Origin of the sequence: Streptomyces sp. NPDC101393 (assembly GCF_044767385.1) — a bacterium.
In the GTDB taxonomy this organism is placed as follows: Bacteria; Actinomycetota; Actinomycetes; order Streptomycetales; family Streptomycetaceae; genus Streptomyces.
Map to the genome: position 1 here is coordinate 112,215 of NZ_JBIWNU010000013.1, position 41,987 is coordinate 154,201.

General features: G+C 71.3%; 43 protein-coding genes and 3 pseudogenes (1 of these 46 only partly in view). 24 read left to right on the forward strand and 22 right to left on the reverse strand.

Going from position 1 to position 41,987, the window contains the following annotated elements:
* The 4 genes from ACIRQ7_RS33520 to ACIRQ7_RS33535 form a co-directional block, all read right to left on the reverse strand.
* Positions 1 to 1,674, reverse strand: partial view of a glycoside hydrolase family 15 protein gene (locus tag ACIRQ7_RS33520; protein WP_404266333.1) — the 5' portion only. The gene continues 114 nt to the left of window position 1, outside the view; 1,674 of the gene's 1,788 nt are visible here — the first part of the coding sequence; its start codon is at positions 1,672 to 1,674; its stop codon lies beyond the left edge, outside the window.
* Positions 1,675 to 1,704: 30 nt separating this feature from the next.
* Positions 1,705 to 2,631, reverse strand: a complete 927-nt coding sequence (locus ACIRQ7_RS33525) for an SURF1 family protein (RefSeq protein ID WP_404266334.1) — start codon at positions 2,629 to 2,631, stop codon at positions 1,705 to 1,707.
* Positions 2,632 to 2,703: 72 nt separating this feature from the next.
* Entirely contained in the window at positions 2,704 to 2,937 is a 234-nt protein-coding gene (locus ACIRQ7_RS33530; protein WP_401479509.1) for a hypothetical protein, read from the reverse strand.
* 63 nt (positions 2,938 to 3,000) lie between these two features.
* On the reverse strand, positions 3,001 to 4,038 hold the full coding sequence (locus ACIRQ7_RS33535) for a DEDDh family exonuclease (RefSeq protein WP_401479506.1): 1,038 nt from the start codon (positions 4,036 to 4,038) through the stop codon (positions 3,001 to 3,003).
* Between the two features lie 255 nt (positions 4,039 to 4,293).
* Between ACIRQ7_RS33535 and ACIRQ7_RS33540 the strand changes: the two genes are divergently transcribed.
* The 5 genes from ACIRQ7_RS33540 to ACIRQ7_RS33560 are packed head-to-tail and all read left to right on the forward strand — an operon-like array spanning position 4,294 to position 7,603.
* Complete coding sequence (locus ACIRQ7_RS33540) at positions 4,294 to 5,268, forward strand: sterol desaturase family protein (RefSeq protein WP_404266335.1); 975 nt, start codon at positions 4,294 to 4,296, stop codon at positions 5,266 to 5,268.
* Entirely contained in the window at positions 5,265 to 5,999 is a 735-nt protein-coding gene (locus ACIRQ7_RS33545) for a lysoplasmalogenase (protein ID WP_404266336.1), read from the forward strand. The genes ACIRQ7_RS33540 and ACIRQ7_RS33545 overlap by 4 nt, the downstream gene beginning before the upstream one ends.
* Before the next feature lie 34 nt (positions 6,000 to 6,033).
* Positions 6,034 to 6,702 (forward strand): MerR family transcriptional regulator, encoded by a 669-nt coding sequence (locus ACIRQ7_RS33550; protein WP_404266337.1) that lies wholly within the window; start codon positions 6,034 to 6,036, stop codon positions 6,700 to 6,702.
* Positions 6,690 to 7,019: a hypothetical protein gene (locus tag ACIRQ7_RS33555; protein ID WP_404266338.1), complete on the forward strand. Its 330-nt coding sequence runs from the start codon at positions 6,690 to 6,692 to the stop codon at positions 7,017 to 7,019. The genes ACIRQ7_RS33550 and ACIRQ7_RS33555 overlap by 13 nt, the downstream gene beginning before the upstream one ends.
* Positions 7,010 to 7,603, forward strand: a complete 594-nt coding sequence (locus ACIRQ7_RS33560) for a TIGR03086 family metal-binding protein (RefSeq protein WP_404266339.1) — start codon at positions 7,010 to 7,012, stop codon at positions 7,601 to 7,603. Before ACIRQ7_RS33555 ends, ACIRQ7_RS33560 begins: the two co-directional genes overlap by 10 nt.
* 72 nt (positions 7,604 to 7,675) lie before the next feature.
* Here the strand turns inward: ACIRQ7_RS33560 and ACIRQ7_RS33565 are convergent, their stop codons facing one another.
* Together ACIRQ7_RS33565 and ACIRQ7_RS33570 are read right to left on the reverse strand one after the other, a co-directional pair.
* Positions 7,676 to 9,190, reverse strand: coding sequence for a S8 family serine peptidase (locus tag ACIRQ7_RS33565; protein ID WP_404266340.1), 1,515 nt, complete (start codon positions 9,188 to 9,190; stop codon positions 7,676 to 7,678).
* A 188-nt stretch (positions 9,191 to 9,378) separates the two neighbouring features.
* Positions 9,379 to 9,582 carry a hypothetical protein gene (locus ACIRQ7_RS33570; protein WP_401479493.1) on the reverse strand — a complete coding sequence of 68 codons (204 nt, stop codon included), beginning with the start codon at positions 9,580 to 9,582 and terminating at the stop codon, positions 9,379 to 9,381.
* 188 nt (positions 9,583 to 9,770) lie between these two features.
* Here ACIRQ7_RS33570 and ACIRQ7_RS33575 point away from each other — a divergent pair, with 188 nt between their 5' ends.
* The 3 genes from ACIRQ7_RS33575 to moaA all read left to right on the forward strand — a co-directional run bounded on the left by ACIRQ7_RS33575 (position 9,771) and on the right by moaA (position 12,914).
* On the forward strand, positions 9,771 to 10,115 hold the full coding sequence (locus tag ACIRQ7_RS33575; RefSeq protein ID WP_404266341.1) for a DUF485 domain-containing protein: 345 nt from the start codon (positions 9,771 to 9,773) through the stop codon (positions 10,113 to 10,115).
* Positions 10,112 to 11,752 carry a cation acetate symporter gene (locus tag ACIRQ7_RS33580; RefSeq protein WP_401479487.1) on the forward strand — a complete coding sequence of 547 codons (1,641 nt, stop codon included), beginning with the start codon at positions 10,112 to 10,114 and terminating at the stop codon, positions 11,750 to 11,752. The genes ACIRQ7_RS33575 and ACIRQ7_RS33580 overlap by 4 nt, the downstream gene beginning before the upstream one ends.
* A gap of 172 nt (positions 11,753 to 11,924) precedes the next feature.
* Positions 11,925 to 12,914 carry a GTP 3',8-cyclase MoaA gene (moaA, locus tag ACIRQ7_RS33585; protein ID WP_404266342.1) on the forward strand — a complete coding sequence of 330 codons (990 nt, stop codon included), beginning with the start codon at positions 11,925 to 11,927 and terminating at the stop codon, positions 12,912 to 12,914.
* 40 nt (positions 12,915 to 12,954) lie between these two features.
* On the opposite strand, the gene ACIRQ7_RS33590 is transcribed toward moaA, so the two are convergent.
* Positions 12,955 to 13,200, reverse strand: a complete 246-nt coding sequence (locus tag ACIRQ7_RS33590) for a hypothetical protein (protein ID WP_401479481.1) — start codon at positions 13,198 to 13,200, stop codon at positions 12,955 to 12,957.
* Positions 13,201 to 13,399: 199 nt separating this feature from the next.
* Positions 13,400 to 13,774 carry a DUF3099 domain-containing protein gene (locus tag ACIRQ7_RS33595; protein WP_403676361.1) on the reverse strand — a complete coding sequence of 125 codons (375 nt, stop codon included), beginning with the start codon at positions 13,772 to 13,774 and terminating at the stop codon, positions 13,400 to 13,402.
* Between the two features lie 220 nt (positions 13,775 to 13,994).
* On the opposite strand from ACIRQ7_RS33595, the gene ACIRQ7_RS33600 reads away from it, so the two are divergent.
* Positions 13,995 to 14,273, forward strand: a complete 279-nt coding sequence (locus ACIRQ7_RS33600; protein ID WP_404266343.1) for a GlsB/YeaQ/YmgE family stress response membrane protein — start codon at positions 13,995 to 13,997, stop codon at positions 14,271 to 14,273.
* 62 nt (positions 14,274 to 14,335) lie between these two features.
* On the opposite strand, the gene tyrS is transcribed toward ACIRQ7_RS33600, so the two are convergent.
* From tyrS to ACIRQ7_RS33615, 3 genes are all read right to left on the reverse strand, one after another.
* Positions 14,336 to 15,739 carry a tyrosine--tRNA ligase gene (tyrS, locus tag ACIRQ7_RS33605; RefSeq protein WP_404266344.1) on the reverse strand — a complete coding sequence of 468 codons (1,404 nt, stop codon included), beginning with the start codon at positions 15,737 to 15,739 and terminating at the stop codon, positions 14,336 to 14,338.
* Positions 15,740 to 15,866: 127 nt separating this feature from the next.
* Positions 15,867 to 17,294, reverse strand: a complete 1,428-nt coding sequence (locus ACIRQ7_RS33610) for a metallopeptidase TldD-related protein (protein WP_404266345.1) — start codon at positions 17,292 to 17,294, stop codon at positions 15,867 to 15,869.
* Positions 17,291 to 18,823, reverse strand: coding sequence for a TldD/PmbA family protein (locus tag ACIRQ7_RS33615; RefSeq protein ID WP_404266346.1), 1,533 nt, complete (start codon positions 18,821 to 18,823; stop codon positions 17,291 to 17,293). The genes ACIRQ7_RS33610 and ACIRQ7_RS33615 overlap by 4 nt, the downstream gene beginning before the upstream one ends.
* Before the next feature lie 262 nt (positions 18,824 to 19,085).
* Here ACIRQ7_RS33615 and fabG point away from each other — a divergent pair, with 262 nt between their 5' ends.
* Positions 19,086 to 19,790 (forward strand): 3-oxoacyl-[acyl-carrier-protein] reductase, encoded by a 705-nt coding sequence (gene fabG, locus ACIRQ7_RS33620; RefSeq protein WP_401479464.1) that lies wholly within the window; start codon positions 19,086 to 19,088, stop codon positions 19,788 to 19,790.
* A gap of 5 nt (positions 19,791 to 19,795) precedes the next feature.
* Positions 19,796 to 20,566: an enoyl-ACP reductase FabI gene (gene fabI / locus ACIRQ7_RS33625; protein WP_404266347.1), complete on the forward strand. Its 771-nt coding sequence runs from the start codon at positions 19,796 to 19,798 to the stop codon at positions 20,564 to 20,566.
* A 111-nt stretch (positions 20,567 to 20,677) separates the two neighbouring features.
* On the opposite strand, the gene ACIRQ7_RS33630 is transcribed toward fabI, so the two are convergent.
* Entirely contained in the window at positions 20,678 to 21,361 is a 684-nt protein-coding gene (locus tag ACIRQ7_RS33630; RefSeq protein ID WP_403676356.1) for a FadR/GntR family transcriptional regulator, read from the reverse strand.
* Between the two features lie 133 nt (positions 21,362 to 21,494).
* Here ACIRQ7_RS33630 and ACIRQ7_RS33635 point away from each other — a divergent pair, with 133 nt between their 5' ends.
* The 4 genes from ACIRQ7_RS33635 to ACIRQ7_RS33650 all read left to right on the forward strand — a co-directional run bounded on the left by ACIRQ7_RS33635 (position 21,495) and on the right by ACIRQ7_RS33650 (position 23,977).
* Positions 21,495 to 22,823: a CynX/NimT family MFS transporter gene (locus ACIRQ7_RS33635; protein ID WP_404266348.1), complete on the forward strand. Its 1,329-nt coding sequence runs from the start codon at positions 21,495 to 21,497 to the stop codon at positions 22,821 to 22,823.
* Positions 22,824 to 22,839: 16 nt separating this feature from the next.
* On the forward strand, positions 22,840 to 22,956 hold the full coding sequence (locus ACIRQ7_RS33640) for an SGM_5486 family transporter-associated protein (protein WP_401479452.1): 117 nt from the start codon (positions 22,840 to 22,842) through the stop codon (positions 22,954 to 22,956).
* Positions 22,957 to 23,158: 202 nt separating this feature from the next.
* Positions 23,159 to 23,371 (forward strand): hypothetical protein, encoded by a 213-nt coding sequence (locus ACIRQ7_RS33645; RefSeq protein WP_404266349.1) that lies wholly within the window; start codon positions 23,159 to 23,161, stop codon positions 23,369 to 23,371.
* 87 nt (positions 23,372 to 23,458) lie between these two features.
* On the forward strand, positions 23,459 to 23,977 hold the full coding sequence (locus ACIRQ7_RS33650) for a SixA phosphatase family protein (RefSeq protein ID WP_404266350.1): 519 nt from the start codon (positions 23,459 to 23,461) through the stop codon (positions 23,975 to 23,977).
* A gap of 156 nt (positions 23,978 to 24,133) precedes the next feature.
* On the opposite strand, the gene serB is transcribed toward ACIRQ7_RS33650, so the two are convergent.
* Entirely contained in the window at positions 24,134 to 25,381 is a 1,248-nt protein-coding gene (gene serB / locus ACIRQ7_RS33655; protein WP_401479443.1) for a phosphoserine phosphatase SerB, read from the reverse strand.
* Between the two features lie 709 nt (positions 25,382 to 26,090).
* Here serB and ACIRQ7_RS33660 point away from each other — a divergent pair.
* Positions 26,091 to 28,682, forward strand: a complete 2,592-nt coding sequence (locus ACIRQ7_RS33660; protein ID WP_404266351.1) for an FHA domain-containing protein — start codon at positions 26,091 to 26,093, stop codon at positions 28,680 to 28,682.
* A 100-nt stretch (positions 28,683 to 28,782) separates the two neighbouring features.
* On the opposite strand, the gene ACIRQ7_RS33665 is transcribed toward ACIRQ7_RS33660, so the two are convergent.
* The 5 genes and pseudogenes from ACIRQ7_RS33665 to ACIRQ7_RS33685 form a co-directional block, all read right to left on the reverse strand.
* Positions 28,783 to 29,532 carry a transglycosylase SLT domain-containing protein gene (locus ACIRQ7_RS33665; protein ID WP_404266352.1) on the reverse strand — a complete coding sequence of 250 codons (750 nt, stop codon included), beginning with the start codon at positions 29,530 to 29,532 and terminating at the stop codon, positions 28,783 to 28,785.
* Positions 29,533 to 29,848: 316 nt separating this feature from the next.
* Positions 29,849 to 30,550 (reverse strand): nitroreductase family protein, encoded by a 702-nt coding sequence (locus ACIRQ7_RS33670; RefSeq protein WP_404266353.1) that lies wholly within the window; start codon positions 30,548 to 30,550, stop codon positions 29,849 to 29,851.
* Positions 30,551 to 30,566: 16 nt separating this feature from the next.
* A pseudogene (locus ACIRQ7_RS33675) lies at positions 30,567 to 31,150 on the reverse strand (S-adenosylmethionine:tRNA ribosyltransferase-isomerase); the annotation flags it as partial.
* Positions 31,146 to 31,238, reverse strand: a pseudogene (locus ACIRQ7_RS33680) (short-chain dehydrogenase); the annotation flags it as partial. The pseudogenes ACIRQ7_RS33675 and ACIRQ7_RS33680, both read right to left, overlap by 5 nt.
* Positions 31,239 to 31,346: 108 nt before the next feature.
* Positions 31,347 to 31,751, reverse strand: a pseudogene (locus tag ACIRQ7_RS33685) (SDR family NAD(P)-dependent oxidoreductase); the annotation flags it as partial.
* Positions 31,752 to 32,011: 260 nt separating this feature from the next.
* Between ACIRQ7_RS33685 and ACIRQ7_RS33690 the strand changes: the two are divergent.
* From ACIRQ7_RS33690 to ACIRQ7_RS33700, 3 genes are all read left to right on the forward strand, one after another.
* Positions 32,012 to 33,166, forward strand: a complete 1,155-nt coding sequence (locus ACIRQ7_RS33690) for a GAF domain-containing sensor histidine kinase (RefSeq protein ID WP_401479431.1) — start codon at positions 32,012 to 32,014, stop codon at positions 33,164 to 33,166.
* Between the two features lie 82 nt (positions 33,167 to 33,248).
* The gene (locus ACIRQ7_RS33695) at positions 33,249 to 33,878 is read left to right on the forward strand and encodes a response regulator (RefSeq protein ID WP_404266364.1); all 630 of its coding nucleotides are present in this window, start codon (positions 33,249 to 33,251) and stop codon (positions 33,876 to 33,878) included.
* Between the two features lie 206 nt (positions 33,879 to 34,084).
* Complete coding sequence (locus ACIRQ7_RS33700) at positions 34,085 to 34,330, forward strand: chaplin (protein WP_401479428.1); 246 nt, start codon at positions 34,085 to 34,087, stop codon at positions 34,328 to 34,330.
* A gap of 111 nt (positions 34,331 to 34,441) precedes the next feature.
* Here the strand turns inward: ACIRQ7_RS33700 and ACIRQ7_RS33705 are convergent, their stop codons facing one another.
* Complete coding sequence (locus tag ACIRQ7_RS33705; protein ID WP_404266354.1) at positions 34,442 to 35,254, reverse strand: hypothetical protein; 813 nt, start codon at positions 35,252 to 35,254, stop codon at positions 34,442 to 34,444.
* A gap of 108 nt (positions 35,255 to 35,362) precedes the next feature.
* Between ACIRQ7_RS33705 and ACIRQ7_RS33710 the strand changes: the two genes are divergently transcribed.
* From ACIRQ7_RS33710 to ACIRQ7_RS33725, 4 genes are all read left to right on the forward strand, one after another.
* Positions 35,363 to 36,157, forward strand: coding sequence for an ABC transporter ATP-binding protein (locus ACIRQ7_RS33710; protein ID WP_401479654.1), 795 nt, complete (start codon positions 35,363 to 35,365; stop codon positions 36,155 to 36,157).
* A 59-nt stretch (positions 36,158 to 36,216) separates the two neighbouring features.
* Positions 36,217 to 36,630, forward strand: a complete 414-nt coding sequence (locus ACIRQ7_RS33715) for an NfeD family protein (protein WP_404266365.1) — start codon at positions 36,217 to 36,219, stop codon at positions 36,628 to 36,630.
* Positions 36,631 to 36,767: 137 nt separating this feature from the next.
* The gene (locus ACIRQ7_RS33720) at positions 36,768 to 37,706 is read left to right on the forward strand and encodes an SPFH domain-containing protein (protein WP_404266355.1); all 939 of its coding nucleotides are present in this window, start codon (positions 36,768 to 36,770) and stop codon (positions 37,704 to 37,706) included.
* A gap of 74 nt (positions 37,707 to 37,780) precedes the next feature.
* Positions 37,781 to 38,548, forward strand: a complete 768-nt coding sequence (locus tag ACIRQ7_RS33725; protein WP_404266366.1) for a sulfite exporter TauE/SafE family protein — start codon at positions 37,781 to 37,783, stop codon at positions 38,546 to 38,548.
* A gap of 18 nt (positions 38,549 to 38,566) precedes the next feature.
* Here the strand turns inward: ACIRQ7_RS33725 and ACIRQ7_RS33730 are convergent, their stop codons facing one another.
* The 3 genes from ACIRQ7_RS33730 to ACIRQ7_RS33740 all read right to left on the reverse strand — a co-directional run bounded on the left by ACIRQ7_RS33730 (position 38,567) and on the right by ACIRQ7_RS33740 (position 40,909).
* Positions 38,567 to 39,070, reverse strand: a complete 504-nt coding sequence (locus ACIRQ7_RS33730; protein ID WP_404266356.1) for an HNH endonuclease — start codon at positions 39,068 to 39,070, stop codon at positions 38,567 to 38,569.
* 474 nt (positions 39,071 to 39,544) lie between these two features.
* Positions 39,545 to 40,084 carry a YbhB/YbcL family Raf kinase inhibitor-like protein gene (locus ACIRQ7_RS33735; RefSeq protein WP_403676337.1) on the reverse strand — a complete coding sequence of 180 codons (540 nt, stop codon included), beginning with the start codon at positions 40,082 to 40,084 and terminating at the stop codon, positions 39,545 to 39,547.
* A 42-nt stretch (positions 40,085 to 40,126) separates the two neighbouring features.
* Positions 40,127 to 40,909 (reverse strand): sporulation protein, encoded by a 783-nt coding sequence (locus tag ACIRQ7_RS33740; RefSeq protein WP_401479413.1) that lies wholly within the window; start codon positions 40,907 to 40,909, stop codon positions 40,127 to 40,129.
* Between the two features lie 168 nt (positions 40,910 to 41,077).
* Between ACIRQ7_RS33740 and ACIRQ7_RS33745 the strand changes: the two genes are divergently transcribed.
* On the forward strand, positions 41,078 to 41,728 hold the full coding sequence (locus ACIRQ7_RS33745; RefSeq protein WP_404266357.1) for a DNA-3-methyladenine glycosylase: 651 nt from the start codon (positions 41,078 to 41,080) through the stop codon (positions 41,726 to 41,728).
* The last annotated feature ends 259 nt before the right edge of the window (positions 41,729 to 41,987 follow it).

Here is a 41,987-nt window from a genome sequence, read left to right on the forward strand (position 1 = left end):
GGCGAGCAGCCCGACGTCGTTGCGCAGCGCCAGCAGCCGCTCGAACAGCGCGGCGGCCTCCGTGCGGCGTCCGGTCAGCGCCAGGGCGTCGGCCAGCCAGAACGAGCAGACCAGGAACGTCCCCTCGCCGCCGGGCAGTCCGTCGACCGAGCTGCTGCCCTCGGTGCTGTAGCGGCGCACCAGGCCCTGGTGCGACAGCTCCTTGCGTACCGCGTCGACGGTCCCGACGACGCGTGGATCGTCGCCCGGCAGAAAGCCGAGGCGGGGGATCAGCAGGGTCGCCGCGTCCAGTTCCGCGGAGCCGTAGGACTGGGTGAAGGTGCGGCGTTCGGCGTCGTAGCCCCGCTCGCAGACCTCACGGTGGACCTCGTCGCGCATCGCCCGCCAGCGCTTGATGTCGCCGCCGGCCTTGGGGTGGGCCTCCAGGGTGCGGACCGCGCGGTCGGCGGCGACCCAGGCCATGACCTTGGAGTGCACGAAGTGCCGGCGCGGCCCGCGGATCTCCCACAGCCCCTCGTCGGGTTCGCGCCAGTTGGACTCCAGGTAGTCGACCAGGGCGCGCTGGATGTTCCAGGCGTGCGGTTCCGAGGGCAGGCCCGCGATGCGCGCGCTGTGGAAGGAGTCCAGCACCTCGCCGTAGACATCGAGCTGGCGCTGGTCGACGGCGGCGTTGCCGATCCGTACGGGTGCCGAGCCGCCGTATCCGGACAGCCAGGGGAGTTCGGCCTCCGGCAGCCGGCGTTCGCCGCTCAGCCCGTACATGATCTGCAGGTCGGCGGGGTCGCCGGCGACCGCGCGCAGCAGCCAGTCCCGCCAGGCGCCGGCCTCTTCCAGATATCCGGCGGAGATCAGGGAGTTCAGGGTGAGGCTGGCGTCGCGCAGCCAGCAGTAGCGGTAGTCCCAGTTGCGGACGCCGCCGAGCTCCTCGGGCAGCGAGGTGGTGGGGGCCGCGACGATGCCGCCGGTGGGCGCATAGGTGAGGGCCTTGAGGGTGATCAGCGAGCGGATCACGGCGTCGCGGTGCGGGCCGTCGTAGCGGCAGCGGGCGGCCCAGTCGTGCCAGTCCTGCAGCCCTTCCTCCAGTGCCTGGAAGGGGTCGATCGGCAGCGGCCGGGGCTCGTGCGACGGGTGCCAGGTCAGCACGAACGCGACGCGCTCCCCCTCGGAGACGGTGAAATCCGAGCGGGTGCTGAAGTCCTTCCCGTAGGTGGTGCTCTCGGAGGGAGTGCTCAGCCACACGGAATCGGGACCGGCGACGGCCACCCGGCAGGCCTCGGAGTGCCGCACCCAGGGCACCACCCGCCCGTAGTCGAAGCGCAGTCGCAGCACCCCGCGCATCTCGACGCTGCCGCGCACGCCCTCGACGATCCGTACGACATCGGGTGCGCGGTCGCGCTGCGGCATGAAGTCGGTGACCTTGACGGTGCCGGTGGGGGTCTCCCAGACGGTGTCCAGGACCAGCGAATCGCCGCGGTAGGAGCGTGTCGGGCTGGCCCCGGCGGCCGCCGGGGCCAGCCGCCAGTGGCCGTTGTCCTTGCCGCCCAGGAGGGCGGCGAAGCAGGCGGCGGAGTCGAAGCGCGGCAGGCACAGCCAGTCGATGGAGCCGTCGCGGCCGACGAGGGCGGCGGTCTGCAGATCGCCGATGAGCGCGTAGTCCTCGATATGTGGGTGCACTCAAGCGCCCCTTCCCGCCCGGCGGGTGCGCTACTCGGTGGTGGCGGCTGTCCGGGCTACGGCTTCTGCCGGCGCCGGAGTCGCTTCGTCCCCGGCAGGCTCAGTTTCTCCGGGTTCGTCCGCGGGCGCAGCGTCCACGGTGTCCGTGGGCGCCTCACCGTTCTCGTCGGCCTCTTCGGCCCCGGCCGTCTCCGCTTCCTTCGCGGCGGCCTCCGCCCGGTCACGGCGCTCGCGGCGTACGAGGACGAGCCAGCCCACCGGCACGGCCGCCGCGAACAGCCACCACTGCACGGCGTATGCCATGTGCGGGCCGATGCTGTCGTGGTCCGGCTCGGGGACCAGCTCGGGCTTGCCGCCGGCCGGCTTGGGCGCGGTCTGCTCGATGTAGCCGCCGAGCACCGGCCGGCCCAGCCGCTCGGCCTGCTCGGCGCTGTTGATCAGCATGACCTGGCGGGCGGGCAGGCCCTTGGTGTTCTTGATGCCGCTCTCGGCGGTGGTCTCGTCGGCCATCATCCGGCCGGTCACGCTGACCTTGCCCCGGGGGGCGGCGGGCACGTCCGGGAATCTGGTCAGGTCGTTGCCCGCCGAGATCCAGCCGCGGTTGATCAGCACGGCGTCGCCGTTGCCGAGGACCAGCGGGGTCAGGACGTAGTAACCGATGCTCTGCTCGTCGGCGGCGGTGCGCTGGCGGACGACGACCTCGTGCCGCGTGTCGTAGGTGCCGGTGGCGCTGACCGTGCGCCACATGTCGTCCTCAGGGAGGGTGCGGCCGGGGGCGGTCAGCTCGCCGACCGGGACCGGGCGCGCCGCCAGGCTGGCCGCGATGAGCTGATTCTGCGCGACCTTGTGCTCATGCCGGTGGAACTGCCAGAAGCCCAGCTTGATCATGACGGGGATCAGGACGAGACCCATGAGGGTGAGGATCACCCACTGCCGGGACAACAGGAAGCGGTACACGCTCCGACGGTACCCGCAGACGTGCGGCGACCCCCGGGCAGGGGGCCTGCCGGGGGCCGGGAGCGGGCGGGATCAGACTCTGTCGACGATGCCCACCCGCCCTTCGGAGCGGGCGCAATGGGCGCCGCAGAACCACTGGCCCTCGACCTCGACCCCCTGGCCGATGATCTGGCACCGGCAGTGCTCGCAGATCGGCGCCATGCGGTGAATGGCGCAGGAGAAGCAGTCGAAGACGTGCACCGCGCCCTGCGCGTGCACCTCGAACGTCATGCCGTATTCGTTTCCGCAGACCTCGCAACGTGCCATGCGCCACAGGGTGCGGTCGGGGGCCGTACGGGGCGAGGCGCTGACGGGTGTGTTGGCCCGGCTTCACCCGGACGCAGGCGCCCCGCCCGCGGGCTCGACATCCCGCAGCAGCTGCATGAACGCGGCCTCGTCGATCACGACCGTGCCGAACGACGCGGCCTTGGCGGTCTTGGAGGTCTGCGCGTCCGGATCGTTGGTCACCAGCAGGCTGGTCAGCCGGGACATGCTCGTCGCGACATGCAGCCCGGCCTCGGTCGCGCGGTCCTCCAGCAGCTCGCGGTCCACGGAGGTGTCCCCCGAGAAGGCGACCCGCATCCCCTGGACGAGCCGGCCGCCGGTGACATAGCGCCCCGGGTTGGGATACGGGCAGGCGGGGCGCTTGCGGGCGGGCCGCCAGGAGGTGGGGCGGTACGACGGGGCGGAGGGGTGCTGCCGGGGCGCGGGGGTGTCCGACCACTCCGTCAGCGGCTGGCAGCTCAGCAGTGGCAGCCGCACCTCCTCGCGCGCGGCGCGGTGGAGGCTGGGGCGGAACGCCTCGGCGAGCACCCGGGCGTCGTCCAGGGCGTGGTGGGCGCGTTCCTGCACGACGCCGTAGTGCGCGGCGAGCGACTCCAGCTTGTGGTTGGGCAGCGGCAGTCGCAGCTCCTTGGAGAGCGCGATCGTGCACAGCCGCTGGCGTACCGGGGCGGTGGCCGCCGCGCGGGCGTACTCGCGGGCGATCATCGACCAGTCGAACATCGCGTTGTGCGCGACCAGCACCCGGTCCTCCAGGCGCTTGGACAGCTCGGGGACGATCTCCGGGAACAGCGGGGCGTCGGCCAGCACGTCGCTCGTGAGGCCGTGGATCCAGACCGGACCGGGATCCCGCTGCGGGTTGACGAGGGTGTACCAGTGGTCCTGGACCTCGCCCTGCGCGTCGAGTTGGTACACGGCCGCGGAGATGATCCGGTCGTCGCGGGCCAGGCCGGTGGTCTCGACGTCGACCACGGCGTATCCCTGCGGATATGCGGTCGGCCAGGGAGCCGGCGGTGTCTGCGGGCCCGGCTGCTGCCCGATCTTCGGCGCGATCGAGTGGGCTGCTGCCATGCGGTCTTCGAGCATGGTCAATGAGGATACGGGCCGACACTGACAGCCACCGAACCGCCGTCACCCGCGCCGGCGGTCCGGCGCACCCCGTCAACTCACCCCCGGCGCCCATGATGTCCCTTCATGTCCTGTTCGCCGGTTTCGGATCCCGCCCTGCCGTCCGCGCGTCGCCCCTGGGGTCGCGCCCCGTCGCAACTGACGGAGCGTCTTACATACTTCTCGGTAACAACCTCTAGCGGCAGGCCCGTCACCGCCTCTATGGTGCGGGACATGCCGCACCTGCCCGATGTCCTGTTGTGGTCCGTACCCGCCTTCGTCCTGCTCGCCGTGGTGGAAATGGTGAGTTATCGCCTGCACCCCGACGACGACTCCGAGGGCTATGAAGCCAAGGACGCGGCCACCAGCGTCGGCATGGGGCTCGGCAGCCTCGCCTTCGACGCGCTGTGGAAGATACCGATCGTGGCGATCTACGCCGCGGTCTACGAACTCACGCCGCTGCGCGTCCCCGTGCTGTGGTGGACCCTGCTGCTGATGCTGCTCGCGCAGGACTTCTTCTACTACTGGTCGCACCGCGGGCACCACGTCATCCGTCTGCTGTGGGCCTGCCACGTGGTCCACCACTCCAGCAAGAAGTTCAACCTCACCACCGCCCTGCGGCAGCCGTGGACGACCTGGACCGTCTGGCCGTTCTACGTCCCGATGATCGCCCTCGGGGTGCATCCGGCGGCCATCGCCTTCTGCTCCGGGGCGAACCTCGTCTACCAGTTCTGGGTGCACACCGAGCGGATCGGCAAGCTGCCGCGCCCCTTCGAGTTCGTCCTCAACACGCCCTCCCACCACCGCGTGCACCACGCCTCGCAGGGCGGCTACCTGGACCGCAACTACGGCGGGATCCTGATCATCTGGGACCGGATGTTCGGCTCGTTCGCGCCGGAGACCGAGCGCCCCGTCTACGGCCTCACCAAGAACATCGAGACCTTCAACCCGGTGCGGGTGGCCACCCATGAATACGCCGCCATCGCCCGCGACGTCCGCAACGCCGACAGCTGGCGCGAGCGCGCCGGGCGGATCTTCGGCGGACCGGGCTGGCAGCCCGCGGGAGCCGCGCAGGTGCCGCAGGCCGACGTCACCGCGCCGCCCACGGACGCCAAGTCCGGGGAAATACCCGCAGGTTCGGCGACCGTCCCGGCCGCCGGGATGACGGGAAACACCCAGCGGAGTGCCGTCGGGGAGAGTGCCACATGACCCCACCGAGGTCCCGGGCACGCGCCGCACGCGTCCTGCTCGCCCTCTTCGCCGTCACCGCCGCCGTCCACCTCGCCGGCCTGCTGACCGTCGCGGCCGCGGGCACCGGTGGCGGCGCCGGGGCCGTCGCGGACACCGTCGTCCACCTCACCAAGCCCGCCCTGATGCCGCTGCTCGCCGCGCACGTCCTGCTGCGCGGCGGACCGCCGCTGCTGGCCGTCGCGCTGCTGTTCGGCTGCGGCGGCGACACCCTCCTCCAGATCGGCGGCGACACCCTCTTCCTCCTGGGCATGGGCTCGTTCGCCGCCGGACACGTCTGCTACCTGCTGCTGTCCGCCCGCCACAGGACGCCCGCCGACGGACGGCGGAGCCGGATCAGGGCGGCCGGCGGGGCGTACGCGATCGCCTGGGCGGCCACCGTCGCGCTGCTGTGGCCGGACCTGCCGGACGAGCTGCGGATCCCGGTGGCCGGCTACAGCCTGCTGCTGACCGCGATGGCCTTCGGCACACTGCGGGCGGGAGGGCGTGCCGCTCTCGGCGGACTGCTCTTCCTGCTCTCCGACACCTTGATCGCCACCGGCATCGCCCACTGGCCGCAGCTCCCCGCCCCGCAGTTCTGGATCATGCTCACCTATATCGCCGGCCAGTACGCCCTGGCCGACGGGCTGCGCAGGGCCGCCACCCGCACCGAAACGGCCCCCGCGCCCGCACCGGCCCCCGCGCCTGCTTGAGTCTCCCCCCGTGGGAGACCCGACAGTGGAGGGCATGAACGAGGACGACAGCAGGGACCTGCTCACCATCGGCGAACTGGCGCGCCCGGCCGGCGTCCCGGTCAAGACGCTCCGCTCGTGGTCGGACCGCGGCCTGCTGCCGCCCGCCGCCCGCACCCCCGCGGGCTACCGGCTGTACGGCCCGGACGCCCCGGCCCGCCTGGAAATCGTGCGCAGCCTGCGCCAACTGGGCGTCGGACTGGCGGCGATCCGCGCCGTCCTGCAGCGCGAACGCGGCGTCGCCGAGACGGCGGCACACTGGGCGGACGCGCTCGACGCGCAGATCCGCACCCTCCGGTTGCCGCGCGCGGTGCTGCGGTCGGCGGCCGCACGGGGCACCGCGGCGCAGGAGCTGGTGCACATGAGCGAACTGGCCCGCCTGTCGACCCGGGAACGCCGCCGGATCGTCGCGGACTTCATCGACGAAGCGCTCGACGGGGTGCACGCGCCCGCCTACCGCAGCGGCCTGCCGGCCGCCACCCCCGACCTGCCCGACGACCCACCCCCGAACAGGTCGGCGCCTGGATCGAGTTGGCCGACATGGCCCGCGACCCCGAGCTGTCGGCCGCGCTGCGCCGGCTCGCCGAGTTCAGCGCCCGCAGCGCACCGGCGGGGGAGCCGGACGCCGGCCAGGGGGCGGCCCTGCTACGGGTGGCCGAGCTGATGCGCGAGCGGGGCGAGGCGGCCGCCGCGTCCGGCATCGCCCCGGACTCCCCGGCCGCCGAACCGCTCGTCGCCGAGCTGATCGTCGCCTGGATCCCCACCCAGGCGGCCGCCACGGACCCGCCCACCGAGGACGGCCCGGCGGCCCGCGCCCGCCTGCTGGTACAGCTGGAGACCGGCGCGGAACCGGCCGTGGAGCGCTACTGGCAGCTGCTCTGCACGATCACCGGGCGGCCCGCCCCGCCCCGCCCCGTTGGGACATCGCCGGCAACTGGACCGCGGCCGCACTGCGCGCGCACGCGCGGCCCATGGACCTGAACCGCACCGTCTTCGACGCCACCGACCCGGCCCGTGTGCTGTACGCGTACGAGCGGGTCACCGGCGCGCTCGGCGCGCTGGTCGCCGCCGTGCGGCCCAAGGACCTGTCGCTGCCGGCCCCGTGCGGCGGCTGGCGGGTGCGCGAGCTGCTCGACCACATGGTGTGGGAGAACCTGATGGCCGCATCGATCGCCGAGGACGCCCCGCGCACCGACCACACCGGCGACCATCTCGGCGCCGACCACATCGCCGCCTTCGAGGACTCCGTGCGACAGGCGCACGCCGCGTTCAGGGACAGCGGGATGCTGCACCGCACCTATGGGCCGTACGCCGCGCCCGGAGCGATGATCGTCCAGCAGGTCGTCGTCGAACTCCTCGCGCACGGAGGGGATCTGGCACGCGCCATCGGTGCGCCGACGGACCTGGCGCCGGAGGTCGCCGAGGAGACCCTGGCCGCGGCACACCGGATCCACGGCGCCGTCCCGCGTACCGAGGGCGGCTCGTTCGGCCCCGAGCGCCCGGTGCCGCCCGGTGCGGGCGCCGCCGACCGGCTCGCCGCCTACCTGGGCCGCGACCCGGGCTGACCGGGGCCGGCCACCGGGTACGCGAGAGGGCCGGGCGGTGACCCGCCCGGCCCTTTGAAGGTGGTGCCGTGCCTACTTCTTCACCGCGTCCAGCGCGTCGATGATGCCGTAGCCGTAGTGGCTGTTGACATGCTTCGTGCCGGTGCAGGTGGCGTCATCCTTGGGGCAGCCCGGGTTGTCCGCCTGCTGCTTGAGCAGCCACTGGATCTCCTGGGGGCTGGACTTCGGGTGCGCGCTCTTGATCAGCGCCACCACGCCCGAGACGTGCGGGGACGCCATCGAGGTGCCGGCCAGGTAGGCCCAGTCACCGCCCGGCATCGTGGAGAGGATGTTGCCGTTCTTGGCGGGCAGCTCGGGGACCTGCTTCGAGTCGCCGCCCGGGGCCGCCACGTCGACGGTGCCCAGGCCGTAGTTCGAGTAGTACGACTTGAGCTTGTGCACACCGGTCGCCGCCACGGTCACCGTGCCCGGCAGCTGGGTGGGAACGTCCCAGCAGGTCTTCGGGTCGACGGTGCGCTCGACGGGGGTGGAGTCGTTGGGGCTCCCGGTGTCGACCAGCTTGTCGGCCGCCAGGTTGAGGCTGGAGTTGCCGGCCGCGGCGACGTTGACCGCGCCCTTGCGCTCGGCGTACTTCGCGGCCCGGCCGACCGCGTCGATGATGGCGGCCTGGTCGGCGTCATCCTTGCAGTTGAACATCCACGGGTCGACGTAGTAGCTGTTGTTCGTGACCTCGACGCCGTGGTCGGCCGCGAAGACGAAGGCACACACGACGCTCTCGGCGTAGAACAGGCTCGTCTCGGGCTCGCTGACCTTGATGGCGGAGATCTTCACGCCCGGGGCGACTCCGGACACACCGACGCCGTTGCGGGCCGCGGCGATCGTGCCGGCGACATGCGTGCCGTGGTAGTCGTTCTCCGGGTCGTAGGGGCGCCAGGACCCCTTGGCCGTATTGGCCACGCCGCCCACGCAGTTGGCGGACTGCCTGGCCGAGAAGTTCGCCTTCAGATCCGGGTGGGTGTCGTCCACACCGGTGTCGATGATGGCGACGGTGACCTTCTTGCTGCCGGGGTTCACCTTCGCGGCCTTGTCGGCCTTGATGGCGGGGATGTCCCACTGCAGGGGCTCCAGCGGCTCCTTGCCCTCCGCCTTCGCCGCCGCGCCGGCCGCCTTGAGCTGCGCCTTGGGCAGCTCGACCTTCTGCGGCTTGCCGATGTCGGTGGTGCCCGACGCCTTGAGCGGCGCGGTACGGGTCGCGCCGGCGGACTGCACGCCGCGCACCGTCCGGATGGACTCGGCGAAACCGGGGTTGGCCGAATGGACGACGATCACGCCTATCTGCTCATGGGCGGTGATCACCTTCCCTCCGGCCTTGGCTATCGCCTTCTTGACCTTGCCGACCGCGGCATGGCCCGGCGTGGTGTTCACGACGTACGAGAGCAGCGGGCCGTCGGTCGATACCGCGGCGGCCGGGGCGGCGTCCTGGGACGCGGCGGTGGCCGCGTTCGGGAGGAAGCCGAGGGATGCCGTCAGAGCCAGTCCGAGCGGTACGGCCAGCGCCCGCATCCGTCTGGATCGGGGATGTGCCATGGGTACTCCACATCATCCGTGAGACCGCCCGCACGCGGGTTGCGTACGGGCGGATGCATGAACGTGAAGTTATCGGCGATCACCGACGTACAGCAATGGAATGGGAAGAAAACCCTTTAGGGATCGCAAACTGATGCTCTGTCAGCATCTGGTGACCGGTGTGCGGGGGAGCGCCGCGAGGGCGCGGCTCAGGCCTGGCGGCGCAGCGTGCCGATGCTGAGCGGGGGCAGGGCGACGAGGGGGCCGTACCACCGGCGCGGGGCCGCCGCGGCCCGCCGGCCGGCCGCCGGGGCGGCGGTGACCGGGGCCGGCAGCCGAACGCTGCCGTACGGGCGACGGTGGGGGCCGGGCGGCTGCGGGGCCTGCGGAAGCGGCGGATTCACATCCGGCACAACGAAGCATGCCCCCGGCGGTGGCGGCCGCCGGCCGTATTCCTTCGCCCCCCGCCGGATTCCGTCGGCATTTCAACCAACGCCCCCCTGTCGCATCCCGTGTCACGGGCCTAGCATGCGTGATCCGCGTCACTTACGCGCGCCTTATCGCCGGGCTTCCCACCAGCCACTACGTATCAGGAGATTCCGTGAGCACCGCACCGCCCACCGACCCGGGGCCGCACGAGCCGCCCGACTTCATCGAGGTGCAGTCGAGCCCGGAATTCGCCGAACTGCGCCACACCCAACGCGCGTTCGCCTTCCCGGTCACCATCGCCTTCATCCTCTGGTACCTGGTGTACGTGCTGCTCTCCAGCTACGCGGGCGCCTTCATGGCCACCAAGGTGTTCGGCAACGTCAATGTCGCCTTCGTGCTCGGCATCGGGCAGTTCGCCACCACCTTCCTCATCGCCTGGTGGTACTCCCGGCACGCCGCCACCAAGCTCGACCCCAAGGCCGAGGCCATCAAGTCCCGCCTGGAGGGCGACGCATGAACCTCACGCAGCAGCCCCTGGCCCTCCAGCTCGCGGCGGGCGGCGCGAATGAGAACCGCGCGCTGATCATCACCCTCTTCGCCGTCTTCGTCGTCGCCACCCTCGCCATCACGGTGTGGGCCGGCCGGCAGACCAAGGGGGCCGAGGACTTCTACGCCGGCGGCCGGCAGTTCACCGGATTCCAGAACGGCCTGGCCATCTCCGGCGACTACATGTCCGCCGCGTCCTTCCTCGGCATCGCCGGAGCCATCGCGCTCTTCGGCTACGACGGCTTCCTGTACTCCATCGGCTTCCTCGTCGCCTGGCTCGTCGCCCTGCTCCTGGTGGCCGAACCCCTGCGCAACTCCGGCCGGTTCACGATGGGCGACGTCCTCGCCTACCGGATGCGCCAGCGCCCGGTGCGCACCGCGGCCGGCACCTCCACCATCGTCGTGTCGATCTTCTACCTGCTGGCGCAGATGGCCGGCGCCGGCGCCCTGGTCACCCTGCTCCTCGGTATCACCAGCGAGGCCGGCAAGATCCTCGTCGTCGTCCTCGTCGGCGTCGTGATGATCCTTTACGTCACCATCGGCGGGATGAAGGGCACCACCTGGGTCCAGATGGTCAAGGCGGTGCTGCTGATCGCCGGCACCCTGCTGATCACCTTCCTGGTGATGCTCAAGTTCCACTTCAACATCTCGACGCTGCTCGGCGCCGCCGCCGAGAACAGCGGCAAGGGCGCGGCCTTCCTGGAGCCCGGCCTGAAGTACGGCGTCAGCGCCACCTCGAAGATCGACTTCATCTCGCTGGGCATCGCCCTCGTCCTGGGCACCGCCGGACTCCCGCACATCCTCATCCGCTTCTACACGGTCCCCACGGCGAAGGCCGCCCGTAAGTCCGTGAACTGGGCGATCGGCATCATCGGCGTCTTCTACCTGATGACCATCGCGCTCGGCTTCGGCGCCGCCGCGCTGATCAAGCCCGACGAGATCACCTCGGCCAACAAGGCGGGCAACACCGCGGCCCCGCAGCTCGCCGAGGTGATCGGCGGCGGCCCGGGATCGACCGGAGGCGCGGTGCTGCTCGCGGTCATTTCCGCGGTCGCCTTCGCCACCATCCTCGCGGTCGTGGCCGGCCTCACGCTGGCCTCGTCCTCGTCCTTCGCCCACGACATCTACGTCAACGTCATCCGCAAGGGCAAGGAGACCAGCGAGAAGGCGGAGGTCCGCTCGGCACGCTGGGCGACCGTCGGCATCGGCTCCATCGCCATCGTCCTGGGGGTCTTCGCCCGCGGTCTGAACGTCGCCGGCCTGGTCGCGCTCGCCTTCGCGGTCGCCGCCTCCGCCAACCTCCCGACGATCCTCTACAGCCTCTTCTGGAAGCGCTTCACCACCCAGGGCGCCCTGTGGTCGATCTACGGCGGCCTCGCCTCCTCGGTCCTCCTCGTCCTCTTCTCGCCGGTCGTCTCCGGCAAGGAGACCTCGATGTTCCCCGGTGTGGACTTCGCCGTCTTCCCGCTGGAGAACCCGGGCCTGTTCTCCATCCCGCTGGGCTTCCTGCTCGGCTGGCTGGGATCGCTGCTCTCCAAGGAAGAGCCGGACGTCAAGAAGTACGCCGAACTGGAGGTCCGCTCCCTCACCGGAACGGGCGCCCACTGACCCGTCCGGACCGGCGCCGAGCCATCCGCACAGTCCCCGGGCGGGGTGCCCTCGTAGAGATCTACGAGGGCACCCCGCCCACCTCGTGCTTCTGAGCCCTGCTCGCTGTCACACCCATCGCGTAGGCTCGAAAGCGAACGGACCGGATCTGCCAACTCGGGGAGGGGGCCCAGTGCTCATCGACACCTACGGCCGCGTGGCCACCGACCTGCGCGTCTCGCTGACCGACCGCTGCAACCTGCGCTGCACCTACTGCATGCCGGAAGAGGGACTGCAGTGGCTCGCCAAGCCCGACCTGCTCACCGACGACGAGATCGTCCGGCTGATCCGCATCGCCGTGACCGAGCTCGGGATCGAAGAGGTCCGCTTCACCGGCGGTGAACCCCTGCTCCGCCCCGGCCTCGTCGGCCTTGTCGAGCGCGTCGCCGCCCTGGCCCCCCGCCCCCAGATGTCGCTGACCACCAACGGCATCGGCCTGGAGCGCACCGCCGCGGCCCTGCGCGACGCCGGCCTGGACCGCGTCAACGTCTCCCTCGACACCCTGCGGCCGGACGTCTTCCGGACGATGACCCGCCGCAAGCGCCATGAGGACGTGCTCCGCGGCCTGGCGGCGGCCCGCGACGCCGGCCTGACCCCCGTCAAGGTCAACACCGTCCTGATGCCCGGCCTCAATGACGACGAGGCCCCCGACCTGCTCGCCTGGGCGGTCGAGAACGACTACGAACTCCGCTTCATCGAACAGATGCCGCTCGACGCCCAGCACGGCTGGAAGCGCGACGGCATGATCACCGCCGGTGACATCCTCACCTCGCTGCGCACCCGCTTCGCGCTGACCCCCGAGGGAGAGGACGCCCGCGGCGCCGCGCCCGCCGAGCGCTGGATCGTCGACGACGGGCCGCACCGCGTGGGCGTCATCGCCTCCGTCACCCGCCCGTTCTGCCGTGCCTGCGACCGCACCCGCCTCACCGCCGACGGCCAGGTCCGCACCTGTCTGTTCGCCACCGAGGAGACGGACCTGCGCGCGGCCCTGCGCTCGGACGCGCCGGATTCCGAGATCGCCCGCATCTGGAAGCTCGCGATGTGGGGCAAGAAGGCCGGCTCCGGCCTGGACGACCCCACCTTCCTCCAGCCCGACCGCCCGATGAGCGCCATCGGCGGCTAGGGGGAGGGCCCCCGGGCGTCTGCCGGGCGTCTGCGGGGACTCAGCGTCCCGCGCCCGAGGCCTCCCACTCCTCCAGGGTCACCACGTCCTTGAGGAAGCCGCGCAGGTTCAGGAAGTGCGAGAGGTGTTCCCGGTGCTCCTCGCAGGCCAGCCAGGTCTTGCGCCGGTCCGGAGTGTGCAGCTTCGGGTTGTTCCAGGCGAGGACGTACACCGCTGCCGCGCGGCAGCCCTTGGCCGAGCAGATGACGGCGCTCTCGGCGGAGTTCGGGAGATTCGGGGAGTTCACGGCCTCAACCCTACGTCCCGCATCCGGGCCCGGACATGGCGACGCCGGGCAGCCACGGGGGGAGCCGCCCGGCGTCGGTCCATCGCTCCGACGGGGGATGCGGAGCGCGTACGCAGTATGTCACGGGGGATGTGCCCGGGTGCACCGGAACCACATGATTGATCTGAGCTTTTCTTGAGCTTTGCAGACCGGTTGATGGTCAGCTCGGATCGCGCCGCGGCTGTGCCCCGTCGGCCGCCGCGGACTCCCGCGAGGGTTGTGCAGGAGCGCTCTCGCCACCCGGTGGCAGCATCGGCCGGGTCGGTGCCCGCACGAACGTCGACGGCAGCGAAGGGACGTTCTCCCGGCCCGCGTTGGCGATGACGACCGCCACATAGGGCAGCCCGATGCCCAGCACCAGCGTCGCAATGGCAATGGGCCGCTCGACGTTCCACAGCACCGCGGTGAGCACCACCGCCACCGTCCGCACCAGCATCGAGATCACATAGCGCCGCTGCCGGCCGCGCACGTCCTCGGACAGCCCCTGGCGAGCCCCCGTGATCCGGAAGGCCTCGGTGCTGCTCTGCTTCCGCATCACGTTCCACCACCTGGTCGTCGTGCCGGATTCTCCCCGCTTTCCGGGCAGATCCCACGGTACGCCGCGGCTGCGCCGCCTTCGAGACCGGGTCGTGCCACCGAAGAGCCAGGTCGTGCGGGACAGCGGAGGTACCCGCAGCTCCGGCGTGCGACGTAGGTGATGCGGAGTGACACTGGCGGAGCACGGTTACCTGCACCGCGCAGCACGAGGAGGCGACATGAGTTGGTTGTGGGCCGTCATCCTGGGCCTGGTCCTGGGTCTGATCGCGAAGGCGATCATCCCGGGCAAGCAGCAGATCCCGCTCTGGCTGACCGTGATCTTCGGCATGCTGGGCAGCCTCCTCGGCAACTGGCTGGCCACCGGCATCGGGGTCAATGACACCAAGGGCATCGACTGGATCCGGCATGCGTTCCAGCTGGGCGGCGCGATCGTCATCGTCGCCATCGGCGACCGCCTGTGGACGGCGATGCGCGGCAGGAAGAGACAGGCCACCTGACCTCCGGCACACGAAGGCGGCCGGTGCGCGCTCCGCGCACCGGCCGCCTTTGGGTGTGCGGGTCAGCGGCCCTCGAGATGGGCGAGCTTGCGGCCGGCCTTGAGGTACACGGCCCCCGGCTTCCCCACCAGCTTCTCGTCGAGCACCTCGGCCAGTGGCCGCACCGCATCACCCTCGGCCAGCACCACCGTCTGCTGGCCGTCCTCGCCCTCCACCACCAGGCGCAGCGCGTTCTGCTTGGCCAGCCGCCGGGCGGCCGAGGCGCTGGGCGTGAACTCCAGCACCTTCGTCAGCACCGCGGCCACCGTCTCCGCGCCGTGTGCGGCGACATCGACGACCGGCAGCGACTCGACGTCGCCGAACGACTTCTTGGAGAACTGGGCGACGAACCCGGCTCGCGCGGCCATCGCCGCGTCCAGCCCGTACAGCGCCGCCACGACCTCCCCGGCCAGCACCTTCTTGAGGTCCATCGGGTGCAGCGACCGGTCGGCGACCCGCGCCAGGACGAGGGCGATCTCCTCGTCGGTCCACTCCGTCCACGCCTTGAGGTACGGCTCCATCAGCCGGTCGGGAACCGACATGATCTTGCCGAAGACGTCGTCGGCGGGAGCGGTCAGCCCGACGTAGTTGCCCTTGGACTTGGACATCTTGGCGCCGGTGCCGTCCGTGCCCTCGATCAGCGGCATGGTCACGGCCAGCTGCGGCTGCTGGCCGCGCAGCTCCATCAGCTTGCGGCCCATCTGGAGGTTGAGCAGCTGGTCCGAGCCGCCCAGCTCCACATCGCACTCCAGGGCCACCGAGTCCAGGCCCTGCGCGACGGGGTAGAGCAGCTCCGTCATCGTCAGACCGGAGCCGTGCTCCAGGCGGTTGCGGAAGTCCTCGCGCTGCAGCAGCTGCGAGGCGGACACCTGGGAGAGCAGCGAGAGCAGCTCGGGGAAGGTGTACGGCGCCAGCCACTCGCTGTTCTGCCGGAAGCTGACCTTCTCGAAGTCGAAGAAGGGGCGCACCTGTTCGCGGTAGCTGGCCAGATTCCGGGCGATGTCCTCGTCGGTGAGCGGCGGGCGCTCGGCCGTACGGCCCGACGGGTCGCCGATCTTGGCGGTGAAGTCACCGATGATCAGCGTGACGTCGTGGCCCAGCCGCTGGAACCGGCTCAGCACGATCAGCGGCACCGCATGCCCCAGGTGCACATCGGTCGCCGTCGGGTCGATGCCCAGCTTGATGTGCAGACCGCGGCCCGCGGCCCGGCGCTCCTCGATCCGCTCGGCCAGCTTGTCCACGCCGGGCAGGACCTCGACCGTACGGGAGGCGATCAGCTCGGCCTGCTCCTTGGCGGGCAGGTCCGTCAGGTCGAGATAGCGCCGGGCGCCCGTCTCCTTGAGCAGCTCCTGGACCGTGGCGTCCGCGGAGAGGTCGGTGGAGAGCAGGGTCGTGGCGCGGGCGACGGATTCGCCGAGGCGTGTCATGGCGTTCCTGATCGATCGGTGTTCTGGAATCGGGAGGACAAGCGCACAGTCTATTGCCAGAGCGGACGGGCCCACGCACGGGTTTTCGCGCGTGGGCCCGGGTGCGGGGCGCTTTCGGCCCGCCCCGTCACACCCCCTGGCTGACCGAACTCATGTGGAAGTCCGGCACCCGCAGGGCCGGCATCGCGGCCCGTGTGAAGTAGTCGCTCCACTCGCGCGGCAGGGTCCGCTCCGTACGGCCGGCCTCCACCGCCCGCGACAGCAGGTCCACCGGGGACTCGTTGAAGCGGAAGTTGTTGACCTCGCCGACCACCTCGCCGCGCTCGACCAGGTAGACGCCGTCCCGGGTCAGCCCGGTCAGCAGCAGCGTCGCCGGATCGACCTCGCGGATGTACCACAGGCAGGTCAGCAGCAGCGCCGGCCCGTCGTGGCCGCTCGCCGCCACCATCTCGTCCAGCGAGCGCGAACCCCCCGCCTCCAGCAGGAGGTTGTCGATCGCGGGCGCCAGCGGCAGCCCGGTCAGCGCGGCGCTGTGCCGGGTCGTCAGCAGCCGGTTGAGCACTCCCTCGCGCACCCAGTCGGTGGCGGTCAGCGGCAGTCCGTTGTCGAAGACGGACGCGTCGTCGCCGGAGGCGTGGGCCAGCACGAACGGCGCGCACTCCAGCCCGGCCGCCTGCGGGTCGCTGCGCAGTGTCAGCGGCAGCTCGGAGAGCTTCTCGCCCAGCCGGGTGCGCACGCCGGCCGGTGCGCCGTCGTCTCCGCCCGCCTTGGAGAAGACCGTACGGCCCTCGGCGGCGTCCCGGGCCGCGGACGACCACAGCTGGTAGATCAGCAGGTCGGCGACGGCGGTCGGGGGCAGCAGGGTCTCGTACCGCCCGGCGGGCAGCTCGATCCGCCGCTCGGCCCAGCCCAGCCGCCGGGCCAGCTCGGCATCCAGCTCCCGCGGGTCGACATCGGTGAAGTCGCGTGTCGCCCGGCCCGCCCATGCGGAGCGGCTGCGGTCCGGGGACTTGGCGTTCAGCTCCAGCGTCCCGGTGGGCTGGTCGTGCCGCAGCCGCAGTCCGGCCGAGGTGCCCAGGTAGGACGAGACGACCCCGTGGTGGGCGAAGCCGTACAGCTCGCGGCCGCCCGCACCGGCCTGCCGGAAGGACTCGCCGAGCGCCGGCGCGAACGCCGCGAAGACGTCGGAGGAGGTCTCGGCGGGCGCGTCGGTGAAGTCGGCGGACGCCGCCACGCCACCGACCAGCGGCTGGGCGTCCTCGGCCGGGCCGGCGCTCCGCGCGGCGGCCTCCGCGGCCCGCACCAGCCCCTCCAGCTCGTCGGCGGTGACCGCGGACCGCGAGACCACGCCGGACGCGGTGCCCTGCCCGCCGTCCACGGTCGCGACGACGGTCAGTGTCCGGCCGCGGGTGACGCCGTTGGTGGTGAGGGCGTTGCCCGCCCAGCGCAGATTGGCGCTCGACTCCTCATCGGCGATGACCACGCAGCCGTCGGCCCGGGAGAGCTCCAGGGCCCGCTCGACGATCTCGTGCGGCCTGCTGCTGCGAGGGCTCATTGGCCGGCCTCCTGGGTGGTGTTCAGGATGTTGACGTTCTCGAAGAGGGCGGAGGGGCAGCCGTGCGAGACGGCCGCGATCTGGCCCGGCTGGGCCTTGCCGCAGTTGAAGGCGCCGCCCAGGACATAGGTCTGCGGGCCGCCGACCGCGGTCATCGAACCCCAGAAGTCGGTGGTGGTCGCCTGGTAGGCGACATCGCGCAGCTGCCCGGCCAGCCGCCCGTTCTCGATCCGGAAGAACCGCTGGCCGGTGAACTGGAAGTTGTAGCGCTGCATGTCGATCGACCAGGAGCGGTCGCCGACCACGTAAATGCCGCGCCGCACACCCGAGATGAGGTCCTCGGTGGACGGCCCGCCGGCAGCCGGCTGCAGCGAGACGTTGGCCATCCGCTGGACCGGCACATGGCCGGGGGAGTCCGCGTAGGCGCAGCCGTTGGAGCGCTCGTAGCCCGTCAACTTCGCGATGCGGCGGTCGAGTTGGTAGCCGACCAGGGTGCCGTCCTTGATCAGGTCCCAGGACTGCGCGGCCACTCCCTCGTCGTCGTAGCCGATCGTCGCGAGACCGTGCTCGGCGGTCCGGTCGCCGGTCACGTTCATGAGCCCGGAGCCGTACGCGAGCTTCCCGAGCCGGTCGAAGGTGGCGAACGAGGTGCCCGCGTACGCCGCTTCGTAGCCCAGCGCCCGGTCCAGCTCGGTGGCGTGCCCGATCGATTCATGGATCGTCAGCCACAGGTTGGACGGGTCCACCACCAGGTCGTACGCACCGGACTCGACGCTCGGCGCGCGCATCTTCTCGGCGAGGTGCTCCGGGATCCGGGCCAGCTCGCCGTCCCAGTCGTAGGTGTCGCCGGTGAGGTACTCCCAGCCGCGGCCGACGGGCGGGGCGAGGGTGCGCATCGAGTCGAACTCGCCGCTGGAGGGGTCCACCGCGACCGCCGTCAGCTGCGGATGCAGCCGTACCCGCTGCTGGGTCGTGCCGGTGCCCGCGGTGTCCGCGTAGAACTTGTTCTCCTGGACGGTCAGCAGCGACGCATCCGCATGCGCCACGCCCGGCGCCGCCATCAGCCGCTCGCTCCACTCCGCCAGCAGCCCGGTCTTCTCGCCGGCCGGCACCGAGAAGGGGTTGATCTCGTACGACGAGACCCAGGTGCGGTCCGGATGCGCGGGCTCCGCGGCCAGCTCCACCCGCTCCCGGGACCCGGCGGCCTCGATGACCCTGGCCGAAAGCTTGGCCATCGCCACCGCCTGCGCGGCCACCCGCGCCGCCGCGTCCATCGTCAGGTCCACCCCGGCGGCGAACCCCCAGGCCCCGCCGTGCACCACCCGGACCGCGTATCCGAGGTCGGTGCGGTCCGAGGTCCCGGACGTGCGGGCGTCCCGCAGCCGCCAGGACGCGCTGCGCACCCGCTCCAGGCGGAAATCGGCGTGCTCGGCGCCCAGTGCGCGGGCCCGCGCCAGCGCGGCGTCGGCCAGCGCGCGCAGCGGCAGCGCCAGGAAGGTCTCGTCAACGTCATGGGGTGAAGCGGGCACGGCGTCCTCCCGTAGTAGGCGCCTGCATCATGCCCTGCGGCGCGCCATCGGCCCAGACCGCACCTGCCGGCGGGCGCTGTGTGTCGGCCACCGGCAACGGGGCGGGGCGGCGCCGAGGAGGGGCTGCCCGGTGGCATTCTGTGGGGACCCGACAGTCCGCGCCGCGCGGCCCTGTCCGGGCTCGATTCCCCTTCCGGGCCCGCCGACCGATAGTTTCGTAGCGAACGCAGTAAGACGGACAGGAAACGGAAAGGGTGATCTCTTGAGCCGCTCGGTTCTGGTCACTGGAGGCAACCGCGGCATTGGCCTCGCCATTGCCCACGCCTTCGCCGAGGCAGGCGACAAGGTCGCCATCACCTACCGCTCGGGCGAACCCCCCAAGGGGTTCTTGGCCGTGAAGTGCGACATCACGGACAGCGAGCAGGTCGAGCAGGCATACAAGGAGATCGAGGAGAAGCAGGGCGCGGTCGAGGTGCTGGTGGCCAACGCCGGCGTCACCCGCGACCAGTTGCTGATGCGGATGTCCGAGGAGGACTTCACCTCGGTCGTCGAGACCAACCTCACCGGCACCTTCCGGGTGGTCAAGCGCGCCAACCGCGCGATGCTGCGGGCCCGTAAGGGACGGATCGTGCTGATCTCCTCGGTGGTCGGCCTGCTGGGCTCCGCCGGCCAGGCGAACTACGCGGCCTCCAAGGCCGGTCTGGTGGGCTTCGCCCGCTCGCTCGCCCGCGAACTGGGCAGCCGTAACATCACCGTCAACGTCGTCGCCCCCGGCTTCGTCGACACCGACATGACGCGTGCGCTCACCGACGAGCAGCGCGCCAACATCGAGAAGCAGGTTCCGCTCGCGCGCTACGCGCAGCCCGAGGAGATCGCCGCCTCGGTCCGCTTCCTGGCCTCCGACGAGGCCGCGTACATCACTGGAGCCGTCATTCCTGTCGACGGCGGATTGGGCATGGGTCACTGATCAGCATGAGTGGAATCCTTGCAGGCAAGCGCATCCTGGTCACGGGTGTTCTGACCGAGTCGTCCATCGCGTTCCAGGCGGCCAAGGTCGCCCAGAACGAGGGCGCCGAGGTCATCCTCACCGGCTTCGGCCGGCTCTCGCTCGTCGAGCGGATCGCCAAGCGGCTGCCCAAGCCGGCCCCGGTGATCGAGCTGGACGTCACCAACCAGGAGCAGCTGGACGGGCTCGCCGACAAGATCCGCGAGCACCAGGGCGAGGATGCCCGCATCGACGGCATCGTGCACTCCATCGCCTTCGGCCCGCAGGGCGCCTTCAACTTCCTGGAGGCCCAGTGGTCGGACGTGGGCACCGCGGTGCAGGTCTCGGCGTACTCCTACAAGTCGCTGACCATGGCCTGCCTGCCGCTGATGGAGCACGGCGGCGCGGTCGTCGGCCTCACCTTCGACGCGCAGATCGCCTGGCCCAAGTACGACTGGATGGGCGTGGCCAAGGCGGCGCTGGAGAGCACCAACCGCTACCTGGCGCGTGACCTCGGCGCGAAGAACATCCGCTGCAACCTGGTCTCGGCCGGCCCCATCAAGTCGATGGCCGCCAAGTCCATCCCCGGCTTCGAGGAGCTGGCGGACGTGTGGAACCACCGCGCCCCGATCGGCTGGGACCTGGCCGACCCGGAGCCGGCCGGCCGCGGCGTCGTCGGCATGCTGTCCGACTTCTTCCCGCGCACCACCGGCGAGATCGTGCACGTCGACGGCGGCGTGCACATGATGGGCGCCTGACGCCCGCAGCCTCTGCGCCAAGCATCCGTACTGCCCGTCCCGGTCCGCCGGGGCGGGCAGTACGCGTAGGGGGAAGGCCCCGTACGCGGTCGCGGGGCGGGCGGCCCCGGGTCAGCCGCGCCGCAGGACGGTGAGCCGGCAGCCGAAGGGGTGCGCGCTCGCCTCGGTGGCGGCCAGCTCGCCGTCGCCGGCCCGGATCGCCTCCACCAGGCGGGCATGGTCCATATGTGCCTCCGGCCGGAGCACCGAGCCGACATCGGCCCGCAGGAAGTCACGCAGCACACCGCCCAGGTCGGCGTAGATCTCGGCCAGCACGTCGTTGTGCGAGGCCGCCACGATCGCCATGTGCAAGGTCGCGTCCGCCTCCACGAAGTTCTCCGCCGCACCGGACTCCCAGGCGCTCTCCCGCCGCTCCAGCAACGCGTCGATCTGCCGCAGGTCCTGCGGGGTGCGACGGCGCGCGGCGAGCCGGGCCGCCTCCGCCTCCAGGGCGCTGCGCAGCTCGGCGACGTGGCCGGGGTCGGCGTCGGCGAAGCGGCGGTTCATCACGCCGGCCAGTTCGCTGGTGGCGACGACGTAGGTGCCCGAGCCCTGCCGGATGTCGAGCAGGCCGTTGTGGGCGAGCGCCCGGACCGCCTCGCGGACGGTGTTGCGGGCCACCCCGAGCTGTTCGACGAGCTCCGGCTCGGTCGGGATACGCGACCCCACGGGCCACTCGCCGGATGTGATCTGGGCGCGCAGCTGCGCGATCACCTGGTCTGCCAGCGCGGACCGGCGGGGCGAGGTCAGGGGCATTGCGGCGCTCCGGAGTCGTGGGGCGGACGGGCGGTGGCGGGGATGCCTTGCGGCCCGTGGTGCCGCCCGGGACGCCCGAGGCTAGCGGCAACGAGTGGACAGGCATTCATCCCATGATTCTATGATGAGTCCTATGGCAGACGAAGACCTCGCGACCCTCGGCCCCGCGGCCGGGCCCCGGAAGACCCCCACGAACCGCTCGGCCGACGATTTCGGGCAGCCGGCCCCCGAGCAGGCACCCCCGGCCGCCACCGCGCCCACCGGGCCCGTCGCCCGGTGGCTGCCGCGGCTCGTGATCGCCGGTCTCGTCCTCGCCGCACTCAACCTCCGCCCCGCCATCACCAGCCTCGGCGCGCTCCTGGAGGAGGTGCGCGACGGCCTCGGCATGAGCGGTACCGTCGCCGGCCTGCTGACCTCCGTGCCCGCCCTGTGCTTCGCCGCCTTCGGCATCGCCGCGCCCCGGCTGGCCAGGCGCTTCGGCCCCGGCGCGATCGTCTGCTCCGGTATGGCCGCGATCGCCGTGGGCGTCGCGGTACGGCCCTTCGCGGGCGGCACCGGCGGCTTCCTCGCGGCCAGCGCGCTCGCGCTGGCCGGCATCGCGGTCAGCAATGTCCTGATGCCGGTCGTCATCAAGAGCTGGTTCCCCGACCGGGTCGGCTCGATGACCGGCCTGTATTCCATGGCGCTGGCGCTGGGCACCTCGCTCGCCGCCGCGCTCACCGTCCCCATGACCTCGGCGCTGGGCGGCAGTTGGCGGCTCGGCCTGGCCGTCTGGGCGGCCCTCGCCGTCGTCGCCGTACTGCCCTGGCTCGCCGTCGTACGGCAGCGGATGCCCGGCGTGGGCGTGTCCGCGGGCGGCGCCGCGACCTCGGCGGAACCCCCCGTACGGATCACCTCGTCACCGACCGCCTGGGCGCTGGCCGTCTTCTTCGGGCTGCAGGCCACCGCCGCGTACATCACGATGGGCTGGATGCCGCAGATCTTCCGCGACGCGGGAGTCTCCGCCGGTACCGCGGGCGTGCTGCTCGCCGTCACGATGGCGATGGGCGTGCCGCTCTCCTTCGTGCTGCCGCGGCTGGCCTCCCGGATGCGGCACCAGGGACCGCTGGTCGTGGTGCTCGGGGTCTGCGGCCTGTCCGGCTACGCCGGGCTGTGGCTGGCACCGGCCGCCGGCGCCTGGGCCTGGGCGCTGCTGATGGGCATCTCGAACTGCGCCTTCCCGCTGGCCCTGACGATGATCGGGATGCGGTCGTCCAGCTCCGCGGGCGTCGTCAAGCTCTCGGCCTTCGCGCAGTGCGTCGGTTATCTGATCTCGATCCCGGGGCCGCTGCTCGTGGGCACCCTCTACCAGCACAGCGGTGGCTGGGGGCTGCCCATCGCGCTGATGGCCGGGCTCATGGTGCCGCAGATCGCGGTGGGGGTGCTGGCAGGCCGGGACCGCCGTATCGAGGACGAGACCTGAGTGCGAGACTGGGCCCATGCCAGTGCTCGAACCGAATCCGCAGGGCGGACAGAAGAAGTTCCTCCTCGTCCTGGGCGCCATGCTCGCGGTGACCGTCGTCATCGCGGTCATCGCGAGTATCGCCGCACCCTGACCGTGCGCCCTGACCGGCCCGGGGTGGGGAGAGCCCCCCGTCCCCTAGGGGGCCAGGGTCAGGGGTAAGTGGGTGGTTTCCCGGGTGGGAAAGCCCGCCGGTGGTCCGTAGCTTCGAAGTACACCGCACCGCGCGGTGGCGCACCGCCGACCCCGGCCGCGCACCCCTTCGATCCGCCACGGAGGCGATCACCGTGTCCGCCGTGTCCCCGCCTCCCTCCGGGCCGAAAGCCTCCGCCGGCGGGATCCGCCTGCGCAGGCGGCTGCCCTGGTGGGCGCTGGCCCTTCCCGTGGCGTGCTTCGTCGTCCTGCTGACGCTCGTGGCGAGCCCGTCCGGGGCGAGTGCCGCGAGCCCTCCGCACAGCCTGGCCCCGCTGCTGGAATTCCTCGCCGGAATCGTCCGCACAGGTGCCTGACAGCGCTCGCGCCCCGCTGTCACCCGGCAGAGGGGAGCCCTCCAACACCCCGCGCCCCGTGCCGCCTTTCGTGCGAAGCTGGGACGCATGAGCGCCGACACCACCCGCCGGATTGTCCTTCTCCGACACGCAAAGGCCGAATGGTCGCAGAACAGCGACCATGAGCGTCCGCTCGCCGACCGCGGCCGTCTGGACGCCTCCGCCGCAGGCCGCCGGCTGGCCGGAGCCGGGATCACCCCCGATCTGACCCTGTGCTCGACCGCCACCCGCACCCGCGAGACCTGGAAGCTCTTCGTCTCCGAGCTTGCGCACCGGCCCAGGACCGTTTATGAAGAGCGGCTCTACGAAGCCTCGCTCGGCGAGCTCATCGCCCTGCTGAACGAGACCTCCGACGAGGTGCACGACCTGCTGGTGATCGGGCACAACCCGGGAATGCACGCCCTCGCCGACGCGCTCGCGGGCGAGGCGGAGGGCGATCTGCTGCCGCGGATGAACCGCGCCGGATTCCCGACCGCGACGCTGGCCGTGATCGAGTTCAACGGCTCCTGGAAGTCCGTCGAGCACGGCGCCGGCCGGCTCGTCGCCTACCTCCCGCCGCACGAATGAGCCGCCGGCCCCACAGCCACAGCCACAGCCGCTGACGCGGGCTCCGGCCGCGGACCCGCCACCCCGGAGACGACAGAAGGGCCCCGGTGCACACCGGGGCCCTTCTCCTGTCCGTCCGCCCCCGCTTCCTGCGGGGCGGTGCGCTCGGCCGGCTCCTCAGCCGACGTGGGTGTCCGCGGCCTCGACCTCTTCGCGGGTGATGCCCAGCAGATACAGCACGGTGTCCAGGAAGGGCACATTCACCGCGGTGTGCGCCGCCTCGCGCACCACCGGCTTGGCGTTGAACGCCACCCCGAGCCCTGCCGCGTTGAGCATGTCGAGGTCGTTGGCGCCGTCGCCGATCGCCACGGTCTGGTCGAGCGGGACCCCGGCCTGCTGCGCGAAGCGGCGCAGCAGGCGCGCCTTGCCGGCCCGGTCCACGATGTCGCCGGTGACCCGCCCGGTGAGCTTGCCGTCCACGATCTCCAGGGTGTTGGCGGAGGCGAAGTCCAGCCCCAGCTCCTCCTGGAGCGCGTCGGTGACCTGGGTGAACCCGCCCGATACGACGCCGACTTGATAGCCGAGCCGCTTGAGGGTCCGCACGAGGGTCCGGGCCCCGGGGGTGAGCCGCACCTCCTTGCGTACGGCCTCCACGACGGAGGCGTCCAGGCCGCCCAGCAGTGCGACCCGGGCGTGCAGCGACTGCTCGAAGTCCAGCTCGCCGCGCATCGCGGCGGCGGTCACCTCGGCGACCTCGGCCTCGCAGCCGGCGTGCGCCGCGAACAGCTCGATGACCTCGTCCTGGATGAGCGTCGAGTCGACGTCCATCACGACCAGCCGCTGCGCCCTGCGCTGCAGTCCGGCCGCGACCACCGCGATGTCCACGCCGAGTTCCGCCGCCTCGGGGGCCAGCGCCGAGCGCAGTACGTCGGTGGCCGCGCCGGAGACCGCGAACTCGACGGCGGTCACCGGATACTTGGCGAGCCGGAAAATACGGTCGATGTTGCCGCCGGTGGACGTTATGGCGGCGGTGATGGCGGCGGTCGACTCCGCGGTGAGCGGGTGGCCGAGCACCGTGACATGGGAGCGGCCGGTGCCGCGCGGACGGTTGTCGCCCCGGCCGGAAATGATCTCCGTCTGGAGGTGCAGCGACTCGGCCCAGCTGTGCACGGTGGCCCGCAGGTCGCCCTCCGACGACCCGGTCGAGCCCTGTGCGGCGGAGGGGGCGGTGACCAGCGCGCACAGCACGATGCGTCCCCGGGTCACCACCTGTTCGATGTCCACGACATCGACGGAGTAGGCGGCGAGGGTGTCGAAGAGACCTGCGGTGATGCCGGGCCGGTCCTTCCCGAAGATCTTGACGAGAAGGGTCGGTACGTCATCGCCCGGTACGGCGGTGGCAGGCGGGATCTGCGATGCGCTCATGGTGCTCTTACGGTAACCGCCCGGCGGAGCGGCCCGTACAGGTGTCCGTGGTTCGGACCGGCGCGTTCCCTCGTCCGCTCCCTCGCGGGGCCGCCCCCAGGTGCCCGCGCCGGGGACGTCCACCTCCGATCGTTACCGACTCGTGTCCGGCTCGGCCCGGCCGTCGCCCCACGCGGCCATCTCGCGTCCAACGACCCTGCTGAGGCGCGGAGTTCGGGTCCCGGGCCGGTCTCCGGCGGAAGGCCGCGGGCGGCGCTCCGACCGTCGTCCGGGCGCCGCCTGCGGGCCGTGGGGCCGGCGGCGCCGCGGCAGGGGCCGCGCGCCGCGCCGGCCGGCCCGGACACCCGGCGGGCCGGGCCGCTCCGGGCCCGCACGGCGGCCCCTCCGCGCCCCGCAGCGCGGGAAAGGCGCAGCTCATCGCCGACCCGGTGGGCGCCGCCCGCTCGCCCCGCCGGACCTGCGCGGCATCCGCCGTGGGCCGTACGGCTGTGTGGATGACACCGGGTTGCCGGGAACGTCAGGCATCGAGCGATACGTCCCCATCCGTGGGTGCTTCTCTGCTCTCCGGGGTGTTTGGCGGGTGTCGACAAGAGCGCTCGGTGCCCCGCGCCTGTCCCGGTTTCCGGTCGGGGGGCCGAGCCTGAAATAGTTCTAGCGATGTTCGCCATCCCTGGATTCCCATACAGGGCGTCACTCGGGGGACTATGTAATGGGGCATGGAGTGCCTGAACTCGTACTCGAATTGAACGGAAGGACCTGGACGCTCGACCCGTCCCGGTCCTACAACGTGGGCCGTGATCCGCAGGGCGACATGGTGCTCGACGACGCCAGGGTTTCCTGGCGGCACGCCACCGTGCGGTGGGCCGGCCACAGCTGGATCATCGAAGACCACGGCAGCACCAACGGCACGTACGTCCAGGGCCGGCGGATCCAGCAGATGGAGATCGGCCCCGGCGCGACCGTGCACCTGGGCAATGCCACCGACGGTCCCCGGGTGAGCCTGTCGGCCGGCGCGGGGCAGGACGCCTACAGCGCGCGGCCCGCGATGGCGCCGCAGCAGCAGGCCGCGCAGGGCTGGCAGGCGCCGCCCGCGCAGCAGCCGCCCGCGTTCCAGCCGCCGGCCGGGCAGCCGCCCGTGCAGCAGCCGCCGGCCCAGCAGGGCTGGCAGGCCCCGCCGCAGGGGCAGCAGCCGCCGTACATCCCCCCTCAGCAGGCCCAGCAGCCTCCTGCGCAGGGCATGGCGCCCCACGAGCGGCCCGCGCAGAAGGCGGGCGCCCCGGTGCCGCAGGCGCACGGCGACCGCAGCCCGACCACGTTCCACCAGCTCGACGCGGGCCGGGTGATGCGCATCGGCCGTGCGCTGGAGAACGAACTCGTCGTCTCCGACCTCCAGGTCTCCCGCCTCCACGCGGAATTCCGGGCCACCCCCGACGGCCGCTTCGAGATCCGCGACCTGGGCAGCCACAACGGCACCTACGTCAACGGCCAGCCGGTCACCAAGTCCGGTAAGGCGCTGATCGGGCCGAACGACATCATCGGCGTCGGCCACTCCACCTTCCGGCTGGTCGGCGACCGGCTGGAGGAGTTCGTCGACACCGGCGACGTCTCCTTCTCGGCCCGCCACCTCACGGTCACCGTCGACGGCGGCAAGCAGATCCTCAAGGACGTCTCCTTCGGTGTCCCGGAGAAGTCGCTGATCGCCGTCATCGGCCCGTCCGGATCCGGTAAGTCGACGCTGCTCAAGGCACTGACCGGCTACCGCCCCGCCAACCAGGGCGATGTCCTCTACGACAACCGGAATCTCTACAAGCAGTTCGCCGAGCTGCGCCAGCGCATCGGACTGGTCCCGCAGGACGACATCCTGCACAAGGAACTGACCGTCGCGAAGGCCCTCAACTACGCCGCCAAGCTCCGCTTCCCCGGTGACACAGCGGAGTCCGAGCGCCAGGCGCGTATCGACGAGGTGCTGCGCGAGCTCAAGCTCGACATCCACAAGACCAAGAAGGTCACCTCGCTCTCCGGTGGCCAGCGCAAGCGTGTGTCGGTGGCCCTGGAGCTGCTGACCAAGCCGTCGCTGATCTTCCTGGACGAGCCGACCTCCGGCCTCGACCCGGGCATGGACCGCGACGTCATGCAGCTGCTGCGCGGCCTCGCCGACGACGGCCGCACCGTCCTGGTCGTCACCCACTCCGTCGCCGAACTCGGCATCTGCGACAAGCTGCTGGTGATGGCGCCGGGCGGCGGCGTGGCCTACTTCGGCCCGCCCGAGGAGGCGCTCAACTTCTTCCAGTACGACACCTGGGCGGACGTCTTCTCGGCCTTCGAGAACTACCGTGACTACGACTGGATGGGCCGCTGGCGCGGGTCCCCGCACTACCAGATGTACGCCGCGGACATCGACGCCGTCGCGCCGCAGTCGGTGGAGATCCAGCCGCCGCCGGCCCGGATGCAGAAGTCGCAGAGCTGGGGCTCGCAGCTGTGGACCCTGATGCGGCGCTATGTCTCGGTGCTCGCCTCCGACCGCGGTTTCCTGGGGCTGATGGTGATCCTGCCCGCGGTGCTGGGCGTGGTCTCGATTCTGATCCCCAGCGACTTCGGCCTCGGATACGGCCCGGTGGCGAAGGGCCGCACCAACCGCGACGCCAGCACGATCATGCTGATCCTCGCGGTCGGCATGTGCTTCTCCGGAGCGGCCAACTCCGTCCGTGAGTTGATCAAGGAGCGGGTCATCTACGAACGCGAACGGGCCACCGGCCTGTCGCGGTCGGCGTATCTGATGTCCAAGGTGATCGTGCTGGGGCTCGTCACGGCCTTCCAGGGCGTGATCATCGCGGTCATTGGCTTCTGGACCCGCCCGATGCCCGACGAGGGCCTGGTGCTGGAGAACCTGCCGGCCGTCGAGATGGCACTGGCGATCATCGCGCTGGGCTTCACATCGATGATGTTCGGCCTGATCATCTCCGCGCTGGTCAAGACGGCTGAGAAGACCATGCCGCTGCTGGTCATGTTCGCCATCGTCCAGGTCGTCTTCACCGGCGTGCTCTTCCAGCTGTTCGACACCGTGGGCGTCGCGCAGTTCGCCTGGCTGATGCCGTCGCGCTGGGCCGTCGGCGCGATGGGCGCGACCGCCGACATGAACACGCTGCTGCCGTGGGAGCCGGGCAATCCGGACCCGCTGTGGAAGCACCAGACCGGCGTCTACATCATGGACATGATCATCCTGATCGGTCTCGGTGTCGCGCTCGCCTTCGTCGTCGCGCGGCTGCTGCGCCGCCACGAGCCGGAGGTCATGCGCAAGTAGCGCGTGCCGCACCGCGCACCACCGCCGAGGGGCGGCACCCGACACCGGGTGCCGCCCCTCGGCGGTGGTGCGTGCGGCGGAAGGCCGCGTGAACTCCGGCTCAGTAGGCCGAGTTGACGTTGTCCATCGAGCCGTAGGTGGCGGCGGCGTAGTTGCAGGCCGCGACGATGTTCGCCACCGGGTCGTACAGGTCGTTCGGGGTGCCCGCGACGTGGTAGGTGTCGAACGTCGGCTGGATCACCTGGAGCAGGCCCTTGGACGGCACACCGTTCTGGGCGTTGATGTCCCAGTTGTTGATGGCCATCGGGTTGCCGCCGGACTCCCGGATGATGTTGCGGTGGATCCCGTCGTAGGACCCGGGAATGTTGTGCTTCGCCATGATGTCCAGCGACTCGCGGATCCAGCCGTCCAGGTTGTCCGCGTACTTCTTGGGCGCCGGCTTCGGGGCCGGGGCGGGCGCGCGCTCGGCGGACCGGCTCGCGGCCTCCTTCGCCTTGCGCGCCTTCTCGGCCTTGGCCTTCGCGTCGGCGGCGGCCTTGGCCTTGGCGGCCTTCTCGGCTTCGGCCTTCTTCTTGGCCGCGGCGGCGGCCTCGGCCTTGGCCTTCGCCGCGGTGGCGTCGGCCTGCTTCGTGATGGTGGCCTGCTGGGTCTTCGCGGCCGTGCCGACGGCGCTGAAGGCGACCGGCTTCACGTGCTCGACGGTGGTGGCCTCGGCCTTGCCCTGACCGGCGTCAGCACCCGGCACGACGGTGAAAACCAGAGCTGCGGCACCGGCCGCGGCAACGCCGGCGACGGAAAGCTTACGGGTCCGGGTCAGGCGGTGGAATCCGGAAAGGGCGTGCTTGGGCATGATGGGTCGACCTCTTCCAATGGGGGACGTCACAAGGGGCCTTGGTTGGCGGATAACGCCGAGTTCTGACCACGGCGCCGAGCGACGGGAGCCATTCTTAGCGGCCGAAAATTAACCGGGCAAAGGTGTGACGTACGATCCGGGTTAGTGGAACCCGGGGAGCGTGGAATGCGTCCGGAACGGTTGCTTCCCAGCTCACAACGGATCTGATGGACCACTAACCCGGGTCGTAAGTGACCTGGGTCCTATGCGCGGCGTCACATTTCGGCGAGGTTTATCTCGCCGTTGGTAATTGCAAACGCACAGTCTGTGGGCGTCAGACTTCGACCATCACCTGGTCAAGGGACTTTCGGACCAAATCGGGCACTTCGCATTCCGGCGACGGATAGCCCACGGGAATCACCGCGAAGGCTTTTTCGTTGGCCGGCCGCCCGAGTACCTCCTGCAGGAACCGCATCGGGCTGGGCGTGTGCACCAGTGCCGCGAGGCCCGACAGATGCAGCGCGGACAGCAGCATGCCGACCGCGATGCCCACCGACTCGTCGACGTAGTAGTGCTTGCGCTTGCTGCCGTCCTCGCCCAGCCAGTGCCGCTGCTGGAAGACCACGATCAGCTGCGGCGCGTCGGTCAGATGCGGCTTGACCTCGTCCGTGCCCAGCGGCCGCAGCGCCGCCAGCCACTCCTCGCCCAGCCGCCCCTCGTAGGAGACCTGTTCCTCCTCCTCGGCCGCCACCCGGATCCTGCGCCGCACCTCGGGGTCCTTGACCAGTACGAACGTCCACGGCTGCTGATGGGCCCCGGACGGCGCGGTGGCCGCGCAGGCGATCGCGTCCCGCACCACCTGCGCGGGCACCGGATCGGTGGCGAACTGCCGCACCGTGCGACGCCGGTCCATCCGCTCCCGCAGCTCCGCGGCACGGGCCAGCGATTCCGCGGCCGGCATCCGCGCGGGGCGGTACGGCACCGGCCGGTAGGGGTCGCCGTGGGTCGGGGTCCAGCTCCTTGTGGAATGCGTCATGCACCGAGTCTGGAACTCAGGACGGCGGCACCGGATGGACATCCCCGAATTCGTGCCACAGGTAGCGCCGCCGCACGGCCGCCGCGTACGCCCGCCGCAGCACCGCCTCCTGAGCCCCGTCCGCCCCGCCGGTCACTGCCTTCACCACCGCCTCCAGCGTCAGCAGATGCGAGACGGTCGGCTCGTGCAGCCCCGTGAGCAGGCCGTCCATCGCCCGCACCCCCGCTCCCGCGTCCCCACGAGATCCGTCCAGCCGGCCGCGGCGCGCCCCCGCCGGTCCGGCCCGGCCGCTGACTACAGCGCCCGTACGGCCGTCGTCCCCGCCGTCACGATCCGCCCGACCGCGGCACCCCGCCCGGGGCGGCGCCGGGCCCGCGCCGCGTTCACCAGCCACGCTGTCGGCGGCGCCACCGCGAACCGCTCCGCATGCGGCGGTCCGAACGCCTCCGCCGACGCGACCCCGGTGTGCAGCGAGATCGGCGCGATCCGCACCCCGCGACTGACCAGCCGCGCCACCAGCGGCGCCGTGAACGGGCGGGCCGCACTCGGCGTCTCCGCGCTGCCGCCGTCCGGCGAATGCACCGCGAAGACCGTGGTCCAGGGTCGCCTTCGCCGACCCGTGGCCGCCCACGGTGGGATACGCCTCCACGGCCGCCCCGGAGCTGATGTTCAGCACCGCGCCGACTGCCCGGGGGAGGGCCACCTCACCACCCGCCCCACCTGTCCCTATGTAGAGGGACGTATCCGCTTCAGTGGAAGCTTCGGTGACATCCCCTATATAAGGGGACAAAAAAGACGAGGCGCGCAACAGCGGCAAAGCCCCTTGGGTGAGTCCCGGCGGCGCCACCACCTGCGTTTCCAGCGCCTCCCGCAACCCGGTCGGCGGACGGTCCGCCGGCCGCACCAGCGGCTCGGCAGCCGGCACGCTCGCGTGGTTCACCAGCAGGTCGAGCCCGCCCGGCCCCGGGCCGCAGCCACCAGCTCCGCACGGTGTGCGGCGTCCGTCACGCCCCCGGGCAGCGCCGACACCCGCGCTCCGCCGTCCGCAGCTCCTCCGCCGCGGCTTCCAGCGGCCCCGCGGATCCGGCGTCCACCACCAGATCCCACAAGATGCCGCCAGAGCCCAGCCGCGCCCGGCCGGCGACCCGGCGAATGCCCGGCCCGGCCCCTTCGAGGCTCCCGCGATGATCGCCACCGGCATGATCCCGTCACTGCTTCCGTCTCCGGCCGCTGTCCGGGCCCCGGACGCGGCCGGAAGGGCCACCCCGCGAGCCCCGCGAGCCCCGGGGACGCCGGAGGGGCCTCCGGGCACCCGATGCCCTCGCCGTAGGAACCGGAGCGGCTCGCGGGCGCCGGCCGCCGGACGGGCCGGATCAGGGCATGGGGCCTAGTCCGCTGGGCGGAGGCAGACGCTTCCTCAGGACCGATACGTGCCGGTCAGCGCGCCGGTACGGTGAAGCCATGAGCAACGGACCGGGTGCCGGGATCCCCGCGGTGAGCACCGCGATCCTGGCGATGAGCAGGCATCTGGAGGTTCGCGACGTCCTCAAGACGATCGTCGCCTCGGCCCGCGAGCTGCTGGACGCCGAATACGCCGCCCTCGGTGTCCCCGACGATCACGGCGGCTTCGCCCAGTTCGTGGTGGACGGCGTCAGCGACGAGCAGTGGAAGGCCATCGGCCCGCTGCCCCGCCAGCACGGCATCCTCGCCGCGATGCTGCACCACGCCACCCCCGAGCGCCTCGCCGACGTCCGCGCGGACCCCCGCTTCGGCGGCTGGCCGTCCGCCCACCCCGACATGTCCGACTTCATCGGACTGCCGGTCGCCGACGGCGACGACATCCTCGGCGCGCTCTTCCTCGCCAACAAGCGCTGCACGACCCCGCCGCCCGACGGGAACGGCTGCGGCTTCACCGAGGAGGACGAGCGGCTGCTCGGGATACTCGCCCAGCACGCCGCCATCGCCCTGACCAACGCCCGCCTCTACGAGCGCAGCCGCGAACTGACCATCGCGGGCGAGCGCGCCCGGCTCGCCCACGAGCTGCACGACGCCGTCGCCCAGAAGCTCTTCTCCCTCCGGCTCACCGCCCAGGCCGCCACCGCACTGGTCGACCGCGACCCGGCCCGCGCCAAGGGCGAACTCCACCAGGTCGCCGAGCTGGCCGCGGAGGCCGCCGATGAACTGCGCGCCGCCGTCGTCGAACTGCGGCCGGCCGCCCTGGACGAGGACGGCCTGATCGCCACCCTGCGCTCGCAGGCCCAGGTGCTGGACCGGGCGCACGGCGCCCATGTCACCTTCGCCGCCCACGGCGTCCGCGCCCTGCCCGCCGCCCAGGAAGAAGCGCTGCTCCGGGTCGCCCAGGAGGCGCTGCACAACGCCTTGCGGCACTCTGGGGCCGAGCACGTCGAGGTGACCCTCACCCGGAACGGCCAGGGGGCGCTGCTGCGCGTCGCCGACGACGGCTGCGGCTTCGACACCGGCACGGTCCGCCGGGCCGGCCGGCATCTCGGCCTGGTCTCGATGCGTGACCGCGCCGGCGGCGTCGGCGGAAAGCTCACCGTGGAGTCGGAGCCCGGCAAGGGCACCGCTGTCGAGATGGAGGTACCCGGTGGCTGACACCGACAGGGGCGGTGCGACGGGGCTCCCCCCGGAGGGCACCCGGGAAGGCTCCGGCCGGCGTGCGGGCGACGGCCGGCCGATCCGCGTCCTGCTCGTCGACGACCACCAGGTCGTACGCCGCGGCCTGCGGACCTTCCTGGAGATCCAGGACGACATCGAGGTGGTGGGGGAGGCCTCCGACGGCGCCGAGGGGGTCGCCGCCGCCGAACGACTGCGTCCCGACGTCGTTCTGATGGACGTCAAGATGCCCGGTATGGACGGCATCGAGGCGCTCCGGAAGCTGCGCGAGCTGACCAACCCCGCACGGGTGCTGATCGTCACCAGCTTCACCGAGCAGCGCACGGTCGTGCCGGCCCTGCGCGCGGGCGCCGCCGGATATGTGTACAAGGACGTCGATCCGGAGGCGCTGGCCGGCGCCATCCGCTCCGTCCACGCCGGGCACGTTCTCCTCCAGCCCGAGGTCGCCGGCGCTCTGCTCTCCCAGGACGTGGGCAACAACGGCCAGGGGCGCGGCACTTCACTCACCGAGCGGGAGCGTGAGGTGCTCGGCCTGATCGCGGACGGGCGGTCCAACCGCGAGATCGCCCGCGCGCTGGTGCTGTCCGAGAAGACGGTCAAGACCCATGTCTCGAACATCCTCATGAAGCTGGACCTCGCGGACCGGACACAGGCGGCGCTGTGGGCGGTCCGGCACGGCATCGGCGCCTGACCCGGCCCGGCCCGGCCCCGTCGGTGCCGGGCCCCACGGCCCCGCCGTTTCCCTGGTCATCCAGGAATCGGAACGTCGTCTTCCGGTGCGAGATTCATACTGTCGTGTAGATGTAGCCCATTTGGCGTATCCCCGTCCGCGCCGGGCCGTTCTCCAGTGCAGTCGTGGCGGCTGGCCACGGCAAACGGCAACGAGGAGCAAGCGAAGTGAAGAACATCAAGCGGGCCGCGGCGATCACGATGATGGCGGGCGGCCTCGCCGTCGCAGGTGCCGGCCTCGCCTCGGCGCACAGCGCGCCGCTGGCCCAGGGCGCGGCCGTGCAGTCGCCCGGCGTCGGCTCCGGCAACCTCGTCCAGGTCCCGGTGCACATCCCCGTGAACGCCTGCGGCAACACCGTCAGCGTCGTCGGTGTCCTCAACCCGGCCTTCGGGAACGACTGCGAGAACATCTGACGCAGCCGCGCCCACCCGGCGCACCCGTCCCGGCCCCGCAGCCAACCAGCTGCGGGGCCGGACCGGTTGGGCCCCGGCCGACGGCCCCTCAGACCTCTCGCCCCGCCCGGCTCACCCCCGCCGCTCCCGCTCCTCCACCGCGGAGTTGTACGCCGCCACCTGCGCCCGCCGGGCCGTACGCTCCACCGGCCGCAGCGCCTCGGCACGGGCCGCGATCTCCGACGAACTCACCGCCCCGCCGTGCTCCCGGCCGTCACCGCCCGCCTGCTGGGCGATACCGATGAGCGCACCCACCCGCTGAGCCAGCTCCAACACCCGTACCGCACGGGGCGGATATCCCGGCGCCAGCACCTGACGACCGGCCTCGGCCCGTGCGCGGTACGCGTCGAGGGCCGCACGGGCGACCGGGCCCGATCCGGCCACGTCCAGCTTCGCCAGCATCTCGGTCGCGTCCCGCAGCGCCTCCGCCAGCTCCCGCTCGGCCTCACCCAGCGACGGCACATCGGCCGGCGGCCCCTCCCGCACCGGCAGGCAGCGCCAGACCACCTCCACATGCACGTCCGGACCGCTGCCGCCCTCGGGCCCGGCCTCGTATATCTCCGGGACCAGCCCCAGGCCGGCCCCGGCGGCGACCACCGCCTCCCCGGCCTCCAGCGCCCGCGCATTGAAATCCGGCGGACCGCTCAGCCCCAGCGGATGCCCCGGCGCCGGCAGCGCCACCCGCAGGCCGACGGCCCCCAGGTTCCGCAGCCGCCCCAGCGCGAGGGTCAGCCCGACCGGCGACGCCTCTCCGGGGAGGTCTTCCACGCGGTGCACCGCATCGTCGTCCGCGATGCGGTGCACCGCGTCATCAGGTGAGATAAGTCCGGCCAAAAGGGCATTTCCCCATGCCGCCAGCCGTCCTGATCGAGGTTCATCGAGCATGGTCCCCAGCCTAGGGAACGCCACTGACATCGAGTGGCGTAGGTTTGCTGGGGGGATGCGCCTACAGGTGCACGAGACGACCGAGAAGCAATGGGAGACAACGCGCTCATGAGCGATGTGCTGGAGCTGGTGGACGTATCGGTGGTCCGCGAAGGACGGGCTCTGGTGGACCAGGTCTCCTGGTCGGTGAAGGAGGGGGAGCGCTGGGTGATCCTCGGCCCCAACGGCGCCGGCAAGACCACCCTCCTGAACATCGCCTCCAGCTACCTCTTCCCGAGCACCGGCTCCGCCACGATCCTCGGCGAGCACCTCGGCCGGGTCGACGTCTTCGACCTGCGCCCGCGCATCGGCATCGCCGGCATCGCCCTCGCCGACAAGCTGCCGCGCAGCCAGACCGTCCTGCAGACCGTGCTCACCGCCGCCTACGGCATGACCGCGAGCTGGCAGGAGAACTACGAGGACGTCGACGAGCAGCGCGCCCGCGCCTTCCTCGACCGCCTCGGCATGACCGAGTACCTCGACCGCAAGTTCGGCACCCTCTCCGAGGGCGAGCGCAAGCGCACCCTGATCGCCCGCGCCATGATGACCGACCCCGAGCTGCTCCTCCTGGACGAGCCGGCCGCCGGCCTCGACCTCGGCGGCCGCGAGGACCTGGTGCGCCGCCTGGGCCGCCTCGCCCGCGACCCGTACGCCCCCTCGATGATCATGGTGACCCACCACGTCGAGGAGATCGCCCCCGGCTTCACCCACGTCCTGATGATCCGCCAGGGCAAGGTGCTGGCCGCCGGGCCGCTCGATCTCGAACTGACCTCCAGCAACCTCTCCCACTGCTTCGGTCTCCCACTGATCGTCGAGCGCAACGGCAACGACCGCTGGACGGCGCAGGGTCTGCCGCTGAGCTGACCGATCGCGCCCTGTCCCGAGCCGCTCCGCGGATCTACCATGAGGGCGTGGATCCATGGGTGTGGTGGCTGATCGCCGCCGTAGGACTGGGTATTCCTCTCGTCGTGACCGCGATGCCCGAATTCGGGATGCTCGCGGTCGGCGCCGTCGCCGGTGCCGTCACCGCAGCTGTCGGTGGCGGCACCGTGCTGCAATTCGTCGCGTTCGCGGTGGTGTCGGTCGCGTTGATCGCGGTCGTCCGCCCCGTCGCCAACCGCCACAGAGGCCGGCACCCGACCCTCGCCTCCGGCGTCGACGCCCTCAAGGGCAAGAGCGCCACGGTCCTGGAGCGGGTCGACGGCGGCGAAGGCGGCCGCATCAAGCTCGGGGGCGAAGTCTGGTCCGCCAGAGCCCTCGACGCCGACCAGGTCTACGAACCGGGCCGCACGGTCGACGTCGTCGAGATCGAAGGCGCCACCGCCCTCATCATCTGACGCAAGGGCACTCTCCCGCCGTGGCCATCTGACCTGAACACGCTGCGCGACGGGCCGCGACTCTGAAAGACTGATCAACCGCCAAGCCGGTCACGAACGGCCGGCACGGACCAGCAACGAAGGGCACGGGAGCCGCTGTGGAACCGATCATCATCGTCCTGATCATCCTGGTGGTGCTCGTGTTCATCGCACTCATCAAGACGATCCAGGTCATCCCGCAGGCCAGCGCCGCCATCGTCGAACGCTTCGGCCGGTACACCCGCACGCTCAACGCCGGCCTGAACATCGTCGTCCCGTTCATCGACTCGATCCGCAACCGCATCGACCTGCGCGAACAGGTCGTGCCGTTCCCGCCGCAGCCGGTGATCACCCAGGACAACCTCGTCGTCAACATCGACACCGTCATCTACTACCAAGTGACGGACGCCCGCGCCGCGACGTACGAAGTCGCCAGCTACATCCAGGCCATCGAGCAGCTCACCGTCACCACCCTGCGCAACATCATCGGTGGCATGGACCTCGAACGAACCCTGACCTCCCGCGAGGAGATCAACGCCGCGCTGCGCGGCGTCCTCGACGAGGCCACCGGCAAGTGGGGCATCCGCGTCAACCGCGTCGAGCTCAAGGCCATCGAGCCGCCGACCTCCATCCAGGACTCGATGGAGAAGCAGATGCGCGCCGACCGTGACAAGCGCGCCGCCATCCTCCAGGCCGAGGGTGTCCGGCAGTCCCAGATCCTGACCGCCGAAGGTGAGAAGCAGTCCTCGATCCTGCGCGCCGAAGGTGACGCCAAGGCCGCCGCGCTGCGCGCCGAGGGTGAGGCCCAGGCGATCCGGGTGGTCTTCGAGTCCATCCACGCCGGCGACCCGGACCAGAAGCTGCTCTCCTACCAGTACCTCCAGATGCTCCCCAAGATCGCTGAGGGGGACGCCAACAAGCTCTGGATCGTGCCCAGCGAGATCGGCGATGCCCTCAAGGGACTCGGTGGCGCCCTCGGCAACTTCAACCCCACGGGCGGCGGCGGCACCATCCCCAAGCCCAGCTCGCCGAACCGCGAAGCGCCCCCCATCGACTGACCGCGGCACTCCCTGGTGCATGATCGAGCGCAAGCGCACCGATCATGCACGGGGGAGTTCACGTGACCATGAGCATGACCCTCTGGGAAGCAGCGGCCGTCTTCGCCGCGGGACTCGGCGCCGGCACGATCAACACCGTCGTCGGATCAGGGACCCTCATCACCTTCCCGGTTCTGCTGGCCGTCGGCCTGCCGCCGATCACCGCGAACGTCTCCAACACTCTCGGCCTGGTGCCCGGTTCGATCAGCGGAGCCATCGGCTACCGTCGGGAACTCCGCGGCCAGCGCCGCCGCATCCTCCGCTTCGGCGCCGCCGCCATGACCGGCGGCCTCATCGGCGCCATCCTGCTGCTCGCGCTGCCGTCCAACGCCTTCGACGCGATCGTTCCCGCCCTGATCGCCATCGCGCTGGTGCTCGTCATCGCCCAGCCCCGGCTCGCCACCGCGCTCCGCGCCCGCCGTGAACGCCAGGGCACCACCGTCCACCGCGACGGCGGCATCGCCCTGCTCACCGGCCTGCTGTTCGCCAGCATGTACGGCGGCTACTTCGGCGCCGCCCAAGGAGTCCTCTACCTCTCCCTGATGGGCCTGCTCCTCAACGAGGACCTGCAGCGCATCAACGGACTCAAGAACGTCCTCGCCCTGGTCGTCAACGGCATCGCCGCCGTCTTCTTCCTCTTCGTCGCCGACTTCAACTGGACCGCCGTCCTGCTCATCGCCGTCGGCTCGTCCCTCGGCGGTCAGATCGGCGCGACGGTGGGCCGGCGCCTGCCGCCCACCGCCCTGCGCGCCGTCATCGTCGTCGTAGGACTGGCGGCCATCGCCCAACTCCTCCTCAAATAAGGGGAGTCGGGCGACGGTCTACGCAGGCAGCGCCAGCCAGTCCGGCAGCTCCTCCCGCACCGAAACCCCCAGCGCCGACAGCATCGCGTCCGCCGGCGTCGGCTCGAACGGCCGCCGCAGCAACGCCATCCCCGCCTGCTCGGGCGTACGGTCCGCCTTGCGGTGATTGTCCTCCGCACACGAGGCGACGGTATTGAGCCAGGTGTCCCCACCGCCGCGGGCCCGCGGTACGACGTGGTCCACGGTCGTCGCCCGGCGCCCGCAGTACGCGCACTGGTGCTGGTCGCGCACCAGCACGCCACGCCGCGACCACGGCGCCCGTCTTCGGAACGGCACCCGTACGTACCTGCTGAGCCGGATCACCCGCGGCACCGGCACATCGACCGAAGCGGCACGGATCCGCAGCCCCGGATGCGCGTGCTCGACCACGGCCTTGTCCTGCATGACCAGTACCACCGCACGCCGCAGCGACACCGTCGACAGCGGCTCGAAGCTCGCATTCAGCACCAGCGTCTCGCGCATCCCGTCCACCTCCCGGACCCCGTTCGCCCCCGCGGCGAAGTGGCTCCACTGTGCAGGGGAACCGATTCCCACGACAACGCAATATCCGCACGCCAGAAGGGAAATGACGGGTAATCAGGAAATGAACAGGGGGTGATGGACTCAGTCGCCGAGGTATCGGGCGAGGCGCCCCGTAGCGCCGACGAGGGCAGGGCGGCACCGACCGCGCCGCACGCACGGGAACGCCCCGGATCCCGCCCCCGTAGAACATGCGGGACCCGGAGCGCACGGCAGCCGGCGCGGACGTCCGGCACGAAGGCGGACTCCGGATGGGGGTTCCCCCTGCTCCTCAAGAGCTCGGGGGAGGCGGGCGACACACCTGCGCCCCGCCGCCCCCGCCACTGCGGTACCGGCTGCCCGACGGCCTTCGCAGGCCGTCAGCCACGTACCACTCTGCGTGCGGGAAGCGCCGGGGCGCAAAGGGTTATCGGGGACTCAGCCCTCCGCGGGCCGCTCGAACTCGGCGATCAACTGCGCCCGCCCGACCGTGTGGAACCGCAGATTGAAGCCCACCACAGCAGGCGACGCATCGGCATCCGGGCCGAGCTTCTCCTGGTCCACCGCGTACACGGTGAAGACATAGCGGTGCGGACCGTCCCCGGGCGGCGGCGCCGCACCCACGAACTCCCGCGTCCCGGCGTCGTTACGGACATGAACGGCGCCCTCGGGCAGCCCCTTCATCTCCCCGGACCCGGCGCCGGCCGGCAACTCCGTCACCGACGCCGGAATGTCGAACAGCGACCAGTGCCAAAAACCGCTGCCCGTCGGCGCGTCCGGGTCGTAGCAGGTGACGGCGTAGCTCTTCGTCCCCGCCGGAGCACCCTCCCACCGCAGCTGCGGCGAACGGTTCCCCTCGGCCTGGACCTGCTCCGGCCGCAGCGTCCCACCCGGCTCCACCTCATCGCTCGACACCGTGAACGCCGGCACCTGCGGGTGGAAATCGTGCGGGAGCGGCCGCCGCTTCAGCTCGGACACCTCGACACCTCCTGGTTGCTTGCTGACACCTGTCCGGCCAGGCTAGAGCCAGTTCCGCTGACCGCCGACCTCCGCCAGCCACTGGTTGAGGTAACCGGCCCAGTCGGTTCCCTCGAAGTCGTTCAGACCCACGGTGAACGACCGGTACGAGTCCGAGCCACCGGTGAACAGCCCCGGCTTCTTGTCCATCTCCAGCACCACGTCCATCTCACGGTCGTCGGCGATGAACGACAGCTCGACCTGGTTCAGCCCGCGGTACTGCTGCGGCGCGAAGAACTCGACCTCCTGGTAGAACGGCAGCTTCTGGCGCGTCCCCCGGATGTGCCCCTGCTCCAGGTCGGCCGCCTTGAAACGGAACCCGAGCCGCCCGAAGGCATCCAGGATCGCCTGCTGCGCCGGCAGCGGGTGCACGTTCACCGGGTCGAGGTCACCGGAGTCCACCGCGCGGGCGATCGCCAGCTCCGTCGTCACCCCGATGTTCATCCCGTGCAGATGCTGGCCGAGGAACGTCGTGATCGGCGTCTCCCACGGGATCTCCAGCCCGAACGGCACGGTGTGCGCCGCACCCGCCTGGACCTCGAACGCCCCGCCCACCTGCAGCTTGGTGAACTCGATGTTCCGCTTGTACTCCTCGTCCCCGCTCTCCACCTCGACGCGCGCCTGGAGCCCGACGGACAGCCCCTCGACCTGCTGCGCCACGGACCCGCCCTGGATCCGCACCTCACCCTGCACGACACCGCCCGGGACGACGTTCTCCTCGAAGAGCACCGTCTCCACCGACGCGCCCCCGGCCCCCATGCTCGCCAGCAGCTTCTTGAATCCCATGCTCGTCCCTCCCAGGCGGTACGCCTGTGTTCTCTGTACAGCCGAGATCTCGGCTCGATACCTACGAACGCGAAACGGCTCAGGCCGGTTCCGCTTGCCACACCTTCCCAATCGGAGAGTCCCCATGACCAGCCGCCGTCCATAACGTCTGCACTACCCTCGGTGCGCATGCCTGACGTACCGGCCCGCACTCCTCTCACCCGCGACTTCTTCAACCGCCCGGTGGTGGACGTCGCTCCCGACCTCCTCGGCCGCACACTCGTACGCCACACCCCCGACGGCACCATCGAACTCCGCCTGACGGAGGTCGAGGCCTACGACGGTGAAGGGGACCCCGGCTCCCACGCCTACCGCGGCCGCACGGCCCGCAACGCCTCGATGTTCGGCCCTCCCGGCCATGCGTACGTCTACTTCATCTACGGCATGTGGTTCAGCCTCAACCTGGTCTGCGGTCCCGAGGGACGCGCGAGCGGCGTCCTCCTCCGCGCCGGCGAGATCCTCACCGGTACGCCGCTCGCCGCCGACCGCCGCCCCAAGGCCCGCAACACCAACGAGCTGGCCAAGGGCCCCGCCCGCCTGGCCACCGCCCTCGACATCGACCGCACCCTCAACGGCCTCGACCTCTGCGGCGACGCCGATGCCCCGCTCGCCGTCCTGCACGGCCGCCCCGCAGCCCCCGACCAGGTACGCAACGGACCGCGCACCGGAGTCGGCGGCGACGGCGCCGAACACCCCTGGCGCTACTGGATCGCCGACGATCCGACGGTCAGCCCGTACCGCCCGCACACCCCGCGCCGCCGCACCAGGACAGCGACTTGACCCGGGCCGCCGCAACGCCTAATGTGGCCCGAGCCGTTGGACACGGGCAGCGCTATCTGCGCAGGCCGCCGGACGGCACAACCAACTACTGAGAACGCTTCCCTCAACGGGGTCCATTTCGCGTTGCCGAAATTCGACCCCACGGCCCGATTATGAGCCGCAGGGGAATTCCGCTAAAGTAGTGATCACGCCGAAAGGCGCGAACAAACCCCTCCGACGGGTAATCGGAACTGAATTCGAGCCGGAAACGGACCGAATC

Excerpts from the sequence above, each read along its gene's own strand:
- ACIRQ7_RS33530 (WP_401479509.1), bottom strand. The coding sequence starts at position 2,937 with ATGGCACGTTGCGAGGTCTGCGGAAACGAATACGGCATGACGTTCGAG.
- ACIRQ7_RS33535 (WP_401479506.1), bottom strand. The coding sequence starts at position 4,038 with ATGCTCGAAGACCGCATGGCAGCAGCCCACTCGATCGCGCCGAAGATC.
- ACIRQ7_RS33540 (WP_404266335.1), top strand. The coding sequence starts at position 4,294 with ATGCCGCACCTGCCCGATGTCCTGTTGTGGTCCGTACCCGCCTTCGTC.
- ACIRQ7_RS33545 (WP_404266336.1), top strand. The coding sequence starts at position 5,265 with ATGACCCCACCGAGGTCCCGGGCACGCGCCGCACGCGTCCTGCTCGCC.
- ACIRQ7_RS33550 (WP_404266337.1), top strand. The coding sequence starts at position 6,034 with ATGAACGAGGACGACAGCAGGGACCTGCTCACCATCGGCGAACTGGCG.
- ACIRQ7_RS33560 (WP_404266339.1), top strand. The coding sequence starts at position 7,010 with ATGGACCTGAACCGCACCGTCTTCGACGCCACCGACCCGGCCCGTGTG.
- ACIRQ7_RS33565 (WP_404266340.1), bottom strand. The coding sequence starts at position 9,190 with ATGGCACATCCCCGATCCAGACGGATGCGGGCGCTGGCCGTACCGCTC.
- ACIRQ7_RS33580 (WP_401479487.1), top strand. The coding sequence starts at position 10,112 with ATGAACCTCACGCAGCAGCCCCTGGCCCTCCAGCTCGCGGCGGGCGGC.
- ACIRQ7_RS33595 (WP_403676361.1), bottom strand. The coding sequence starts at position 13,774 with ATGCGGAAGCAGAGCAGCACCGAGGCCTTCCGGATCACGGGGGCTCGC.
- ACIRQ7_RS33600 (WP_404266343.1), top strand. The coding sequence starts at position 13,995 with ATGAGTTGGTTGTGGGCCGTCATCCTGGGCCTGGTCCTGGGTCTGATC.
- tyrS (WP_404266344.1), bottom strand. The coding sequence starts at position 15,739 with ATGACACGCCTCGGCGAATCCGTCGCCCGCGCCACGACCCTGCTCTCC.
- ACIRQ7_RS33610 (WP_404266345.1), bottom strand. The coding sequence starts at position 17,294 with ATGAGCCCTCGCAGCAGCAGGCCGCACGAGATCGTCGAGCGGGCCCTG.
- fabI (WP_404266347.1), top strand. The coding sequence starts at position 19,796 with ATGAGTGGAATCCTTGCAGGCAAGCGCATCCTGGTCACGGGTGTTCTG.
- ACIRQ7_RS33630 (WP_403676356.1), bottom strand. The coding sequence starts at position 21,361 with ATGCCCCTGACCTCGCCCCGCCGGTCCGCGCTGGCAGACCAGGTGATC.
- ACIRQ7_RS33635 (WP_404266348.1), top strand. The coding sequence starts at position 21,495 with ATGGCAGACGAAGACCTCGCGACCCTCGGCCCCGCGGCCGGGCCCCGG.
- ACIRQ7_RS33640 (WP_401479452.1), top strand. The coding sequence starts at position 22,840 with ATGCCAGTGCTCGAACCGAATCCGCAGGGCGGACAGAAGAAGTTCCTC.
- ACIRQ7_RS33650 (WP_404266350.1), top strand. The coding sequence starts at position 23,459 with ATGAGCGCCGACACCACCCGCCGGATTGTCCTTCTCCGACACGCAAAG.
- serB (WP_401479443.1), bottom strand. The coding sequence starts at position 25,381 with ATGAGCGCATCGCAGATCCCGCCTGCCACCGCCGTACCGGGCGATGAC.
- ACIRQ7_RS33660 (WP_404266351.1), top strand. The coding sequence starts at position 26,091 with ATGGGGCATGGAGTGCCTGAACTCGTACTCGAATTGAACGGAAGGACC.
- ACIRQ7_RS33665 (WP_404266352.1), bottom strand. The coding sequence starts at position 29,532 with ATGCCCAAGCACGCCCTTTCCGGATTCCACCGCCTGACCCGGACCCGT.
- ACIRQ7_RS33670 (WP_404266353.1), bottom strand. The coding sequence starts at position 30,550 with ATGACGCATTCCACAAGGAGCTGGACCCCGACCCACGGCGACCCCTAC.
- ACIRQ7_RS33690 (WP_401479431.1), top strand. The coding sequence starts at position 32,012 with ATGAGCAACGGACCGGGTGCCGGGATCCCCGCGGTGAGCACCGCGATC.
- ACIRQ7_RS33705 (WP_404266354.1), bottom strand. The coding sequence starts at position 35,254 with ATGCTCGATGAACCTCGATCAGGACGGCTGGCGGCATGGGGAAATGCC.
- ACIRQ7_RS33710 (WP_401479654.1), top strand. The coding sequence starts at position 35,363 with ATGAGCGATGTGCTGGAGCTGGTGGACGTATCGGTGGTCCGCGAAGGA.
- ACIRQ7_RS33725 (WP_404266366.1), top strand. The coding sequence starts at position 37,781 with ATGACCCTCTGGGAAGCAGCGGCCGTCTTCGCCGCGGGACTCGGCGCC.
- ACIRQ7_RS33730 (WP_404266356.1), bottom strand. The coding sequence starts at position 39,070 with ATGCGCGAGACGCTGGTGCTGAATGCGAGCTTCGAGCCGCTGTCGACG.
- ACIRQ7_RS33740 (WP_401479413.1), bottom strand. The coding sequence starts at position 40,909 with ATGGGATTCAAGAAGCTGCTGGCGAGCATGGGGGCCGGGGGCGCGTCG.
- ACIRQ7_RS33745 (WP_404266357.1), top strand. The coding sequence starts at position 41,078 with ATGCCTGACGTACCGGCCCGCACTCCTCTCACCCGCGACTTCTTCAAC.